56 protein-coding genes (1 of these 56 only partly in view) are annotated in these 55,453 nt (G+C 63.4%); 28 read left to right on the plus strand and 28 right to left on the minus strand.

Annotation, left to right across the window (positions count from 1 at the left end):
* Window positions 1-331, minus strand: the 5' end (the start) of a protein-coding gene (locus tag VK98_RS14900) for a P1 family peptidase (RefSeq protein WP_048414790.1). The gene continues 791 nt to the left of window position 1, outside the view; 331 of the gene's 1,122 nt are visible here — the first part of the coding sequence; its start codon is at window positions 329-331; its stop codon lies beyond the left edge, outside the window.
* Between the two features lie 2 nt (window positions 332-333).
* A complete protein-coding gene (locus tag VK98_RS14905) occupies window positions 334-1,704 on the minus strand; it encodes an APC family permease (RefSeq protein WP_048414791.1) in 1,371 nt (456 codons plus the stop codon).
* A 117-nt stretch (window positions 1,705-1,821) separates the two neighbouring features.
* Here VK98_RS14905 and VK98_RS14910 point away from each other — a divergent pair, with 117 nt between their 5' ends.
* Window positions 1,822-2,613, plus strand: a complete 792-nt coding sequence (locus tag VK98_RS14910) for a LuxR C-terminal-related transcriptional regulator (protein ID WP_048414792.1) — start codon at window positions 1,822-1,824, stop codon at window positions 2,611-2,613.
* Window positions 2,614-2,620: 7 nt separating this feature from the next.
* On the opposite strand, the gene VK98_RS14915 is transcribed toward VK98_RS14910, so the two are convergent.
* From VK98_RS14915 to VK98_RS14935, 5 genes are all read right to left on the minus strand, one after another.
* Window positions 2,621-3,397: a transporter substrate-binding domain-containing protein gene (locus VK98_RS14915; RefSeq protein ID WP_053077403.1), complete on the minus strand. Its 777-nt coding sequence runs from the start codon at window positions 3,395-3,397 to the stop codon at window positions 2,621-2,623.
* Between the two features lie 76 nt (window positions 3,398-3,473).
* Window positions 3,474-4,151, minus strand: coding sequence for a hypothetical protein (locus tag VK98_RS14920; RefSeq protein ID WP_053077404.1), 678 nt, complete (start codon window positions 4,149-4,151; stop codon window positions 3,474-3,476).
* A gap of 86 nt (window positions 4,152-4,237) precedes the next feature.
* Complete coding sequence (locus tag VK98_RS14925; RefSeq protein WP_048414859.1) at window positions 4,238-5,041, minus strand: ABC transporter substrate-binding protein; 804 nt, start codon at window positions 5,039-5,041, stop codon at window positions 4,238-4,240.
* 64 nt (window positions 5,042-5,105) lie between these two features.
* Entirely contained in the window at window positions 5,106-5,627 is a 522-nt protein-coding gene (locus VK98_RS14930; RefSeq protein ID WP_048414793.1) for a cupin domain-containing protein, read from the minus strand.
* A gap of 71 nt (window positions 5,628-5,698) precedes the next feature.
* On the minus strand, window positions 5,699-6,451 hold the full coding sequence (locus tag VK98_RS14935; protein WP_048414794.1) for a copper homeostasis protein CutC: 753 nt from the start codon (window positions 6,449-6,451) through the stop codon (window positions 5,699-5,701).
* 97 nt (window positions 6,452-6,548) lie between these two features.
* On the opposite strand from VK98_RS14935, the gene VK98_RS14940 reads away from it, so the two are divergent.
* A complete protein-coding gene (locus VK98_RS14940; protein WP_048414795.1) occupies window positions 6,549-7,037 on the plus strand; it encodes a MaoC family dehydratase in 489 nt (162 codons plus the stop codon).
* 15 nt (window positions 7,038-7,052) lie between these two features.
* Here the strand turns inward: VK98_RS14940 and VK98_RS14945 are convergent, their stop codons facing one another.
* Both VK98_RS14945 and VK98_RS14950 read right to left on the minus strand, forming a co-directional pair.
* Window positions 7,053-8,003, minus strand: a complete 951-nt coding sequence (locus VK98_RS14945) for a GMP reductase (protein WP_048414796.1) — start codon at window positions 8,001-8,003, stop codon at window positions 7,053-7,055.
* Between the two features lie 188 nt (window positions 8,004-8,191).
* On the minus strand, window positions 8,192-8,839 hold the full coding sequence (locus VK98_RS14950) for a ParA family protein (RefSeq protein ID WP_048414797.1): 648 nt from the start codon (window positions 8,837-8,839) through the stop codon (window positions 8,192-8,194).
* Window positions 8,840-8,942: 103 nt separating this feature from the next.
* Here VK98_RS14950 and VK98_RS14955 point away from each other — a divergent pair, with 103 nt between their 5' ends.
* Window positions 8,943-9,605: an HAD family phosphatase gene (locus VK98_RS14955; protein ID WP_048414798.1), complete on the plus strand. Its 663-nt coding sequence runs from the start codon at window positions 8,943-8,945 to the stop codon at window positions 9,603-9,605.
* A 90-nt stretch (window positions 9,606-9,695) separates the two neighbouring features.
* On the opposite strand, the gene VK98_RS14960 is transcribed toward VK98_RS14955, so the two are convergent.
* Entirely contained in the window at window positions 9,696-10,625 is a 930-nt protein-coding gene (locus tag VK98_RS14960) for an exopolyphosphatase (protein ID WP_048414799.1), read from the minus strand.
* A 58-nt stretch (window positions 10,626-10,683) separates the two neighbouring features.
* Window positions 10,684-11,271 carry a YigZ family protein gene (locus tag VK98_RS14965; protein ID WP_048414800.1) on the minus strand — a complete coding sequence of 196 codons (588 nt, stop codon included), beginning with the start codon at window positions 11,269-11,271 and terminating at the stop codon, window positions 10,684-10,686.
* 116 nt (window positions 11,272-11,387) lie between these two features.
* On the opposite strand from VK98_RS14965, the gene VK98_RS24370 reads away from it, so the two are divergent.
* The 9 genes from VK98_RS24370 to VK98_RS22875 all read left to right on the plus strand — a co-directional run bounded on the left by VK98_RS24370 (window position 11,388) and on the right by VK98_RS22875 (window position 17,783).
* Window positions 11,388-11,516, plus strand: coding sequence for a hypothetical protein (locus VK98_RS24370; protein ID WP_255360658.1), 129 nt, complete (start codon window positions 11,388-11,390; stop codon window positions 11,514-11,516).
* A 151-nt stretch (window positions 11,517-11,667) separates the two neighbouring features.
* Window positions 11,668-12,102, plus strand: coding sequence for an NfeD family protein (locus VK98_RS14970; protein ID WP_053077406.1), 435 nt, complete (start codon window positions 11,668-11,670; stop codon window positions 12,100-12,102).
* 5 nt (window positions 12,103-12,107) lie between these two features.
* Window positions 12,108-13,052: an SPFH domain-containing protein gene (locus VK98_RS14975; protein WP_048414801.1), complete on the plus strand. Its 945-nt coding sequence runs from the start codon at window positions 12,108-12,110 to the stop codon at window positions 13,050-13,052.
* A 122-nt stretch (window positions 13,053-13,174) separates the two neighbouring features.
* Window positions 13,175-13,708, plus strand: a complete 534-nt coding sequence (locus VK98_RS14980) for a septation protein A (RefSeq protein WP_048414802.1) — start codon at window positions 13,175-13,177, stop codon at window positions 13,706-13,708.
* Window positions 13,708-14,010, plus strand: coding sequence for a YciI family protein (locus VK98_RS14985; protein WP_048414803.1), 303 nt, complete (start codon window positions 13,708-13,710; stop codon window positions 14,008-14,010). Before VK98_RS14980 ends, VK98_RS14985 begins: the two co-directional genes overlap by 1 nt.
* Window positions 14,007-14,273 carry a BolA family transcriptional regulator gene (locus tag VK98_RS14990; protein ID WP_048414804.1) on the plus strand — a complete coding sequence of 89 codons (267 nt, stop codon included), beginning with the start codon at window positions 14,007-14,009 and terminating at the stop codon, window positions 14,271-14,273. The genes VK98_RS14985 and VK98_RS14990 overlap by 4 nt, the downstream gene beginning before the upstream one ends.
* 25 nt (window positions 14,274-14,298) lie before the next feature.
* Window positions 14,299-15,087 (plus strand): peptidylprolyl isomerase, encoded by a 789-nt coding sequence (locus tag VK98_RS14995; RefSeq protein WP_048414805.1) that lies wholly within the window; start codon window positions 14,299-14,301, stop codon window positions 15,085-15,087.
* 26 nt (window positions 15,088-15,113) lie between these two features.
* The gene (locus VK98_RS15000; protein WP_048414806.1) at window positions 15,114-15,896 is read left to right on the plus strand and encodes a peptidylprolyl isomerase; all 783 of its coding nucleotides are present in this window, start codon (window positions 15,114-15,116) and stop codon (window positions 15,894-15,896) included.
* A gap of 255 nt (window positions 15,897-16,151) precedes the next feature.
* Complete coding sequence (locus tag VK98_RS22875; RefSeq protein ID WP_053077407.1) at window positions 16,152-17,783, plus strand: methyl-accepting chemotaxis protein; 1,632 nt, start codon at window positions 16,152-16,154, stop codon at window positions 17,781-17,783.
* 227 nt (window positions 17,784-18,010) lie between these two features.
* On the opposite strand, the gene VK98_RS15010 is transcribed toward VK98_RS22875, so the two are convergent.
* Complete coding sequence (locus tag VK98_RS15010; protein WP_048414807.1) at window positions 18,011-19,561, minus strand: APC family permease; 1,551 nt, start codon at window positions 19,559-19,561, stop codon at window positions 18,011-18,013.
* 341 nt (window positions 19,562-19,902) lie between these two features.
* Here VK98_RS15010 and VK98_RS15015 point away from each other — a divergent pair, with 341 nt between their 5' ends.
* The gene (locus VK98_RS15015) at window positions 19,903-20,991 is read left to right on the plus strand and encodes a polyamine ABC transporter substrate-binding protein (protein ID WP_048414808.1); all 1,089 of its coding nucleotides are present in this window, start codon (window positions 19,903-19,905) and stop codon (window positions 20,989-20,991) included.
* A 76-nt stretch (window positions 20,992-21,067) separates the two neighbouring features.
* On the opposite strand, the gene acnA is transcribed toward VK98_RS15015, so the two are convergent.
* Entirely contained in the window at window positions 21,068-23,740 is a 2,673-nt protein-coding gene (gene acnA / locus VK98_RS15020) for an aconitate hydratase AcnA (RefSeq protein WP_048414809.1), read from the minus strand.
* Between the two features lie 180 nt (window positions 23,741-23,920).
* Here acnA and fumC point away from each other — a divergent pair, with 180 nt between their 5' ends.
* Window positions 23,921-25,300, plus strand: a complete 1,380-nt coding sequence (gene fumC, locus VK98_RS15025; protein ID WP_048414810.1) for a class II fumarate hydratase — start codon at window positions 23,921-23,923, stop codon at window positions 25,298-25,300.
* Between the two features lie 288 nt (window positions 25,301-25,588).
* Here the strand turns inward: fumC and VK98_RS15030 are convergent, their stop codons facing one another.
* Entirely contained in the window at window positions 25,589-26,272 is a 684-nt protein-coding gene (locus VK98_RS15030) for an SOS response-associated peptidase (protein WP_048414811.1), read from the minus strand.
* A 227-nt stretch (window positions 26,273-26,499) separates the two neighbouring features.
* Here VK98_RS15030 and VK98_RS15035 point away from each other — a divergent pair, with 227 nt between their 5' ends.
* The 5 genes from VK98_RS15035 (at window position 26,500) to VK98_RS15050 (ending at window position 29,088) form a co-directional block, all read left to right on the plus strand.
* A complete protein-coding gene (locus VK98_RS15035) occupies window positions 26,500-27,024 on the plus strand; it encodes an ATP-binding protein (protein ID WP_048414812.1) in 525 nt (174 codons plus the stop codon).
* Between the two features lie 172 nt (window positions 27,025-27,196).
* The gene (locus VK98_RS15040; protein WP_048414813.1) at window positions 27,197-27,652 is read left to right on the plus strand and encodes a hypothetical protein; all 456 of its coding nucleotides are present in this window, start codon (window positions 27,197-27,199) and stop codon (window positions 27,650-27,652) included.
* 238 nt (window positions 27,653-27,890) lie between these two features.
* The gene (locus VK98_RS15045) at window positions 27,891-28,145 is read left to right on the plus strand and encodes a hypothetical protein (RefSeq protein ID WP_048414814.1); all 255 of its coding nucleotides are present in this window, start codon (window positions 27,891-27,893) and stop codon (window positions 28,143-28,145) included.
* A 228-nt stretch (window positions 28,146-28,373) separates the two neighbouring features.
* Window positions 28,374-28,529: a DUF5993 family protein gene (locus VK98_RS23780; RefSeq protein ID WP_156187889.1), complete on the plus strand. Its 156-nt coding sequence runs from the start codon at window positions 28,374-28,376 to the stop codon at window positions 28,527-28,529.
* 10 nt (window positions 28,530-28,539) lie between these two features.
* A complete protein-coding gene (locus VK98_RS15050) occupies window positions 28,540-29,088 on the plus strand; it encodes a disulfide bond formation protein B (protein WP_048414815.1) in 549 nt (182 codons plus the stop codon).
* A gap of 18 nt (window positions 29,089-29,106) precedes the next feature.
* Here the strand turns inward: VK98_RS15050 and VK98_RS15055 are convergent, their stop codons facing one another.
* Entirely contained in the window at window positions 29,107-30,015 is a 909-nt protein-coding gene (locus VK98_RS15055; protein ID WP_197083058.1) for a DMT family transporter, read from the minus strand.
* Window positions 30,016-30,150: 135 nt separating this feature from the next.
* Here VK98_RS15055 and VK98_RS15060 point away from each other — a divergent pair, with 135 nt between their 5' ends.
* On the plus strand, window positions 30,151-31,044 hold the full coding sequence (locus VK98_RS15060) for a LysR substrate-binding domain-containing protein (protein WP_048414817.1): 894 nt from the start codon (window positions 30,151-30,153) through the stop codon (window positions 31,042-31,044).
* A gap of 18 nt (window positions 31,045-31,062) precedes the next feature.
* Here VK98_RS15060 and VK98_RS15065 read toward each other — a convergent pair whose 3' ends face one another.
* Both VK98_RS15065 and VK98_RS15070 read right to left on the minus strand, forming a co-directional pair.
* Window positions 31,063-31,338, minus strand: coding sequence for a hypothetical protein (locus VK98_RS15065; RefSeq protein WP_048414818.1), 276 nt, complete (start codon window positions 31,336-31,338; stop codon window positions 31,063-31,065).
* Window positions 31,339-32,038: 700 nt separating this feature from the next.
* A complete protein-coding gene (locus tag VK98_RS15070) occupies window positions 32,039-32,725 on the minus strand; it encodes a hypothetical protein (RefSeq protein ID WP_048414819.1) in 687 nt (228 codons plus the stop codon).
* A gap of 260 nt (window positions 32,726-32,985) precedes the next feature.
* Here VK98_RS15070 and VK98_RS15075 point away from each other — a divergent pair, with 260 nt between their 5' ends.
* On the plus strand, window positions 32,986-33,462 hold the full coding sequence (locus VK98_RS15075) for a MarR family winged helix-turn-helix transcriptional regulator (protein ID WP_048414820.1): 477 nt from the start codon (window positions 32,986-32,988) through the stop codon (window positions 33,460-33,462).
* The gene (locus tag VK98_RS15080) at window positions 33,459-33,953 is read left to right on the plus strand and encodes a hypothetical protein (RefSeq protein ID WP_048414821.1); all 495 of its coding nucleotides are present in this window, start codon (window positions 33,459-33,461) and stop codon (window positions 33,951-33,953) included. Before VK98_RS15075 ends, VK98_RS15080 begins: the two co-directional genes overlap by 4 nt.
* Before the next feature lie 141 nt (window positions 33,954-34,094).
* Here VK98_RS15080 and VK98_RS15085 read toward each other — a convergent pair whose 3' ends face one another.
* From VK98_RS15085 to VK98_RS15095, 4 genes are all read right to left on the minus strand, one after another.
* A complete protein-coding gene (locus VK98_RS15085; RefSeq protein ID WP_156187890.1) occupies window positions 34,095-34,607 on the minus strand; it encodes a hypothetical protein in 513 nt (170 codons plus the stop codon).
* Between the two features lie 475 nt (window positions 34,608-35,082).
* Window positions 35,083-35,991, minus strand: coding sequence for an SIR2 family protein (locus VK98_RS23410; RefSeq protein WP_082159048.1), 909 nt, complete (start codon window positions 35,989-35,991; stop codon window positions 35,083-35,085).
* A gap of 4 nt (window positions 35,992-35,995) precedes the next feature.
* Window positions 35,996-37,105, minus strand: coding sequence for a ParA family protein (locus VK98_RS23415; protein WP_231589292.1), 1,110 nt, complete (start codon window positions 37,103-37,105; stop codon window positions 35,996-35,998).
* Between the two features lie 172 nt (window positions 37,106-37,277).
* Window positions 37,278-40,109: a valine--tRNA ligase gene (locus VK98_RS15095; RefSeq protein WP_048414823.1), complete on the minus strand. Its 2,832-nt coding sequence runs from the start codon at window positions 40,107-40,109 to the stop codon at window positions 37,278-37,280.
* A gap of 117 nt (window positions 40,110-40,226) precedes the next feature.
* Between VK98_RS15095 and VK98_RS15100 the strand changes: the two genes are divergently transcribed.
* The 3 genes from VK98_RS15100 (at window position 40,227) to VK98_RS15110 (ending at window position 45,808) form a co-directional block, all read left to right on the plus strand.
* The gene (locus VK98_RS15100; RefSeq protein ID WP_048414824.1) at window positions 40,227-41,453 is read left to right on the plus strand and encodes a diguanylate cyclase; all 1,227 of its coding nucleotides are present in this window, start codon (window positions 40,227-40,229) and stop codon (window positions 41,451-41,453) included.
* Window positions 41,454-41,808: 355 nt separating this feature from the next.
* Window positions 41,809-43,695 carry an amidohydrolase gene (locus tag VK98_RS15105; RefSeq protein ID WP_082159050.1) on the plus strand — a complete coding sequence of 629 codons (1,887 nt, stop codon included), beginning with the start codon at window positions 41,809-41,811 and terminating at the stop codon, window positions 43,693-43,695.
* 277 nt (window positions 43,696-43,972) lie between these two features.
* Window positions 43,973-45,808 carry an amidohydrolase gene (locus VK98_RS15110; protein ID WP_048414825.1) on the plus strand — a complete coding sequence of 612 codons (1,836 nt, stop codon included), beginning with the start codon at window positions 43,973-43,975 and terminating at the stop codon, window positions 45,806-45,808.
* A gap of 360 nt (window positions 45,809-46,168) precedes the next feature.
* Here the strand turns inward: VK98_RS15110 and VK98_RS15115 are convergent, their stop codons facing one another.
* The 3 genes from VK98_RS15115 to VK98_RS15125 all read right to left on the minus strand — a co-directional run bounded on the left by VK98_RS15115 (window position 46,169) and on the right by VK98_RS15125 (window position 47,497).
* Window positions 46,169-46,501 (minus strand): multidrug efflux SMR transporter, encoded by a 333-nt coding sequence (locus VK98_RS15115; RefSeq protein ID WP_048414826.1) that lies wholly within the window; start codon window positions 46,499-46,501, stop codon window positions 46,169-46,171.
* Window positions 46,502-46,954 carry a multidrug/biocide efflux PACE transporter gene (locus VK98_RS15120; protein WP_048414827.1) on the minus strand — a complete coding sequence of 151 codons (453 nt, stop codon included), beginning with the start codon at window positions 46,952-46,954 and terminating at the stop codon, window positions 46,502-46,504.
* 93 nt (window positions 46,955-47,047) lie between these two features.
* Window positions 47,048-47,497 (minus strand): multidrug/biocide efflux PACE transporter, encoded by a 450-nt coding sequence (locus VK98_RS15125; protein WP_048414828.1) that lies wholly within the window; start codon window positions 47,495-47,497, stop codon window positions 47,048-47,050.
* Window positions 47,498-47,702: 205 nt separating this feature from the next.
* Between VK98_RS15125 and VK98_RS15130 the strand changes: the two genes are divergently transcribed.
* A complete protein-coding gene (locus VK98_RS15130) occupies window positions 47,703-48,563 on the plus strand; it encodes a LysR family transcriptional regulator (RefSeq protein WP_048414829.1) in 861 nt (286 codons plus the stop codon).
* Window positions 48,564-48,608: 45 nt separating this feature from the next.
* Here the strand turns inward: VK98_RS15130 and VK98_RS15135 are convergent, their stop codons facing one another.
* From VK98_RS15135 to speA, 3 genes are all read right to left on the minus strand, one after another.
* Window positions 48,609-49,043, minus strand: coding sequence for a hypothetical protein (locus VK98_RS15135; RefSeq protein ID WP_048414830.1), 435 nt, complete (start codon window positions 49,041-49,043; stop codon window positions 48,609-48,611).
* Window positions 49,044-49,117: 74 nt separating this feature from the next.
* Entirely contained in the window at window positions 49,118-49,576 is a 459-nt protein-coding gene (locus VK98_RS15140; protein ID WP_197083060.1) for an RICIN domain-containing protein, read from the minus strand.
* A 265-nt stretch (window positions 49,577-49,841) separates the two neighbouring features.
* Window positions 49,842-51,722: an arginine decarboxylase gene (speA, locus tag VK98_RS15145; RefSeq protein ID WP_048414831.1), complete on the minus strand. Its 1,881-nt coding sequence runs from the start codon at window positions 51,720-51,722 to the stop codon at window positions 49,842-49,844.
* A gap of 654 nt (window positions 51,723-52,376) precedes the next feature.
* On the opposite strand from speA, the gene astE reads away from it, so the two are divergent.
* Complete coding sequence (gene astE / locus VK98_RS15150; RefSeq protein WP_156187891.1) at window positions 52,377-53,375, plus strand: succinylglutamate desuccinylase; 999 nt, start codon at window positions 52,377-52,379, stop codon at window positions 53,373-53,375.
* Window positions 53,376-53,616: 241 nt separating this feature from the next.
* On the opposite strand, the gene bla is transcribed toward astE, so the two are convergent.
* The gene (gene bla, locus VK98_RS15155; protein WP_048414833.1) at window positions 53,617-54,504 is read right to left on the minus strand and encodes a class A beta-lactamase; all 888 of its coding nucleotides are present in this window, start codon (window positions 54,502-54,504) and stop codon (window positions 53,617-53,619) included.
* Between the two features lie 213 nt (window positions 54,505-54,717).
* Here bla and VK98_RS15160 point away from each other — a divergent pair, with 213 nt between their 5' ends.
* A complete protein-coding gene (locus VK98_RS15160; protein WP_048414834.1) occupies window positions 54,718-55,041 on the plus strand; it encodes a DUF3761 domain-containing protein in 324 nt (107 codons plus the stop codon).
* The last annotated feature ends 412 nt before the right edge of the window (window positions 55,042-55,453 follow it).

A 55,453-nucleotide genomic window follows, 5' to 3' on the forward strand; every position in this document is an offset into this window, starting at 1 on the left:
CGATCAAGGCGTCGCGCACCACGCCCACGCTGTGGGTGTTGGTCAGCGCTATCGGCGTGCTCAGCACGCCGGCCTCGCGCAGCCACTCCAGGCCGCTGGCGTCGCCGTTGCCGTTCAGCACATGCACGCCGGCAAAGCACGGCGTGCGCCGCGCCAGTCCCGGCCGCGGCTCGACTACCGTGACCCCGGTGCGCGCGCGGCGGCCGTCGTCGAAATCCGCCCAGGCGGCGGCGTGCCCCACCCGCACGCCGGGCACGTCCGTAATCGCGTTCAGGGGGCCGGGCTCGCCCTGGCCGATGCGAATGCCCAAGGTTCTGGCTCTGGACTGCATGATCATCTCTCCTTTTGTTCATCAACAATCAAGATCTTGCCCGGCGGCCGCTGCGCGGCCAGCAAGGCGCCGGCCAGCGCGATGCCTCCGATGATCCACCAATCGCGCGCCGGCGCGTCCCGCAGCACCGCCCATAATAGGGAGAGGCTGCCCGCAGCCGCCAGCAAGGGCGGCCACGGCCAGCCGGGCATGCGGTAAGGATGAGGATGCCGGCCCAGCCGGCTGCGCAAGGCCGCCAGCGCCAGCAACAGGTAGTTCAGCATCAGGATGATCACGGTGAAGGACGCCAGATCATCCAGGCTGGAATGAAAGGTCAGCAAAGCGGACGGGATGGCCAGCGCCAGCGTGGCCACCCAGGGCGTGCCGAAGCGCGGATGGATGCGCTGCAGCGCCCGGCTGGCCGGCGCCGGCCACAGGCCGTCTCGCCCGCTGGAGTACAAAAAGCGGCCGCTCTGCACCACGATGGCGATGATGGCGTTGAACACCGAGAGAAAGATGCCGCCGCTGATCACCCGCGCCAGCGCCGGGCTGCTCAAATGGCTGAGCACGTAGTTGATCGGATCCGCCTGCCGGCTCATCTCCGCCAGCGACGGCGCGCCCAGAATCAAGGCGGTCACCGGTATCAACTCCACCAGCACCACGATGGCCAGCGCCGCCAGCACCGCCTTCGCCACCGGCCGGCCGCTTTCGCGCATGTCCTCGGCGAAATACACCGCCCCGCCAAAGCCGTTGTAAGCGAACACCGCCGTCCCCACCATGGCGGCTATCGTCGCGGCGGGCACCGCGGCCAGACCGCCGTCGGCCGCCGCCTTCACCGGCTGCCACAGCACCGCGGCCGGCTGCCGCGCCTCGCTGAAGCCCAGCCAGGCGATCAAGGCCAGAGCGGCCAGCTCCAGCAACAGGAAGGAGCCGGTCAACCAGGCGTTCAGCTTGATGTCCAACACCGCGATGCCGAAGCACAGCACGATCATGGCCAGCGCCACCTCGGCGCCGTCCAGCCGGATGCCCAGCGCGGAGTTCAGATAGGGCGCAGCGCCGGTGGCCAGCACCGCGGGGATGAACAGCAGCAGACACAGAATCAGCAGATACATCTGCAGGCTGAGCGCGCGGCCGAACACCCTATCGATGATCACGTACTCGCCGCCTGCGTTGGGATGGGCCGCGCCCAGCTCGGCGTAACACAGCGCGAACGCGACGGCCAGCGCCGCCGCCAGCGCAAAGGCCAGAAAGGCGCCGCTGCCGGCGCCTTGCAGCGCGAACGGCGCGATCACGAAAATGGAACTGGCCGGCGTCACGCCGGACACGGTGATCAGCACCACGTCGGTCACGCTCAATGAACGGCGCAGCCCGGGGCCGGCCTTGGATGTGCTCATGCTCTCGTCTCCTCTTATTGTGCGGCGCCTTGTAGTCAGACGCGTGGGAGACAGTGTATTTTGACGCGGGAAGGTGCCCAATCACCGTGATGGGTTACCCCAAGCGGGGATTGCCGGATGGAAGCTTTGTTGAAGGAATTGCCGTTGCACCATCATCTGGCGCAGCTGATGGCGCAGATCGGTCTGCCCGGGTTCTGGCGCCAGCTGGTCTTGCTGCTGCGCGGCAGCGTGCCGCTGGACAATGCGCTGGCCGCTTGCTTCCACGCGAACGCGCCGCCGCAGATTCTGGAGGAATGCGACTTTCAGCACTTGGCCGCACCGTCGCCGATGGCGCTTTACTGCCAGGGCCTGTATCTGCTGGACCCCTTCTATCAATACGCGCAGCGGCCTTTCGCCGACGGCCTCCACCACTTGCCCGACATCGCGCCGGATCACTTCCGCCAGAGCGAATACTTCCAGCGCTATATGAGCGGCGAGGTTGGCGTGGACGAGGTCCAACTGCTGCTGCGCGTCGCCCCCGACCAGGTCTTGTCATTGTCGCTGGGCAAGGCGAACGAGTTCGAGCCGGCCGACATCGGCAAGCTGCGCGTGATGCAGCCCTGGCTGCTGTCCGCGATGCGGCGCCACTGGCAGCTGAGCTCCGCGCCCACGCCGCCATCGCAGCGCCTGGCCGATCAACTGACGCAGACGCTGAGTCATTTTGGCCACGGCAAGCTGTCCGAGCGCGAGGCCGAGGTTGCGCGGCTGACGCTGTGCGGTCTGTCCAGCAAGGCGATTGCCCAACAGCTGGCCATTTCGCCGGAAACGGTCAAGGTCCACCGCCGCAATCTGTATCTGAAGCTCGGCGTGGCCAGCCACGCCGAGCTGTTCAATTGCTATATCGAGCAACTGCGAAGCAGCGAAGCCTAGGTCAGACTCATTTCCCCAGCCACTTGGCCGACAGGCCGGCGAATTCGCCGTTTTGCAGGCTCTGGCTCAGCCATTGGTCCACCCAGGCTTTCCAGCGCCAGTCGTTGGGCAGCAGATAGGCTTTTTGCGAAAAGTCGAACGGCTTGTCCGGGTGCACCGCGCACAGTTCCGGATGCAGTTTCTGCTGATAACGGGTTTCCACCGTGTCGGTCACCATCAGATCCGCCTTGCCGTCTATGATCTGCCGGAAAATGGTGACGTTGTCCGGATGCACGGTCAGCGTGGCCGCCGGCAGCCGGGCACGGGCGAACTTTTCATTGGTGCCGCCCGGGTTGACGATCAGTTTGACCTGGGGCTGGTTGATCTGGGCGATGGTCTGGAAGCGCTGCGCGTTTTCGCAGCGGGTGATCGGCGTTTTGCCGTCGTTCAGATAAGGCAGCGAGTACAGCGCCCGCTTCTGCCGCTCCAGATTGATGGACACCCCGCTCATCGCGATGTCGAACTTGCCGGCCGCGTGGTCGCGCATCAGCGTCGGCCAGCTGGTGGCCACCAGTTCCAGCTTGACGCCCAGCGCCCGCGCCAGGCTTTCGGCCATGTCGATGTCCAGACCGCGGTATGCGCCGCTGGCCGGGTCCCGTTCGCTGAACGGCCGGTAGTCGCCGGTGGTGCCCACCCGCACGCTGCCGCGTTGCAGGATATCGTCCAAGCGGTCCGCCAGCGCCGGCTGGCCCGCAATCAGGCCGCCCAACAGCAGGCAGCCCAGCATGGTTTTTTTCTTCATCATGGTTGGTTTTTTCTTTTGATGTTTGCGTAATGGGCGCTGCCAGCGCCCGGCTCGCAAGACGCCGCTCAGCGCGGTCTCAATAAGCCAGCGGGAAGGCGAAGACCTCGCGCTGATAGGTTTCCACCACCACGCTGAACGGCGCGTTGTCGCTGCCACGGTAAAGCACCGCGCGGTGTTGCAGCACTTGCTGCGCGATGTCCAGGCCGGCGGCGGCGGTCTCTTTGTCCGCGGGCTTCATTTCCCAGCCCGCCGGCAACGGCGACCACAGCAGCTTGACCTCCTCGGTCTGCCGGCGGAAATTCAGCGCCGCCACCGCACGGCCGAACGGCACGTCGCTGCTATCCAGCTGACGGTTCATCTCCTCGCTCAGTTTGGACGGCAAATACCAGTTGTCGGCCTCGGACAGCACATGCTCGCCGCAGGCCAGTTGCACCCGCCGGTAGGCAATGCGCTCGCCCGGCCGCGCCTGCAGCTGGGCGCGCACTTCCGGGCTGGCGTCCTTGTGGTCCGCCGGATTGCGCAAGGCGCGGATTTGCGCCGGAGACGCCATCCGGTGATCGGCGCACCACTGCTGCAAGGTGCGAGTGGCGCTGCTATTGCTCAGCAAGGTGGCGTTCAAGGTCTGCAGCAAGGCCAGCGCCTTGACGCGGGTGTCGCGGCCGTCCTGCCAGCCGGGATAGGACCAGGCCTCCGCCAAGGCCGGTGCGGCGGCCAGCCATAAACAGCCGGCGGCCAAAAGCGTTTTTTTATGCATTGGGATTCCTAAGACAATCAAGGAGTCGAAAATAATAAAGCAAAAGCTTTAATTTTGATAGCAAGCAGTCGCTGAATATTCTGTTTTCATTTATGCCCCGCGCCGGCGGCCTCGCGGTGCAGCCCGGCCGCCCGCTGCAGGGCGAGAAAAGCCGGCGATTCCCGTTGCCGCTCCAGCTCCGTCCAGATCCTGCCCGGCAGGCCCGGCTCGCGGTGCGCCAGCTGACGCGACAACATCAGGAAATAAGGCTTTTCCTCCAAGGGCAGCCGGCAGCGCTCTATCGCCTCCGCCAGCTCCGGATGCTCGCGCAGAATCTGCTCCGCGCGCGGCGTCTGCAAGGCCGCGCCGCTCAGGCGCCGCAGGCGCAGCATCTGCAGGATGGCCAATGGGTCGCGGTTGCTGTCGTCTATCTCCACCTGCTGCTTGCGCAGAAAGGCGCCGATGGAGAAATCGGTCTGCACGCCTATCGGCGCCATGCCGCTGGACAGCCGCGCGCCGTCCCAGCCCACCGTGGTGCCCTTGAGCCGGTACAAGGAATAGCTGGAGCTGTGCAGGCGCTGGCTGACGTCCGGCGCGCCGCCCGGCAACATGGGGTACAAGCCCCATTGCGAACGCTCCGGCACGAAGCTGGCGGCGAAGGCGCCGTCCATCTTGCCTTGGCGCAGCATATTGATGCAGCGCCGCCACGGCATCGGATGCAGGAACAACTCCCGCTTCAACGCGCCCTGCAGTTGCTTGATCAACTGAATGTCCAGCCCGCCGCCGCGACCGTCCAGCCAGGGGTAGGAAACCTGATCCTCGTAGCAGAGCAACAAGGGCTCCGCCGCCGCGCCCAGCGGCCAGACCAACGCCAACACCGCCGCCGCGCGGCTCAATGCCCGCCTCTTCATTGCCTTGTCCATGGATGAACGATGGTTCCGTTATCGCTCATGCCGCCGTCGCATGCCAAGCCGCCTATTTCCGGGCCAGCGCCTGCTCCCGCTCCAGCATGTCGAAGATGCCGGGGCGCGCCGGCTCCCCGTCGTAATACGGCGCGCTCTCCAGCCGCCCCACCTGCTTCAGATGGCGGACCAGCACCTTGCCGCTGTCCGGATAGACGCAGACCTCGTGCGGGTCGTTGACGCCGATGCCGAGGTAAACCAGATCTTGATCGAAAGGATTGGCGATCTGATGCGCGACGCCGGTGCCGGCCGGACAGGAAATGCAGTCGCCAGGTCCGATTTCCTGCAGGCTGTCGCCCAGGCGCAGCACGCCGCGTCCGGACAGCACATAGAAGATTTCATCCTCGCGGGCATGGGCGTGGAAGGGACAACCGGCGCGCCCCGGCGGCAGCCGGGTCAGATTGGCGCCCAGCCGGCCGGGCAAGGCGTCCAGCGCCGGCGTCAGCGGCTGGTAGCTGCCGCCCCACCCCTCTCCCTCCCGGTAGTCCACGGCTTCCACCTGGTCGATATTGACCACATGCGACGGCTTGCTCATTCTGCGCTCCTCATGACCCGCTGCCGGAAAATGCCAGAATCATCCTGCAAATCCGGCCCGCCCGACAAGCGTCAATCGAGTCCGCGCAGCAAATCCGTCATCATCCGTACGGTTTCGACACAGCTTTCCCGCCTGTCGTACTCGTCCATGCCCGCCGCCCCCATGCTGACCCCGGCCTGGCGATGACGCATCGCGCTGGCCACCTTGACGCTGGCCGAGGCGTGAAATTCGCGGCACCCCGTCGCGCGCGCCAGCTCGGCCAGATTGTCCGGCCGCACGCCGCAACCCGGCATCAGAATCAGCCGCGCCCCCGCCTGGCGGCGCAAACGGTTGATCAGGGCCGCGCCTTCCAGCGCGTCCGGCGCCTGGCCGGAGGTCAACACGCGCCGGCAGCCGCTGGCGATGACTTGCTCCAGCGCCTGTTCGGGATCTCGCGCCATGTCGAAGGCTCGGTGAAAAGTGCAGCTCATCGACCCGGCCAATTGGACCAGCTCGCGGCTGCGCTCCACGTCCACGTCGCCGTCCGCGGTCAGCAGGCCCAGCACCACGCCGTCCGCCCCCAGTTCGCGGCAGGCCAGCACGTCGCGGCGCATCACTTCGAACTCGTCGTCGGAATACAGGAAATCGCCGCCGCGCGGACGCACGATCACATGCAGGCCGATGTCCAGCCGCTGCCGCGCCAGCGCAATCATGCCCGGCGACGGCGTGACGCCGCCGGTTTCCAGGCTGGCGCACAACTCCACCCTGGCCGCGCCGCCCTGCGCGGCGGCCAGGCAGGACGCCAGCGAGCCGGCGCACACTTCCAATTGTCTATCTTGCGACAAAATATTCCCCTTGCTCGGCTGAATGCCTTGCGGATTTTGACCCGTTTCGCCGGCCGCGTTAAGCTGCGCGCTCGAGATGACGCAAACGTAAGTCGATATGCTCTATTTTGAAGATTTGAAAGCGGGACAACTGTTCCACAGCCCCACCCACGTGCTGAGCGAGGAAGAACTGATCGGCTTCGCCCGCCAGTACGATCCGCAATACTTCCATACCGACCCGCAAAGCGCCGCGGACAGCCTGTTCGGCGGCCTGGCCGCCAGCGGCTGGCAGACCAGCAGCCTGAGCATGCGGCTGGTGACCCAGACCGAGCTGGGGAAAATGGCCAACGGCTTGATCGGCATGCAGATCGACAAGATGCGTTGGCCCCAGCCCACCCGCGCCGGCGACGCCTTGCGCGTCACCGTTGAGGTGCTGGACAAGCGCCGCTCCAACAGCCAGCCCGGCTTCGGCGTGGTGAAGGTGCGCTGGACCACCCTCAATCAGCGCGACGAGGTGGCGATGCAGCTGGAGTGCGCGATCTGGGCGCAATGCCGCGCCCAGCCGCAAGAGGAAGCGCCGCGTCCAGCGGCGGCGCAGCACGCCTGAGCCTCGTGGTCAGGCTCAGCGGCGAACCTGGATCAGTTCGGCGCTGCGCAAAGCTTCCAGGGTGTTGCCGCCGGCGTAGCTGATGGACGACTGCAGGTCTTCCTTCAGTTCGCGCAGCAGCTTGCCGATGCTGCCCTTGTACTCCACCAGGATTTTCTTGCCTTCCACGTTGACGTAGGCTCCCTTGTTGAACTGCGAAGCGCTGCCGAAGTATTCCTTGTAGTGCTTGCCGCTGATCTCGACGATCTCGCCGGCGGATTCGTCGTAGCCGGCGAACAGCGAGCCCGCCATGACCATGCTGGCGCCGCAGGCCAGCGCCTTGGCGATGTCGCCGTGCTCGACGATGCCGCCGTCGGCGATCACCGGCACTTTGACCGCGGCCACGCAGTCTTGCACCGTGGAAATCATCGGGCGGTGGAAGCCGGTCTTGTTCTTGGTGATGCAGACGCGGCCGCCGGCGATGCCGGCCTTGATCGCGTCGCAGCCCCAGCTTTCAAGGTCGCGCGCGGCCTCGGCGGTGGCGATGTTGCCGCCGATCAGGAAGGTGTTCGGGAACTGCTGCTTGATGTGCTTGATCATGCGCTCGGCCTTCACGCACCAGGCGTTGGCGATGTCCAGCGTCATGTATTCAGGGGTGAGTCCCGCTTGCTTGAGCGCGGCCAGCTGTTCCAGCGTGTCGTCGTTGACGCCGACGCTGATGGAGGCGAACAGGCCTTTTTCCTGCATTTCGCGGGTGAAGGCCACCGCGTCCACATTGAAGCGGTGCATGGTGTAGAACCAGTTCTGAGCGGCGAAGAGCTCGCTGCTCTCGGCGCAGACCACCGACTTCATGTTCGACGCGTAGACCGGCATGTCGAAACGGCGCGGACCGAATTGCACCGAGGTGTCGCATTCCTTGCGGCTGTCCACCACGGTTTTTTTCGGCACCAGATAAACGTCGCCGTAATTGAGTTCTGTCTTGATCATGCGTGTGCTCCCAAAGCGGAAATAGAGTCAAAAAACAAGGGGCCCCAAACATAAACGGGAGCCCCGACGGCTCCCGTTTACAGTGCCCCCTGCGACGCCTCGCTTGGCTCGCACGCACTTACCGGCACACCTTACGCCGCCGGTTTCTTCACGTCAAGCTATTTTATTTCGGATCAAGACAAAACATTTCACTTGTCGCACCAGCTTTCTTCTTCCTCGCCCAGCCAATTGAGCAGCGGCTGCCAGGCGTCACGGTCGCGCTGGGTGCGCGACGGCGGCAGATCGAACAAGGACAGTCCGCTGGACGCCGCCTGCACGTAAAGCTGGGTGTCGCGCAGCCAGGTCAGCACCGGCACTTCGTGATCCGCCAGGAATTTCTCCAGTTCGCGCGCGGAGCGGGTGCGCGGGTCCACCCGCATCCCCACCACCGCCATGAAGGCCTTGTTCTTGCGGATGGCCTTCTCTTCCAGCAGCTGCTCGAAAAAAGCCTCGCTCGCCCACATGTCGAACGGCGACGGCTGGATGGGCACCAGGATGCGTCCCACCCGGGACACCAGGGCCGCCAGCTTCTTGCCGTGCAGGCCGGCCGCGCTGTCCAGCACCACCACCTCGGTGCCCTTGGGCGGCCGCGCCGTCTCGCCGGCCTTGACCTCCCAGCCGGCGATGGACGGCAGCGCCGCGTCACGCTGCGCCAGCCAGCCCAGCGAGGATTGCTGCCGGTCCACGTCGCCCAGCATCACGCGCTTGCCGCGCGCGGCGTAATAGCCGGCCAGATTGGTCGCCAAGGTCGATTTGCCGCTGCCGCCCTTGGGGTTGGCCACCAATACCGATTGCACATCCGCCTCCTCTGCCGTTTGCGATGGCCCACTATACCAGAGGGGGAGCGCTTGCCGCAGCCGGGCTATAGGGGTAAGGTCGAAGCCCGGAAAAGGAGCCCGCATGCCGCAAAACTATGACGCCATCCTGTTCGACATGGACGGCCTGATGATAGACACCGAAAGAATTTCCATGGAGTCCTGGCGCCGCGCCGCCGACGAGCTGGACATGACGCTCAGCGATCAGCTACTGCTGGACATGGTGGGCCTGTCCATGCGCCGCTGCACCGAATTCCTCAGCGAGAGGCTGGGCAGCCAGGACGAGGCCGTCGCGCTGCAAAACGTGGGCCGCCGCCATTACTGGCAGATGCTGGAACATGAGGAGATTCCGCTGAAGACCGGCATCGAGGCCTTGCTGGACTGGGTCGACGCGCAAGCGCTGCCGCGCGCGGTGGCCACCTCCACCCAGCGCCAACTGGCCGACATCAAGCTGGGCCGCACCGGGCTCTCGCGGTATTTCGACACCGTGGTGGCCGGCGACGAAGTGGCCCACACCAAGCCGGCGCCGGACGTCTACCTGGCCGCCGCGCGCAAGCTGGACGTGGACCCGCTGCGCTGCGTAGTGCTGGAGGACTCGATCTACGGCCTGCACGCCGGCGTCGCCGCCGGCATGCGGGTGATCCTGGTGCCGGACCTGGTGACGCCGCCGGCGGACCAGACTCATCAAGCGCTGGCGGTGTGCCAGGACCTGCATCAGGCACTGGAAGTGCTGCGACAGTTGGCCTGATACGAGCTGCGGCGCGTAATGAGGCGCGGTACGGCGAGTTCAGCCGCACCGCCTTGTCACGCCTTAACGGCCACAATCGTTCACGGGCTCTCAGCCGTGGCCGCGGATGCGCGCGACCAGCTCGTCGCGCACGTCCTCGGCCTGGTCGTTGCCCACCTGGCAGGTGCCGGCCGCCTCGTGGCCGCCGCCGCCGTATTGCAGCATCAGCGCGCCCACATTGGTGCGCGAAGTGCGGTTGATGATGGACTTGCCCACCGCGAACACCGTGTTCTGCCGGTTGACGCCCCACAGCTGGTGGATGGAGATATTGCAGTCCGGGAACAGCGCGTAAATCATGAAGCGGTTGGTCGGGTGGATCACCTCCTCATGCAGCAGGTTCAGCACCACCAGATTGCCGTAAACGCGGGAACAGCGCCGGATCTGCTCCTTGGCCAGCGCCTCGTGCTTGGCGTACAGCTCCACGCGTTCCTGCACGTCCGGCAGCGCCAGGATCTGGTCGATGCTGTGGTCGCGGCAATAGCGGATCAGGTCCAGCATCAGCTGGTAATTGCTGATGCGGAACTCCTTGAAGCGCCCCAGGCCGGTGCGCGCGTCCATCAGATAATTGAGCAGCACCCAGCCGGACGGATGCAGCACTTCCTGCAGCGTGTACTGCGCGGAGTCGGCCTTGTCCACCGCTTCCATCATCTCGTCGCTGATCTTGGGAAACGCCTGCTTGCCGCCAAAATGGTTGTACACCACCCGCGCCGCCGACGGCGCCTTGGCGTCGATCACGTAATTGTCCGCGCTGGAATTGCGCAGGGTTTCGGAAAGATGGTGGTCGATGACCAGATGCGCCGCCGCCACGTAAGGCAGGTTGGTGGTGATGTCGTTCTCGGTGATCTCCACCTTGCCGTCCTGCATGTCTTTGGGGTGGGCGAACTTGATCTCGTTGATCAGATTCAATTCGTTGAGCAGCACCGCGCACACCAGTCCGTCGAAATCGCTGCGCGTCACCAGGCGATATTGCTGTTGCGACATGAGTTCCCTCTCTCCCGCTTGAAGGGCCGGCGCGGCCCCGCCCGCGCCGTACGGCGCCTCAGTCGACCGGCGACACCTCCAGCGCGCCGGCCATCCCGTCCGTCAACGCCGCCAGCAGGGCCTCCGCCTCGGCGAGCGGCAGGCTCAGCCTCAAGCTCACCCGTTCGCCGTAACGGGGCGCCGACACCGGCACGCCCAACTCCTGGCACAAATGGCGCAGCCGCGCCTCGCCGGCGAAATCCACCGTCGCCTCGTAATCGCCGCGCGGCACCACCGCCACCAGGCTGGCCGCGTCCATCGCGGCGTTGACAGCTTGAGTGTAGGCTCTGACCAGGCCGCCCGCACCCAATTTTATTCCGCCGAAATAACGCACCACCACCGCCAGCACATCGCAGACGTCCTTGTGCCGCAGCACGTTGTACATCGGCCGCGCCGCGGTGCCGGAAGGCTCGCCGTCGTCGTCCAGCATGGAGTCCGCGCCGCACAGCAGCACCGCGCAGTAATGACGCGCGTCCGGCCACTGGGCGCGGATCTCCGCCAGCCGCGCCTGCGCCTCTTCCCGGCTGCTGACCGGCTGCACGATGCCGATGAAACGGCTCTTCTTGATTTCAACCTCGGCCTGCGCCGACGCTTGCAAATGGAACATTCCGTCCCTCTGACTGTCCGAAGGGGTGGATTGTACCCCATCGCCGGCAAAGCGCCGGGGCAGGCACTACAATGAAAACGGAAATGCGCCTTGTTCACCTTAGAGGAGCCAAAGCCATGATCATCCTGCTCGTTGTGCTTGCTTCGCTGCTTGCCGTGGTCTGGTACATGCTGGACAAATTCTGGCTGGATGACGAGGAAGAGGCTCGCCTGTCCCATTATCTGCCGGACAAGGATCATGTCTAAAGAGAGGGCTTGACGTCCGCCGCGCTTAGGCGAGGCGGCGTTGAACCGGATCTTGAGAGCGCGTCCGTTTTTGAGGCTCGCGCTCCCGCTCGCTTGTCATTCCGCGGCGATGGCATGAAAATGAGCGCTTCAATTTGACAAGGGCATCGTCTTGCCGCTAACCGCCATCTGGATTGCCAGCGCGCTGCTCGCGCTGATCGCCGAGTTTTTCTCCGGCACCTTTTACCTGCTGGTCGTCGCCGTCGCCATGTTGTGCGGCGGCGCCGCCGCCTGGCTGGGCGCCCCCGAAGCCAGCCAGTACGTGATCGCCAGCATCGCCGGCGTGGCCGGCGTGGCGCTGGTCTACGGCTACAAGCGCCGCCATCCGCGCACGCCTTCCCAGCCGCGCGCCGACGACCCGGACCTGGGCCAGCCGGTGCAAGTCCTCCACGCCCCCGCTTCCGGCCACCTCCGCGTGCAATACCGCGGCGCTGCCTGGGACGCCGCGTCGGTGGACGGCGCGCCGCTGGAGACCGGCGCCACCGCCTACATCGTCGGCCGCGACGGCAACCTGCTCAAAATCAGTTCAACCCAACCGGAACAATAAGACCCATGGAACTCCTGCCCCTGATCCTGCTCGTCGCCGTCATCGTTTTCGTGTTCAAGTCGCTGGCCGTGGTGCCGCAGCAGAACGCCTACATCGTAGAACGCCTCGGCCGCTATCACGGCACTCTGGCGCCCGGCCTCAACATCATCGTTCCCTTCATCGACCGCATCGCCTACAAGCACAGCCTGAAGGAAGTGCCGCTGGACGTGCCCAGCCAGGTCTGCATCACCCGCGACAACACTCAGTTGAAAGTGGACGGCATCCTCTACTTCCAGGTGACCGACGCCCAGCGCGCCTCCTACGGCACCAGCAACTTCATCATCGCCATCACCCAGCTGTCGCAAACCACGCTGCGCTCGGTGATCGGCAAGATGGAGCTGGACAAGACCTTCGAAGAGCGCGACGAGATCAACCAGACCGTGGTGGCCGCGCTGGACGAGGCCGCGGTCAACTGGGGCGTGAAAGTGCTGCGCTATGAGATCAAGGACCTGGTGCCGCCGCAAGACATCCTGCACGCGATGCAGGCCCAGATCACCGCTGAACGGGAAAAGCGCGCGCGCATCGCCCAATCCGAAGGCTTGAAGATGGAGCAGATCAACCTGGCCAACGGCGCACGCGAGGCCGCGATCCAGAAATCCCAGGGCGAGATGCAAGCCACCATCAACAACTCCGAGGGCGACAAGCAGGCCGCCATCAACAAGGCGCTGGGCGAAGCCGAGGCGCTGCGCTTGGTGGCCGACGCCACCGCCGACGCGATCAAGCGCGTGGCCAGCTCCATCCACACCGAGGGCGGGCTGGAAGCGGTCAACCTGAAAGTGGCCGAGCAATACGTGGCCGCCTTCGGCAAACTGGCCAAGGAAAACAACACCATCATCCTGCCGGCCAACGTCGCCGACGTGGGCTCGCTGGTGGCCAGCGCGATGAGCGTGGTCAAACAGACCCAGCGCTGAGGCGCAGCCTTGGCAACAGGCCCGGCCGACGCGTCAACGCCGGCCGGGCCCCGCTCCCGCATTGAACTCTTCAACCCTTGCCCGGCTTGAATATCCGCCGGGCCGCCCCCATAATCGTGCGCATGAAATTCTTCACCGACCTGTTTCCCGTCGTCCTGTTCTTCGCCACTTACTGGCTGAGCCGCGACATGTTCATCGCCACCGGCGTCGCCATCGTCGCCACCACCTTGCTGGTGGGCTGGACCTGGCTGCGCCACCGCAAGGTGGACACCATGCAGTGGGTCAGCCTGGGCCTGATCGTGGTGCTGGGCGGCGCCACCCTGCTGCTGCACGACAAGCACTTCATCATGTGGAAGCCCACCGTGCTGTACTGGGTGATGGGCGCCGGCCTGCTGATCAGCGACTTCCTGGGCAAGAACGGCCTGAAGCTGATGATGGGCCAGCAGTTGCAACTGCCCGCGCCGGTCTGGCGCAAGCTGACCTGGGCCTGGGTGGGCTTCTTCGCCTTCATGGGCGCGCTCAACCTGTTCGTCGCCTATCGCTTCAGCGAAGACGTGTGGGTCAATTTCAAACTGTTTGGCGGCCTGGGCCTGATGCTGGCCTTCGTCATCGCCCAAAGCCTGTTCCTCGCCAAATACATTGAGGAAAAGAAATAATGCTTTACGCCATCATCGGCCAAGATCATGAAGACTCGCTGCCGCGCCGGCTGGAGGCCCGCCCGGCCCATCTGGCGCGCTTGCAGGCGCTGCAGGACGCCGGCCGCCTGGTGCTGGCCGGCCCCTGTCCCGCCATCGACAGCGCCAGCCCCGGCCCCGCCGGCTTCAGCGGCAGCCTGATCGTCGCGGAATTCGAATCGCTGGACGCCGCCCAAGCCTGGGCGGACGCCGATCCCTACGTGGCGGCCGGCGTCTACGCCGGCGTCAGCGTCAAACCCTTCCTCAAGGTGTTGCCGCAATGAGCGCCACGGTTGAACTGCTCAGCGCCGCCCTGCAGGCGCTGACGCCGGAACACCTGGACATCCAGGACGACAGCGCCTTGCACGCCGGCCACGCCGGCGCGCGCGACGGCGGCGGACATTACACGCTAACCATCGTCAGCGCCCGTTTTCAGGGACTGAGCCGCGTGCATCGCCACCGGCTGATCTACGAAACACTGGGCGACTTGATGCAAACCAAGGTGCACGCTCTGGCCATCAAAGCGTTCACGCCTGAAGAAATCTGACTTGATTCCATCCAAGGGGTATCCCATGAAGCTTTCCCGCATCGCCGCCGTCGCGCTGGCCGCCACCATCGCCCTGCCCGCCGCGGCGGAATCCATCGCCGTGGTCAACGGCGCCGCCATCGACAAGAAAGAGCTGGACGCCGCCGTCGCCAACATCGTGCAAAGCAGCGGCGGCAAGGCCCAGGACAATCCGGAACTGCGCGAGCAGCTGAAAACCTCCTTGATCACCCGCGAAGTGATCCTGCAGGAAGCCCGCAAGCGCCAACTGGACAAACAGCCGCAATTCGCCCAGCGCCTGGACGACATCCGCAATGAAATGCTGCGCGAGGCGCTGTTCGCCGACATCGCCAAACAGGCGCCGGTGAGCGACGCCCAGATCAAGAGCGTCTACGACAAGCTCGCCGCCCAGCAGTCCGGCAGCAAGGAAGTCCACGCGCGCCAGATCACGCTGAAGAGCGAGGCCGACGCGCAGAAAGTGATCGCCGATCTGAAAAAGGGCGCCAAGTTCGACGAACTGGTGAAAACCCGCTCCATCGACCCCAACGCCAAGCAAAGCAACGGCGAAATGGGCTGGGGCAATCTCAACCGCATGGACCCGCCGCTGGCCGCCGCGCTGAAGGACATCCGCAAGGGCCAGACCAGCAGCAAGCCGTACCAGTCCCCGTTGGGCTGGCACGTGTTCAAGGTGGAAGACATTCGTGACGCCAAGCTTCCGTCGCTGGATGAGGCCAAGCCGCAAATCGGCCGCCAACTGCAAGAAGAAGCCATCGCCAAGGCAGTGGAAGACCTGCGCGCCAAGGCCAAGATCCAATAAACCAAACCTTCAGGACACCTAAGAATATGCGTAAACTCCTGCTGACCAGCGCCCTTGTAGCCGCCTTCGCCGGCAGCGCCATCGTGGTTGCCGGCCCGACCGTCAACGGCCAGGCCATCTCCGACGCCCGCATCGACGCCGTGGTCAAGATGATGGAAGCCCAAGGCCAGCCGGCCAATCCGCAAGCGCGCGACATGGTCAAGGATCAACTGGTCACCGCCGAAGTGCTGCGTCAGGAAGCCGTGAAGAAGGGTCTGGACAAGTCGCCGGAATTCGCCGCCGAACTGGCCAATATGCAAGCGATGGCGCTGGCCAACCGCCTGATCAAGGACTTTGAGAAGTCCAACGCGGTCAGCGACGCCGACCTGAAGGCCGAGTACGACAAGCTGGTGGCCAGCGTGCCGGAAACCAAGCAATACCACGCTCGCCACATCCTGGTGAAAACCGAGGCCGAAGCCAAGGCGGTGATCGACTCGCTGAAGAAGGGCAAGTCCTTCGACAAGCTGGCCAAGGAAAAATCGCAAGACCCGGGCAGCAAGGACAAGGGCGGCGATCTGGACTGGCAGGAAGCCGGCACCTTCGTGGCGCCGTTCTCCGAAGCCATGACCAAGCTGTCCAAGGGCGAAGTGACCGCCAAACCGGTGAAGACCGAGTTCGGCTGGCACGTGATCAAGCTGGACGACGCCCGCGTGCAACGCAATGTGCCGGCGCTGGACGACATCCGCCCGCAACTGACCCAGCGCATCATGGGCGGCCGCGTGGAAAAGCTGATCGCCGAGCTGAAAGCCAAGGCGCAAATCCAGAAGTAAGCCGCGAACTGCGGCAAGCCCGACGAAGCGGACCTCGGTCCGCTTTTTTCATACCCCTCGCATAAACGACGGCGCCGTGCCGCGCCCCGTCCCGCCTCGCCGCCGCCCCGCCTCATGCCCATGGTTTTTCCGCGACGGCGCAAAAACGTCTCCAAAAATTTATCCGCTGTCCTATAAGTAATTATTCACTTTTTGATCACTTCATAAATATATTAAATTGGAAGCACCACAATAAAGTCACCACGGGACAAACTGATGAAAAACCTGCGCATTGGACAAAGACTCGCCCTCGCCTTCGGCGCGCTGATCGCCCTGGTGCTGATCATGAGTGTGGTCATGCTCAACGGACTCTCCTCCATCAGCGACAGCATGGAGGACATCACCGACAACCGGCTGGAATCCTTGCTGATCGTCGCGCAGCTGGATCACCACCTGCAACAACAGCGCATCGGCGCGCGCGACCTGATCATTGAGACCGACCCGGCCAAGATGGCCGAGATCAAGGCGCAGACCGACCAGACCATCAAGGCCTTCAACAACGCTGAAAAAGCGCTGGAAGACCACTTCGCCAAATTCCCGCCGATACCGGCCACCGCCGCCCTGCTCAAAGACGTGGGCCAGGCTCAGGCCGCGCTGGACGCGCCCACGCAAAAGCTGATGGCCTTCGCGCTGGCCAACCAGAACAAAGAAGCCGAAGCCTTCATGGTCAACCAGCACCGCCCGCTGATCCACCAACTGGAACAAAAGGTGGAAGCGCTGGGCAAGGCGCTGGCGGACCGCGCCCAGGACAGCCGCAAGGACGCCGAAACCAGCGCCACCGCGGTGCGCGCCACCTCGCTGACCATCACCGCCGTCTGCCTGGCCGCGGCCGCGCTGATAGGCTGGCTGCTGACCCGCTCCATCACCCGCCCGCTGAACAGCGCGGTGGAAGCCGCGCGCGAAGTGGCCGCCGGCAATCTGCGCATCGAGCTGACGCCGGACGGCAAGGACGAGCCGGCCCAGGTCATCGCCGCGCTGGCCGATATGCGCGAACAACTGGTGAAAGCCATCGGCAACGTCCAGCAAGGCGCGGAAGAAGCCAATAGCGTGGCCAGCCAGCTGTCCGAATCCGCCGATCAGGTGCTGACCGCCTCCCACCAGCAAAGCCAGGCCGCCGCCAGCTCCGCCGCCGCGGTGGAGCAACTGACCGTCAGCATCAGCCACGTGGCCGAAGCCGCCCAGGAAGTGCGCGAACACGCTCAGACCAGCCTGGTCACCGCCAAGAACGGCACCGCCCAGCTCAGCCTGCTGATCAAGGAAGTCGACAACGTCGAAAAGGCCGTCAACGGCATCGCCGAAGCGGTGAAGAACTTCGTGGCCAACACCCGCAAGATCACCAGCATGACCAGCCAGGTGCGCGACATCGCCGACCAGACCAACCTGCTGGCGCTGAACGCCGCCATCGAAGCCGCCCGCGCCGGCGAACTGGGCCGCGGCTTCGCCGTGGTGGCCGACGAAGTGCGCGTGCTGGCCGAGCGCTCGGCCGAATCCGCCAAGGAAATCGATCAGGTCACCCACGTGCTGGGCACCCAGTCCGTGGAGCTGGAAGACGCCATCACCAGCAGCCTGGCGTCACTGAGCAGCAGCCAGTCCTTTGTCTCCACGGTGGAGAACGCCCTGCAGGAAGGCGAACAGGCGGTGGCCAAGTCCACCGACAGCACCGGCACCATCGTCAGCGCGGTGCAGGAACAGAAGCTGGCCAGCACCGAGATCGCCCAGAACATGGAGAAAGTGGCGCAGATGGCCGAGGAGAACACCGCCATCGTCAGCAATGTGGCGGACAGCTCGCGCTCGATGTCCGACATCGCCCAGAACCTGCATCAGGCGGTGCGTTTCTTCCGCATCTGAGCCGCCGGCGCTAGTCAAACATCAAAGCCGCCCTCCCGGGCGGCTTTTTCAATTGAACGCGCTCAGCCGGCCCTCAGAGCCTCAGTACGTGTTTACGATCTCGCGAGCCAAGGCGAGACAAGGCGAAAACCAGCGAAAAAGCGGAATGTACAAGTGGCACATGAGCATTTTGAGCTTGTATTCACCGTGCAACGCTCCACGACGCGCAGCAGATCGTAAGCAGGTTCTCAGATTTTTTCGTCGAAGCTGAACACCGGCGTGCCCTTCCTCAGCACCTCGCCGCGGAAAAAGGCCGGGCTCTTGCGGTACATGTACAGCATGAGCAGCAGGCCGACCAAGGCCACCGTCACGCCCAGGATGAACACCAGACCCAGGCCGCCGATATGCGAGCCGCTGCCGAAAGCCGGATCCATGCTGTCCAGCGTGGTGCGGATCAGGGCGACGAACAGCAGGACGCCGCCCAGCCCCGGGCACAGGCCACGCAACAGGAAATGGCGCGCCGAAGTCAGCGCCTGCTTGCGGAAATACCAGACGCAGGCAAAGGCCGTCAGGCCGTAATAGAAACACACCATCATGCCCAGCGCGGTAATGGTGTCGGACAGCACGTTCTCGCTCACCACCCGCATCACCGCGTAAAACGTTGACGCCACCAGCGCGGACACCACGGTGGCGTAAGCCGGCGCCTTGAAGCGGGACTCCACCACCGCGTACCTGGCCGGCAGGGCCTGATAGTGGCCCATCGCCAGCATGGTGCGCGCCGGCGACATGAAAGTGGACTGCAGGGACGCCGCGGAACTGGACATCACCGCCAGCGACAGCAGAATGGCCGCCGGCCCCATCACCGGCCCGGCCAGCGCGGTGAACACATTGGCGGCGATGGCCGGATTGGCGAGGCCGGTGGCGTCGGTGCCCACGCCGGCGAAGGACACCACCGCCGCGCTGATCAGCACATAAGAGCCCACCAGCAGCACCATCACCAGCGTGGCGGCCTTGCCGGACAGATTGGCGCGCTTGTCGCCGGTGGTTTCCTCGCTGATGGTCACCACCGTGTCCCAGCCCCAATAGGCGAAGATGGACACCGCCACCCCGGCGGCGAACTGGGAAAAACTCTCCACGGCGAAGGGATTGAACCAGCTCCACTCCACCGGGATGGAATACGGATGGCCGCCGTCGGCGGCGGCGCTGAACGCGGCCCAGGCGAACCAGCCCAGCACCAGCACCTGGAACGACACCAACACATACTGCACCCGCTTGGTCGATTGCAGGCCGCGACAGGAAATCCAGGTGGCCACCGCCATGAAGCTGAGGCAGGAGGCGATGTTCACCACCGTGTCGTCAGGCAGCGCCGCGATGTCCGGCCGCCCCAAGGCCTGGCCCAGCGCCAGATACATGAAGTCCACCGCCACCGCGGCGGTGTTGGACAGCACCAGCACCGTGGACACCACCAGCCCCCAGCCGGCGATCCAGCCTATCCACGGCCCAAAGGCGCGCGTGGCCCAAGTGAACGAGGTGCCGGCGTCCGGCATTTCGCGGTTCAACTCGCGGTAGCCTATCGCCACCAACAACATGGGAATGAAACTGACGAAAAACACCGCCGGCATCTGCTTGCCCACCTGAGTGGCCGCCGGCCCCAGCGAGGCGGTCAGCGTGTACGCCGGCGCGCATACCGAAATCCCTATCACCACCAGCCCGAGAATGCCGATGGAGCCGGCGGGCAAACCCTTGGCGCTCAAGCCTCCCCCGTCCGGGGCCGGCAAAGCGTTGTCAACATTACGCATGGTGCATCTCCTTTGCTCCGGGACCGCGTCGCTACGTCGGCCCTCGCCTTGTTGTCTTTATGTCCGCGTCGGCGCGCAAGCCCCGGCGCGAATGCGCGCATCCCGCCGTGTCCGCCGGCCGGTCCCGCTTATGGCAGGACCGCGCGCGTCAGGCGTGGTTGCATGGAGTATGCGAATAATTAACACAAAAACATCAAATGGCAAAAATAATAGACGCGCTAGACGCGGAGCGATATGCTGGCTCGGCAGGATCCGGCCCGCGCCGGCGCCTTGCGTCAGAGCCGGGCCTACCCGGCCGCACGGATCGAAAGAACCACGCAAAGAGAGAGAAGGAAGAGAACATGAATACCTGGAAGCACTGTCTGCTCGCGCTCGGCCTCGCCGGCGCCGCCCACGCCCAAGCCAATACCGTCAACGTCTACAACTGGTCCGACTACATCGCCCCCACCACCGTGCCGGCCTTCAGCAAGCAAACCGGCGTCAAGGTCAACTACAGCGTCTACGACAGCATGGAAACCCTGAACGCCAAGCTGATGACCGGCCGCTCCGGCTTCGATCTGGTGGTGCCGTCCAACAATGTGCTGGGCCTGGGCATCAAGGCCGGCCTGTTCCAGCCCTTGGACAAGAACAAGATCCCCAACTACAAGAACATAGACCCGGCATTGCTGAAGATGATGGAAGTGTCCGACCCCGGCAACAAATACGCGGTGCCGTATTTCTGGGGCGTGATCACTCTGGGCATCAATGAGGAAAAGGTGAAAAAGGCGCTGGGCGGCAAGCTGCCGGCCAATGAGTGGGACCTGTTGTTCAAGCCGGAATACGTGTCCAAGCTCAAGTCCTGCGGCGTCAGCATCCTGGATTCCCCGTCCGAATTCTTCCCGATGGCGCTGCACTACTTCGGCAAGGACCCGGGCAGCACCAAGGAAGCCGACTACCGCGCCATCATGCCGCAGCTCAACGCCATCCGCGCCAGCGTCACCCGCATCTCCTCCTCCGGCTACATCAACGACATGGCCAGCGGCGAAGTCTGCCTGGCCATGGGCTACGGCGGCGACCTCAACATCGCCAAGCGCCGCGCCGCGGACGCCAAGAACGGCGTCAAGGTAGTGCCGCTGATGCCCAAACAGGGCGTGGCCATCTGGGTGGACAGCATGGCCATCCCCAAAGACGCCAAGAACGTGGCCAACGCGCTGTCCTTCATCAACTACAGCCTGGACGCCAAGATCGCCGCGGACAACGCCAATACCGTGACCTTCGCCCCCGGCAGCCTGCCGGCGCGGCAGTTCGTCAACAAGCAGTACCTGAACGACCGCTCCATCTTCCCCAGCGCCGAAGACCTGAAAAACAGCTTCATTCAAAAGAGCGTGGGCCAGGAAACCCTGCGCATCTACGGCCGTTTTTGGCAGAACTTCAAGCTGGGCCGCAGCTGAAGCCGCCGCCCGCCGGGAATGAACAACAGCCGCTTGCAGCGGCTGTTGTTCATTGGGCCCTAGCCTCGCCTGGCGTTCAGCTCAGCAACTGGCGCAGCACATAGGGCAGGATGCCGCCGTGTTGGTAGTAGTCCACCTCCACCGGCGTGTCGATGCGCAACAGCAAGGGCAGCTCTCGCTCGCCGCCGGCGGCGTCGCGGACCAGCAGGCGCACCCGCTGCTGCGGCGCGATGCCGTCCTCCAGCCCGCGCAACTCGAAGGTTTCGTCGCCCTTGAGGCCGGCGGCGCTGTCGCCGTCCAGGAACTGCAGCGGCAACACCCCCATGCCCACCAGATTGGAGCGGTGGATGCGCTCGAAGCTCTTGGCCACCACCGCGCGCACGCCCAGCAGACGCGTGCCCTTGGCCGCCCAGTCGCGGCTGGAGCCGGTGCCGTACTCCTCGCCGGCGAAGATCAGCGTCGGCGTGCCGGCGCGCACATAGGCCATCGCCGCGTCGTAGATCGCCATCTGCTCGCCGTCCGGCTGCAGCAGGGTCAGGCCGCCCTCCACCGGCTTGCCGTCGGCGTCCGGCGCCAGCATCAGATTGCGGATGCGCACATTGGCGAAGGTGCCGCGCATCATCACCTCGTGATGGCCGCGCCGCGAGCCGTAGCTGTTGAAATCGCCGGGCTGAATGCCCTGCCCCTGCAGATACAGGCCGGCCGGCGAGCTGGGCTTGATCGAGCCGGCCGGGCTGATGTGGTCGGTGGTCACCGAGTCGCCGAAAATCGCCAAGGCGCGCGCGCCGCGGATGGGCGGCTGCGGCGTGGGCTGCATCGCGAAATCCTGGAAGAACGGCGGTTCGGCGATATAGCTGGACGGCTCCCAGCCGTAGACCTCGCCCGTGCTGGCGGCGATGTCGTTCCACAAGGGGTTGCCGCTGGCGAAGTCCTGGTACAGCCGGCGGTAAGTGGCCGCGTCGGTGGCTTGTAGCAAAGCCGCGCCCACCTCCTGCTGGCTGGGCCAGACATCGCGCAGATACACCGGCTTGCCGTCCACGCCGACGCCCAGCGGCTCGTGCTCCAGATCGATGTCCACCCGGCCGGCGATGGCGAAGGCCACCACCAAGGGCGGGCTCATCAGGAAGTTGGCCTTGATCGCAGGATGGATGCGCGCCTCGAAGTTGCGGTTGCCGGACAAGACCGACGCGCAGATCAGATCCTGGCCGCTGACCTCGTTCTCCAGCTGCGGCTCCAGCGGGCCGGCGTTGCCGATGCAGGTGGTGCAGCCGTAGGCCGCCACGCGGAAGCCCAGTTGCTCCAGCGGCGCCAGCAAATGCGCCTTGCCCAGGTAATCGGTCACCACCCGCGAGCCGGGCGCCAGCGAAGTCTTGATGTGGCCGGCCACGCTCAGGCCGCGCGCCACCGCCTTCTGCGCCAACAGGCCGGCGGCCAGCATCACCCCCGGGTTGGAGGTGTTGGTGCAGGAGGTGATCGCCGCGATCAGCACCGAGCCATGGCGCAGCTTGCCGCTGAAGCCGCCGGCGCCGTCCTTGCCGTAGCCGCCGGTCTTGGCCGGCTGCTGCAAGAGCTCGTTGAAGCGCTGCTTCAGTTCCGGCACCGCGATGCGGTCCTGCGGCCGGCGCGGACCGGCCACGCTGGGCGTCACCTCGGCCAGGTCCAGCTCCAGCACGCTGCTGTAGTCGATGTCGCCCTGCTGCGGCATGCCGAACATCTGCTGGGCCTGGAAATAGCGGCGGAACGCGTCCACCTCCGCCTCGCTGCGGCCGGTGGCGGTCAGATAGGCGGCGGTCTGCTCGTCCGGCGGGAAGAAGCCCATGGTGGCGCCGTATTCCGGCGCCATGTTCGCCAGCGTGGCCCGGTCCTGCAAGGTCAGCGAGGCCGCGCCGGCGCCGTAGAACTCCACGAACTTGCCCACCACCTGCGCCTTGCGCAGCAGCTCGGTCACGGTCAGCACCAGGTCGGTGGCGGTCACTCCCTCGCGCAGCCGGCCCTTCAAATGCACGCCCACCACGTCCGGCGTCAGGAAATATACCGGCTGGCCCAGCATGCCGGCCTCGGCCTCGATGCCGCCCACGCCCCAGCCCACCACGCCCAGGCCGTTGATCATGGTGGTGTGCGAATCCGTGCCCACCAGGCTGTCCGGGTAATACACCCCGCCCTTGCTCAACACCCCGCGCGCCAGATACTCCAGGTTCACCTGGTGCACGATGCCTATGCCCGGCGGCACCACCTTGAAGGTGTCGAAGGCCTGCATCCCCCATTTGATGAAACGGTAGCGCTCCGCGTTGCGGCGGAATTCCAGTTTCATGTTAAGGTCCAAAGCGTTGTTCTCGCGGAAGTGGTCGATCTGCACCGAGTGGTCCACCACCAGATCCACCGGCACCAGCGGTTCGATGCGCTTGGGCGGCTTGCCGAAGCGCTCGGCCACCGAGCGCATCGCCGCCAGATCGCACAGCAGCGGCACCCCGGTGAAATCCTGCAGCACGATGCGCGCCACCACGAAGGGGATCTCCTCGCTGCGCGGCGCCCGCGGCTGCCAGCCGGCCAGCTGGCGCACATGCGCCTCGGCCACGCGCTGACCGTCCAGATGACGCAGCAAAGACTCCAGCACGATGCGCAGCGACACCGGCAGCCGGCCGACATCGCCGACGCCCAGCTCCGCCAGGGCCGGCAGCGAATGAAATTGACAGGACTGGCCCGAGGCCAGGGTAAAGGAACGCAAAGTGGATTCGGAACGAAGCGACATGGTGGACTCCTGTTGAAAGCCAAGATGCAAATCAAGGGCAGAAGCGATGGGAGCGCCTTGCAAAACAGCCTGTCCGAGGCGCTCCGCCTCGTGTTCAGACTGGAAAACAGGTCAATGGTTCAGCCCTGAATTTGCATTTAGCATACAATCGAAACCTCATTCCCGTGCGAAAGGCATGCCATGACACACAGAATAGAACACGATTCCTTCGGCGACATCGAAGTCCCCGCCCACGCGCTGTGGGGCGCGCAGACCCAACGCTCGCTCGGCCACTTCGCCATTTCCAGCGAAACCATGCCGCCGGAACTGATCCTGGCGCTGGCCCAGGTCAAGCGCGCCGCCGCGCTGACCAACCGCGAGCTGGGCAAGCTGCCGGCGGACAAGGCCGACGCCGTCGTCGCCGCCGCCGACGAAGTGCTGGCCGGCAAACACCCGGACGCCTTCCCGCTGTCGGTGTGGCAGACCGGCTCCGGCACCCAGAGCAATATGAATATGAACGAGGTGCTGGCCAACCGCGCCTCGGAACTCCTGGGCGGCGAACGCGGCCCCGGCCGGCTCGTCCACCCCAACGACGACGTCAACCGCGGCCAATCGTCCAACGACATCTACCCCACCGCCATGCACGTGGCCGCCGCGCGCGCGGTGCACGACCGGCTGCTGCCGGCGCTGGGCCGGCTGCGCGCCGCGCTGGTGGACAAAGTGGCCGCCTTCGCCGACATCGTCAAGATAGGCCGCACCCATTTGCAGGACGCCACCCCGCTGACCCTGGGTCAGGAACTGTCCGGCTGGGTGGACCAGCTGGAGCAAGCCGAACACGCCGTCCGCGCGGCGCTGCCCGGCCTCTACCAGCTGGCCGTGGGCGGCACCGCCGTGGGCACCGGCCTCAACACCCACCCGGAATTCGGCCCGCGCGTGGCCGCCGAGCTGGGTCGCGCCTGCGGCCTGCCCTTCTTCAGCGCCGACAACAAGTTCGCCGCGCTGGCCGGCCACGACGCACTGGTGCACTCCCACGGCGCGCTCAAGCAACTGGCCACCGCCTTGATCAAGATCGCCAACGACATCCGCTGGCTGGCGTCCGGCCCGCGCAGCGGCCTGGGCGAACTGCTGATCCCGGAGAACGAGCCGGGCAGCTCCATCATGCCGGGCAAGGTCAACCCCACCCAGTGCGAGGCGATGACCATGCTCTGCTGCCAGGTGCTGGGCAACGACGTGGCGCTGTCCATCGGCGCCGCCTCCGGCAATTTCGAACTGAACGTGTTCAAGCCGCTGATCGTCCACAACTTCCTGCAAAGCGCGCGCCTGCTGTCAGACGGCATGGACAGCCTCAACCATCATTGCGTGCGCGGCATGCAGGCCAACCGCCCGCGCATCGAGCAATTGCTGGAGCAATCGCTGATGCTGGTCACCGCGCTCAACCCGCACATCGGCTACGACAAGGCCGCCGCCATCGCCAAGCTGGCCCACGCCAACGGCGGCACCCTCAAACAGGCGGCGCTGGAGCTGGGTTATGTGACGGCGGAGCAGTTTGATCAGTGGGTGGATCCGAAGGCGATGATCTAACAGCCTGTTCGCCATCTTTTTCAGTGCTCTGAACCAGGCTTGGCGCGCAGAGAGCCGCGCGTCCAAGGCGCCCCAAGCCTCTGCGGCCGACCTCCGCGCGGGTATCGCTACGCTCCACCCGCCCTACCCCTGGCCAACCGCCTCGCGTAGGGTGGGTGGAGCCGCAGGCGATACCCGCCAGCATTCGCCGTCTTCCTCGGCGACCGCTCTTAACTCCCGTTGAGGGTCTCGCCAACCCAGGCGAAACAAGGCCTTGCGGCGGAGAAAACGGCTTTGCTCATACGGCGTTCAGTCAAACAAACCCAAGGTGCGCGGCTGCGGCGCCGGCTTGGCCGCGCCCTGGCGCGGCGCCAGCGGCGCGTCCTCTGCCCGCATCTCCTCCGCCGGATACAGCCGCAGCAAGCGATACGCATCCTCCGGGCGGCGCGCCGTCAGCCAGGCCAGGTAATCCTCCGGCCGCACGATCACCAGCGAACGCTTCTCGTCCTCCGGCTTGTGGGTGCGCCGCATCAGCGCGTGCGCCTCGGCGTTCACCGTCAGCTGGGTGAAGGCGTGGCTGATCGAGCCGTCCGGCTCCGACCAGGCCCGCCACAGCCCTGCCACCGCGAACGGCGCGTCGTCGGCCAGGCCGATGCGCCAGCGCACCGCGCGGCCGGTTTCGTACGAAGGCTCGAAAAAGGCGCGCATCGGCACCAGGCAACGCTGGCCGGCCCGCCACGGGTAACGGAAGTTTTTCAGCTCGGCCACGGTTTCCGAGCGCGCGTTGGTGGTGGACAGCCGCATGCCTTCCGGCTGATGGCGCTTGGGCACCAGGCCGTAATTGCCCAGCCGCAGCTCCAGGCCCTGGCGGCCGGCCGCGATGAAGGGAGCGGCGTAGTCCTGCCAAGCCTCCTCCGGCCAAACCAACTCGCCGGGCTCCACGCCGAACAGCGGCAGTTGATCCGGGTGGGGACATAGATAATTGACGCACATCGGCGCAGTCTACCGGATATTGCGCCGGCCGGCCCGCCGCCGCGGTTTGACAAGCTCGCCCCAAGCGGCGACCATAAGCTCACTATGCGCCGCTTTGTCCCGTTCTCCAGCCAAGATTGGATTGACGCCTTTTTCTGAGGCGGGTTGGCGCGCGACCGGACGAAGCTCGACAACCCGCCCCAGCAGGCGGGTTTTTTCATATGTGCCCCTATCCCAAGGAGACTGTCATGCCAAGCAATGAACAATTCAAAGATGCGGCCAATGAGGCGACACTGCACTTGGTTTGCGGCAAGATCGCAGCGGGCAAGTCCACCTTGACCCGCCGCCTGGCCGACCAGCCTCGCACCATGCTGATCAGCGAGGACGAATGGCTGGCCAAGCTCTATCCCGGCGAAATCCGCACCATGACCGACTACGTGCGCTGCTCGCAGTCGCTGAAGGACGCGCTGGCGCCGCACGTCGCCGCCCTGTTGCGCCAGGGCCTGTCCGTGGTGCTGGACATGCCGGCCAACACCCTGGACAGCCGCCGCTGGATGCGCGAGGTGATCAACGCCAGCGGCGCCGCCCATCAGCTGCACCACCTGGAGGTCAGCGACGAGGCCTGCAAAGCGCGGCTGCGTCAGCGCAACGCCAAGGGCTCCCACCCGTTCAGCGTCAGCGAAGCGGAGTTCGACCACATCACCCGCTACTTCGTGCCGCCCAGCCCGCAGGAAGGCTTCAACGTCGTCGCCCATCGCAGCGCGGAAGACTGAGCCGCCCCGCCTCAGCGAAAAACGCCGGCCCGCCGGCGTTTTTTCTTGCCCTCGCATGAAAGCGCCGGCTTCCGGCGCGGCCCTTCCCTCCCTGTCATGGCCTATTGGATATAAAAATCGATAACCATGTGACAGCTTACCAGCCGGATATATTTAGGCTTGAATAGCGGGCATGAACACCACCGAAATCCGCCGCCATAAACTGGGCTTGTTGATCGAACGCGATTTTGACGGAACCGTTTCCCGACTCGCGGAGCTGATCGATCGTCGCCCTCCGCAAATCTACCGCCTGTTCTCCGACGCCCCCAGCGGCCGCGGCATGGGAGAAAACCTGGCCCGCCACATCGAAACCCGCCTGAATCTGCCCCGTTACTGGCTGGATCAGGAGGGCGACATCGACGCCCTGCCGCCGCTGCGCGACCGGGTGGCGGAGTTTGAAGCCTCGCTGTCGGAACGCGCCTTGCTGCAGTTGCTGATAGACGATCTGCACCGCGGCGTGCGCGGACAGACGCTGAGCCGCAAAGCGCTGATCAGCCTGCGCGGCATGGTGGAAGCGCTGGCCCAGGAGCGGCGGCCCGTCCTGGACGCCCCGCCGCCGGACCTCTGGGCGGACGACGCCGCGGAGTGAGCCGCCAAGCGGCGTTGGCCGATACGCAACACCCCGCCTCCAATAACCTTATGGTTATTGTTGCTTAATATCTTTATTGATAGGCTATGCCAGTCGCTTTTTGACGCATGGAGACTGGCATGACCTTAGCGCCGCCTTGCCCCCGACTTACCCAGCACGGCGGCCACGCCGCCGCGAAAAACCCACGCCCACGCATCCCCGCCCTGTGTCCCAACGATTGAACCTCACCGGAGCCCGCATGCCGCTCAACGTCAAGCCGGACGACACCGTCGCGGCCTGCGCCATCGCCATGGACGCGCTGCAATCGCTGAGCTCGCTGATGCACGCGATCGAACGCCTCAACGAAACGCCGGACCCGCAGGCGCGCAGCCATATCGCCGAACTCTGCCGGCTGGCGGTGGAAATGGCGCAAGACGCTCACAATGAGCTGGACCTGATCCGCGAACAAGCCGAAACGCGCACCCGCCGCCCCCGTCAGAAAACGCCGGGCTAGGCGCCGACGCCTCGCGCCGGCTGGCCCCTTCGTCCGTCCCTCCGCCCCGCTCCGGGGAGCGTATGCTTAGTCAGTTTGAATAGCCGCACAATGCGCCGAGGCGCCTGGCCGCCGCTTTGCTGCTCCTTGCCCTGTTTCGCCGGCATTAAGCGAATGCTAATATTCAATCACCACAAGCCGTCGGCATCCGCCGCCGGCCCATCGCCACCACCAAGAAGGACACCACCGATGGATACCCTGTTGTTTCTGCTGCTAGCCGCTTCCCTGCTGGCCCTGATCCTGCGCAAGCGCCAATGGGCCTACGCCTGCTGGGGCCTGGCCTTCGTGCTCACGCTGTACTGGTTCAAATTCCACGCCACCAGCAGCCTGCCCATTTCCCTGTGAGGAGCCAGACATGACGCAAAACCTCACCGACAAGCTGAACCTGCTAGGCCTGCTGCTGATCAACCTGATGTTGCTGGTCGCCTTCTACTTCCAGTTCGCCCAGCATGAACTGCCCTGCCCGCTCTGCCTGCTGCAACGCGTGGCCTTGTGCGCCATCGCCGTGGCGCTGGCCGCCAACGTGCTGCTGGGCGACAAGCCCGGCCATTACGGCATGATGCTGCTGGCCGCCGGCGCCGGTTTCGCCGTGGCCGGCCGCCAAGTGCTGCTGCACATCGCCCCCGGCGACGCCGGCTTCGGCCCGCCCATCCTGGGCCTGCACTTCTACACCTGGGCCGCGATCGCCTTCTTCGCCGTCTTCATCGGCTGCGGACTGCTGCTGATGCTGTGCCAACGCGAACACAGCTTCGATCGTCAACCCCCGGCGCAGCTGGGCCGGCTGGCCAAGGCCGGCGTTGCCCTGACCATGTTGCTGCTGCTGGGCAACGCCCTGTCCGTGTTCCTGGAATGCGGGCTGGCGGCCTGCGGAGAAAGCCCGATCAGCTATCTGCTGCTCAATTAAGCCCGCGCCGCGCCGCCGCTAGATCGACCAATCCTCGTCCGGCGCGGCGGCGCGCGCCGCCGGCGCTTCCGGCCGCAGCACCAGCCACAGCGCCAGCGCGATCAAGGCGCCGCCCAGCGCCTGGGACAAGGTCGCCGTCTCGCCCAGCGCCAGCCAGCTCCAGAAAATGCCGAAGGGCGGGATCAGAAAGGTCACCGTCAGCGCCTTCAGCGGGCCGACGTCCGCGATCAAGCGGAAGTACAGCACATAGGCCAGCGACGTGCACAACAGGCCCAGCGCCAGCATCGCCAGCCACACCTCCGCTCCCACCGCCGGCCAACTCAGCGGCTGCGCGCTCGCCTGCCACGCCATGAACGGCAACAACAGCAACACCGCGCCCAGCTGGCTGCCCAAGGCCACCACGCGGCTGTCCAGGCCGCCGCGGTCCGCGATCCAGCGCTTGGTCAGAAAACCGGCCAGACCGTAACAGGCGGTGGCCGCCAGGCAGGCCGCCACACCCCACAAGGCCTCCGGCCCCGCCGCCGGCCCCGTCCGCGTCAGCACCGCCACGCCGGCCAGGCCGATCAACACCCCGGCCAGCTTGTTGGCGGTGACGCGCTCGCCAAACGCCGCCGCCCCGATCAACACCCCCATCAAGGGCGTGCTGGCGTTCAGAATCGCGCTATAGCCGGCCGGCAACACCCGGGCCGCCAGTGCGAACAGCAGAAAGGGCAAGCCGGAATTGACCACCCCCAGCAACAAGGTGGCGGCCAACTTTCCCTTGAAGGACAGCCCCACCCGCAACAAGGCGATCAGCCCCAGCAGACCCGCCGCTCCCAGCGCCACCCGGCCAAACGCCGTCGGCAGCGCGCCCAACGCCGGCGCGGCGATGCGCATGAACAAAAAGCTGCCGCCCCACAAGGCCGCCAGCAACAGTAAGCGACCCAAGCTCGCCATCCCCATGATGTCTCTCCCTTCGCCTTGAATTTAACTTTGCTAAACCAGATACTGAAATCATCAGCCGCCAATGCAGTACAAACAAACGATTTTTCCTGCCCAATGCTTTAGAAAAACTAAATCGATATGCCCAAACCGCCGTTGGACACCCTCCGCTTCTTCGAAGCCGTCGCGCGACGGCTCAGCGTCAAGCTCGCCGCCGAAGAACTGCACGTCACCCCCGGCGCCGTCTCCCAGCAACTGCGCAAGCTCGAAAGCTTCCTCGGCCAGCCCCTGTTCGAGCGCCGCGCGCGCGGCCTGGAACTCAACGCCGCCGGCCGCGACTATCTGGACGCCTGCCGGCAAGCGCTGGAGCTGATAGACCACGCCACCGCGCGGCTGACCAACGCCCGCCGCGTGATCCTGCTCAGCTGCACCCCGTCGTTTGGGGCGCAATGGCTGCTGCCGCGGCTGCAGGGCTTCATGCGCGAGCATCCGCGCATCGACGTCCACGTCAGCACCGGCAACCGCGTGGTCGACCTCGCCGCCGAGAACATCCACTTCGCCGTGCGCCACGGCCTGGGCGACTACCCCGGCCTCAGCGCCTGCAAGCTGCTGGACGACGAACTGACGCCGGTGTGCGCGCCCGCGCTGCCGGCGCGGCTGGACGCGCTCAGCGGCGAACAACTGCTGCACGACGAACACCGCGAGGACTGGCGGCTGTGGAGCCGAGCCGCCGGCCTGGACCGGCTGGACTGCGAACAAGGCGTGGTCTGCGTGGACTCCAACGCCGCCATCGAAGCCGCGCTGGCCGGCCGCGGCTACGCGCTGGCGCGGCGCTCGCTGCTGCAGGCGGAGCTGGCCGCCGGCCGGCTGCGCGAACTGCCGGCGCCACGGCTGCGCAGCGCCCTCGCTTATTACCTGATACACCGTCCGGACCTCCTGCGCGACCCGGAAATGGGCGTCTTCAAACAATGGCTGCTGGAACAAGCCGCGGCGGCCCAAAACAAAAGCCCGCCGGGCGGCGGGCTAGATGCGTAACAGCGTCTTGCTAAGGGCTTACAGACGCAGGTTCTCGATGCGGGTCACATGCGGCGGCTTGCCTCCCAGCGGCTGGAAGATGTACACCGCCACCAAGTGCGGCTGCGCGCCGGGATAGACCACTTCCGCGCTGGCCAGGAAGATGAAGTTCTCGCCGGCCACCACCTGCGTGGACACCGCCAGCGGCACGTATTTCACGCCCAGCAAACCTTCCGTGGCCTGATGAAACACCTTGCGGTCCTGCTCGTTCAGCGGCCGGAATCCGGACCAACCACCCAGCAATTGTTCAGACATGGCTCATGCTCCTATAACGGTTATCCAACACTGGAAACAACACGGAGCCGGCTTCGCCCGCCCCGCCCAATGCCGGTATAGCAAGGGCTTTCGCACCGAGGCAAGGCGCTAGTTATTACTAAGTACTTGACATTTCAAACATAATTGCCATTTGTCATTTTCATATCGCCAAACGGCCTTAGAGCCTCTGTTCAACGGCCGCTCGTAGGGTGGGAGGAGCCGTAGGCGATACCCACCGGCGCCCGCTACCCAACCGCCCCACGCCTCTGCAACAGAGCTCCGCGTGGGTATCGCTGCGTTCCACCCACCCTACCCCTGCTCAACGGCCGCGCGTAGGGTGGGAGGAGCCGTAGGCGTACCCACCGGCGCCCGCGATCCAACCGCCCCAAGCCCCTGCAACAGACCTCCGCGTGGGTATCGCTGCGCTCCACCCACCCTACCCCTGCTCAACAGCCGCGCGTAGGGTGGGAGGAGCCGTAGGCGATACCCACCGGCACCCGCTACCCAACCGCCCCACGCCTCTGCAACAGAGCTCCGCGTGGGTGTCGCTGCGTTCCACCCACCCTACCCCTGCTCAACGGCCGCGCGTAGGGTGGGAGGAGCCGTAGGCGATACCCACCAGCACGGCTGGTTTTCCTCGGCGACAGGTCTTGACACCCAAGGCCGCATCATCAACGCGCGGCAGGCTGTAAGGCGGTTCTTAGAAATTCAACGCCCAATCCGGTTGCAAGGCCTTGATCAGGCCCGGCGGCAGGCGTTCGCCCTCCACCAGCAAGGAACAGTCCAGGGAAAAATGCTTGGGATCGGACTTGGAGGCGATCAGCAGCAAGCGCGGCAGATCCGCGTACTGCTGCGAAGGCTTGATGGTTTTCCACGCGCCCTTGTCCCATTGCCGGTACAGCGCGCAAACGCCGCCCTTTTCCTTGGAACAGGTGAATTTCAGATCCGGCCGCTGGGCCACGAACTGCTTAAGCGTCATATCCTTCTGCCCCAGCAGCCGGAAGCCCCAGCTATAGGTTTCCGACACGCCGTTGACGTCCGTCGGGCTATTGGTGAGGTGGAAGTGCTCCTCCACGTAATTGCGCAAGGCCCATTGCGGCGTCAGCGCCACCGGCTGCTCGATGGCGGAGTGACGCAGCAGCGAAGTCAAGCCTTCGGACGCGCCGCTGACGTCCTCCTCCATCTCGCGCGCCTGATCCCGGATAGGCTGCATCCGCAGCGCGGCGCGGCCGTTCTCCACCGTTACCGGCAGGCCGGGAACGGCCTTGCCGGGCTGGGCGATGTATCGAAAGAAACTGCCGTCGCAATTGAACATCTGGCGCAGCGCCTCATCGTCGGCATGGGCGTGCAGGCTGAGCAACATCAAGAAGGGCAAAAGTTTTTTCATTGGATTTGAACTGCGCTTTTTAGGAAGCTGACGATGCTAACATAGAAATTACATTTTCATTTTTGACTGTATTTACAAGTACATACGCAAGTATCATGCGCTGCTGCGCCATACCCGGATCAAGCCCCCAAACCTCATCCCCGTTCCGCCGCCGCTTCCTGTTCTCTCCCTGCAACAAAACACATGGCTAGTCCGCAAAGGCTTGCAATTTGACAACCAGTTGTCAATAATGGCAACCAGTTGTCAAATAGGAGAAACCCATGCCCCCAAGCCAAAGCGATCACCGTCAACGCATTACCGACCTGATGCTGCTGATCTTCCGCCTGAACGGCACCCTGCTGGAAAGAGGCGACCAGCTGGTGGCCCACCTGGGCATCAACAGCGCGCGCTGGCAGGTGCTCGGCGCGGCGGGCCTGGCCGGCGAGGCGCAAACCGCGCCGCAGATCGCCGCCCGCATGGGCATCAGCCGCCAGGGCGCGCAAAAGCAGCTGCACAAGCTGGTGGAGGAAGGCTATTTCGAAGTGCTGCCCAATCCCCAGCACGCCCGCTCCCCGCTGTACCGGCTAAGCGCCAAGGGCGAACGCACCGTGGCCGGCACCCAGCGCAGCCAGGCGCTGTGGACGGCGCAACTGGCGCAACAACTGCCGGACGCGGATTTCGAATCCGCCTGCCAAACCCTGCAACAATTGCTGCGCACGCTGGACACGCTCAGCCCCCCCATTGGAGAAGAGCCATGAACCGCACGCTCAAACTGATTCACTTCATCGCGCTGGCCTTGTTCCTGGGCAGCATTCCGGCCTGGATCGTACTGTCCGAAACCGGCCCGGCCGCGCCGCCGGCCCTGCTGGCGCAAACGCGGTGGTACATCCATATCGGCACCTGGGCGCTGACCGTGCCCGGCCTGTGGCTGATGCTGATCAGCGGCCTGCTGTTGGGCTACCGGCGTTACGGCCTGCGCAATCGCTTCTTCCAGCTCAAGCTGGGCCTGACGCTGGTGATTCTGCTCAACGCCTCCTTCGTGGTGGCGCCGGCGGTGGATCAGGCCTACCTGCTGGCGCAAGCCGCGCTGCCCGCCAGCGCCGTGGGCGCGGACTTCCACGCCGCGACTTTGCGCGAGGCGATAGGCGGCGGGCTCAACATCCTGCTGATCGTGGCCACCGCCGCCGTCGGGGTTTGGCGGCCCGGCGTTCGCGCTCGCGCGGCGGGAAGCATCCCGTCAGTTGGCTGAGGCTTGAGCATGAAGCCGTATGAGCGGCTCCGCTCACACCTGTTCTTTTTCAATAAAATGCCCCGCCAGCGTCAGCAGGCGGGGCATTTTACAATCAGCTCAAGCACGGTTTGACCCAGGCCAAGCCGCGCTTAAACCCGCTCAACGCCTACGCTTGCGCTCCAACCACGCCATCAGATCCCGGCTGCGCTGCAATTGGTGCATCGCCTCCACGTGGCGATACAGGTTCAACTGCCGCCCGGCCACGCACAGCAAGGTCTCCAGGTAGTTGAAAAAGCCGCGGCGCAAACCGTTGCGGTGGCTGCGGTCGCTGTGGTCCATATCTCTGGCAATGCGCAGCAGCAGGCCGCGGCCGGCGTCCAGCTCATTGCTTTTCAGCCACTGCGCCAGGTGCGCGGCGTACTGGCGGCCCAGCATGCAGGCCTCGGCGTAATCCTCGGGTTCGGCCGGCTGCCAGTAATGCGGATGATTTCGCCCCGGAATGAAGCGGACAAAAGGCAGGCGGGTTGCCTTGATTTCCACGGAAGCACAGCGGTACTGCGAGCGCCGCAGCGCCGGCTGTTGCGGAGAAACGCTGTCCTGCTGGACGGCGGGATCCTTGGAATGGGATGGAGTGGATTCGATGTTGGGCATCGGACGGACTGACTTCGCCATTGCAACCTCCTTGAAAGAGAGGGCCTGGCCGACAAGCGCGGCAAGGCGGGCACATGACAAGGCTGGTCTCACCGGTATCTTGGTCCGGCGCGCCCATGGGGCGCCCTTGCCACGGCCCGCCCAGATTTAGGCAAAGCAATAGCAACCGGACACGAAAATGCCGCTTTCGCGGCGTGTCCGCCAAGATACAAGCTCAGGAGACCAGTCCCGGCGCTGTTTGTGTGGCAGCGCAGGGACCATTGTTGGCTAGATGGCGGGGGGAGTCAAGAAGGGAAATAAGCAACTCCACGAATCTAAAAGCAGAATACAACACCATAAACACTTAGTAATAAGTGCTACTTCCCACCAAAAAACTCTCAACCACACTCCATCACATACTCATAGAAAACTTACAACTTTACTCAGCACAGCAATACATCAACAACCACTTCAATAAATAACTCACAACCTCAAATCAGCAACAACCTCTCAAAAATCACGCATCTCCTTCCGAGAAAACCTCTACCCCTTTCGGCACTTCGACAAACAATTCTTTCCGCTTCTGAACTGCCAAATCAGACAGTTGCCTAATGTAATCAACAAGCTGCCCATGGTTATTAGAACTATCATAGGACATAACATACAACTTTCTTAGACTCTTCCAAATATCTGCGACATCATTATCCAACTCCTCCCCCAAAAATATATAGTGCGGCCTCATTTTTGGATATTTTCTCGCAAACGTCTCAACAACAAATGATATTGCGGGATCCTCCATTGAAAACCCAATAAACAAAAAGGTATGAGTCAATAACAAAACATTCAACAAATCCGCATACGCAGGATTTCCGTAAGCAGAAGCCCCATAACTTGATTTATCAAAAATAATTGAATCTTCATCATCAGCAGTTCCATGTAGCTTTATAATATAACTCTCATCGTCCCGCAGCATAGAGAATACGCCGCCATCAACCTTGCACTTTACATTGGGATAATAGGCGTCACCAGTCAAAGGTTGATAGAAAGTCTCCAACAGCTTATCAAAATTTGTTGTTATTATAATTCTTTGCTTCAAAGAGAAAATAGCGCGATGCAAATCAGATGGCTGAGCCGTTTTAGAGAACTCCCTTCTAAGCAACTCACCCCAAGCGGTTGGATTTGCTTTTTTTATAAGCTCACTTGCCAACAGGAAATCCCCTTTTTTCACATACGACTGAACAAGCGCCCTCTTTCCCTCATCCCCTATTGACTGGCTGGCCTTTTCCAAAACCCCCTTCCAATCTTTAAAATTATCACCTGAATCTGTCTTAGCCGAAGCAGAAACACCCGCACCCAAGAACAAAACAACTCGACGATTAGCTACATCTGCCACTAAATCTGAATTAAAAATATCAGACATTTTCATGACCCTAGGCAATAGCCACAATATTTTCCAACAGCCTCTCAGCTATATCTGAATAAATCTCTCTAGCCTGCTTCCTCGTAATTGTATAACTACCACGAAGAGAAACATTGATCATTGGAGTATGTAACGTTTGAGACTTTGGAGCAAGACTGGCCAAATGCTTAACGTCTCCCAGATGTGGGTTTAATTTGGTAGTAGAGTAAAGCCACCCTAAGTTTTTGCTTACCTCATTAGGCAATCTATTTTTAATAGAGGCATAGGCCTCAACCACTCTACGACTTCCTGATTCACTTTTCTCTTTATGCTGCTGCGTCACATAGCCAATAAATTTTATTGCTTTCCTACCAACCGAAAACCCTAATTCCGACGGATCCTCTGCCAACTTTATTCCATTAGCCAACTCTTTATGCCAAACTCTAACTGCCTCGCCAATATTCCTCACGGCCCAAACAGAAAAAATATCAATAGACATTGGAACGAGAAAATTATCAACCGCCATCAAAATAGCTCTATTTATTGCACCAAGCGAAGGCCCCATGTCAAAAAAAACAAAATCGTATTTATCTTTAGCCTTTTTAATTAAATCCAAAAAAACAAATGTTGTTCTAAGTCCTCGAGTACCTCCAGACTTCGCATCCCTCCAATCTTGCGCCAACAAGTCCTCTTTAAGAGCCAACCTTGGATCACCAACAATAATATCACAACCAAATCTTTCAACCCGTTTGACGGGCAAGGTATCTGAGTACCCTTTCCCAATGGAAAGAGGGTGAATGATACTGTATATGGAGTCTACCAATCCATCAGACCCATACATCTCAGAAAATTCATCATCACTCAAAAGATACTGACTTAAATTACACTGAGGGTCCGCATCAACAAGTAATATTTTCGCCCCGGTAGAAAAAGACAACTGCGCCGCCAAATTAGCCATTAATGTTGTTTTACCAACACCTCCCTTATTATTAAAAAAACATATTGACTGTAGACCATTATCTTTTAACCTATTAAAATTACTAAGCGCAACATCTGATATTGGGAAGTTAGCAATCTTCTTTCTAGCCACCATTATCTCCACAATGATTTTAATAACACCACCCAGACACACTTCTACCACAATGACATTGAAATATCAACAAAAACTTATTGAATGCGTAAATTATCGAATTTGTAGCCATTATAAAAAAGTCACGAAGAACACACTCGACTAAATATGACTTACTGATTACTTTACCTATAAAAAAACCCGCCTCGCGGCGGGTTTCTTCACTTCCAGATCAGGCTTAGGTTCAAGCCAGCTTAGCCAACTGCACCTTGATCTTGTCCAGCTTGTCGTTCAACTCGGCCAACTGCGCCTTGTCGCGCTCCACCAGGTGGGCCGGGGCTTTATCGACATAACCCGGCTTCTCCAGCTTGGCGGTGAGCTTGGCCAGTTCGGCTTCCGCCTTGCCCTGCTCTTTGCTCAGGCGCGCGGTTTCCGCCGCCTTGTCCACTTCCACCTTCAGCATCAGGCGGGCGTCGCCGGAGATGGCCACCGGGGCGTCGTCTTCCGGCAGCGCGGCAACGATGGAGCCTTCGGTCAGGCGCGCCAGCAGCTTCAGGTAGGGCACGAAGTCCGCCACCGTGGCGTCGCCAGTTTCGATGAACAGCGGCGCTTTGACCGCCGGGCCGATGCCCATTTCGCCGCGCAGATTGCGCACGGCGTTGACCATGTCCTTGAACGCGTCCATGCGGGCGTTGGCGGCGGCGTTGATCTTGCCGGCGTCCGCCACCGGCCACGGGGCCAGCATGATGGACGGGGCGGTCTTGGCGTTGGCCAGCGGGGCCACGGTCTGCCACAGCTCTTCGGTGATGAAGGGCATCAGCGGGTGGGTCAGGCGCAGCGCCACTTCCAGCACGCGGACGATGGTGCGGCGGGTGGCGCGCTGCTGGGCTTCGTTGCCGGTTTGCAGCTGCACCTTGGCCAGTTCCACATACCAGTCGCAGTACTCGTTCCAGATGAATTCGTAGATGGTCTGGGCGGCAATGTCGAAACGGTAGGTTTCCAGCGCGTTGGTGACGTCGATCTCGGCCTGTTGCAGGCGGCCGATGATCCACTGGTCAACAAAGGAGAACTCCAGCGGCAGGCTTTCGTCCTGGCCGCAGTCCTTGCCTTCCACGTTCATCATCACGAAGCGGGTGGCGTTCCACAGCTTGTTGCAGAAGTTGCGGTAGCCTTCGGCGCGCTTGAAGTCGAAGTTGACGCTGCGGCCCAGGGTGGCGTAGCTGGCCATGGTGAAGCGCAATGCGTCGGTGCCGTAAGCCGGGATGCCTTCCGGGAACAGCTTTTCCGTGGCCTTGGCGATGGCCGGGGCTTTTTCCGGGCGGCGCAGACCGGTGGTGCGCTTGGCCACCAGCGGTTCCAGCGCGATGCCGTCGATCAGGTCCACCGGGTCGATGACGTTGCCCTCGGACTTGGACATCTTCTTGCCTTCGTGGTCCCGCACCATGCCGTGGATGTACACGTCGCGGAACGGCACCTTGCCGGTGAAGTGCTTGGTCATCATGATCATCCGGGCTACCCAGAAGAAGATGATTTCGTAGCCGGTCACCAGCACGTTGGAGGTGAGGAAGGCGCGCAGTTCGGGGGTGTCTTGCGGCCAGCCCAGGGTGGAGAACGGCACCAGGGCGGAGCTAAACCAGGTGTCCAGCACGTCTTGTTCGCGGCGCAGGGTCTTGCCCGGCGCTTGCGCCTGGGCGTCGGCCTCGCTGCGGGCCACGTAGATATTGCCGTCTTCGTCGTACCAGGCCGGGATTTGGTGACCCCACCACAGCTGGCGGCTGATGCACCAGTCCTGGATGTTGTTCATCCACTGGTTGTAGGTGTTGACCCAGTTTTCCGGGATGAAGCGCACTTCGCCGCTTTCCACGGCTTCAATGGCTTTGGCGGCGATGGACTGGCCGGTGGGATCGGGCTTGCCGTCTTGGTCCACGGCCACTTTGTCCATGGCCACGAACCATTGGTCGGTCAGCAGCGGTTCGATCACGGTGCCGGTGCGGTCGCCGCGCGGCACCATCAGTTTGTGCGGCTTGGTCTCCAGCAGATAGCCCTGGGCTTGCAGGTCCGCCAGCATGGCTTTGCGCGCGTCCTGGGTGCTGAGGCCGGCGTAGGCGGCCGGCAGTTCTATCGTGCCCTGGGCGCTGCCGTCGAAGCCGAAGATCTGGGCTTTGGCCAGGATTTTGGCTTCCAGGCTCATCACGTTGATCAGCTGGGTGCTGTGGCGCTTGCCCACCTGGTAGTCGTTGAAGTCGTGCGCCGGGGTGATCTTGACGAAGCCGGTGCCGAACTCCTTGTCCACGTATTCGTCGGCGATCACCGGGATCTGGCGGCCGGTGAGCGGCAGTTCCAGCTGCTTGCCCAGCAGGTGCTGATAGCGCTCGTCGTCCGGGGCGATGGCCACGGCCACGTCTCCCAGCAGGGTTTCCGGACGGGTGGTGGCGACGGTGACGAATTCGTCGCTGCCCACCACCGGGTATTTGATGTGCCACATGTGGCCGTCTTCTTCCTCGGAAACCACTTCGAGGTCGGAGATGGCGGTGCCCAGCTTGGAGTCCCAGTTGGACAGGCGCTTGCCGCGGTAGATCAGACCTTGTTCAAACAGGCGGACGAAGACTTCGGTGACGACTTCGGCGCGGGTGTCGTCCATGGTGAAGTATTCGCGGTCCCAGTCCACGGAGCAGCCGACGCGGCGCATCTGGCTGGTGATGGTGCCGCCGGATTGCTCTTTCCACTCCCACACTTTGGAGGTGAAGGCGTCGCGGCCCAGGTCGTGGCGGTTGACGCCCTGCTCGGCCAGTTGGCGCTCCACCACGATCTGGGTGGCGATGCCGGCGTGGTCGGTGCCGGGCACCCACAGGGTGTTGTCGCCCTTCATCCGGTAATACCGGGTCAGACCGTCCATAATAGTCTGATTGAAGGCGTGACCCATGTGCAGGGTGCCGGTGACGTTGGGCGGCGGCAGCTGGATGGCGAAGGACGGTTTGGCGGTGTCCATGCTGGGTTTGAAGTAGCCGGCCTGTTCCCACTGATCGTACCAGCGACGTTCGATGTCGCCGGGTTCAAAGCTTTTGGCAAGTTCCATGGTGATGAATCGTAGTTCTTCTAGAATGGAAAAAATGGGTCGATTATACCCGGTTTTGGAGCGTTCTCCGAGAGCCGGCGCGGGCGGATCAGGCAGTAGGCATGGGATAAGCGGACGATGAGCGAAGAAACGCGCGTTTTGGTGATTGAAGACAGCATGGTGTTGATCCGTCCCTTGTGCCGCATGGTGGAGGAAATCGGTCTTTCGCCGCTGCCGGTGTGCTCGCTGATCGAGGTGCGCGAGGCGCTGGCGACCGGCCAGCGCTTTTTGGCGGCGGTGGCGGATTACAATCTGCCGGATTCGCCCGACGGCGAGCACTTGCCGCTGCTGTTTCAGCTGGCGATTCCCACCATTGTGCTGACCTCTCGCTCGGACGGCGAGGTGCGCGACCGCATTTTGCAGCTGCCGGTGGTGGACTACGTCAGCAAGGAGAGCCCGGCGGCTTTCGATTACGTGATGCGGATGTTGACCCGCATCCGCAAGAACCCGGGCATCAAGGTGCTGGTGGTGGACGATTCCGCGTCCTACCGCCAGTTTCTGCGCGAAAATCTGGAGCGCCACCGCTACCAGGTGCTGGAGGCGGAGGACGCCAAGCAGGCGCTGGAGATTTTGCACTCCGACAAGCACATCAAGCTGGTGCTGAGCGACAACGACATGCCGGGCATGGACGGGGTGCGCATGACCAGTACGATACGCCGCTTCCTGGATCACGACCGCCTGGCCATCATCGGCATTTCCGGCAACCAGGACCCCACCATGACCACGCGCTTCATCAAGGCCGGGGCGGACGATTTCCTGCAAAAGCCGTTCAACTTCGAGGAGTTTTTCTGCCGCGTCACCCGCAATGTTGAGTTTGTGGAAAACCTGGAATCGCTGAAGGAAACCGCGGACCGCGACCCGCTGACCGGCCTGTCCAACCGCCGGCATTTTTTTGAGAAGGTGATGCAGCTGAAGAACGGCTACGGGGTGGCGGTGCTGGACATCGATCATTTCAAGCGGGTGAACGACCAATACGGCCACGATGTGGGCGATCAGGTGATCTGCAACACCGCGCGGCTGATGGAGCAGTTTTTCCCGGACGGCATCGTCGCGCGCTTCGGCGGCGAGGAGTTCGTGATGCTCAGCCCCAGCCCCATCGAGCTGGACATGGTGTGCCGGCTGGAAAGCCTGCGTCTGGCGATTGAGGGCTGTATCCTGACCACCGCCAAGGGCGGGCTGCGCTACACGGTGAGCATAGGCGTGGCGGCGTCGGACATGCCGGAGATCAGCCGGCTGCTGAAGCTGGCGGACGAGCGGCTGTATCACGCCAAGCAGCATGGCCGCAATCAGGTGTGCGGCGGCTGAGAACCTGTTTACGATCTGCTGCGCTGCGTGGAGCGTTACACGATGAGTACGCCTTCGAAATGCTCATGTACCACGAGTACATTCCGCTTTTCGCTGGTTTTCGCCTCGTCTCGCCCTTGCTCGCGAGACTTTGAACAGGCTTTAAGACCCCGTTCCCGGCCTGCCGCGCTTCGCGAGGCCTGGTTTCGCTTTTGCTCGCTGAACTTTGAACAGCCTCTGAAGCAGCTCCCCGACCGAATGGCCAGTTCGCCGTTTTTTTGCGCCGGGACGCCGCCTATAATGACATCGCTTTTTCCGTTCCTCGCGCGCGGCCCCGCGCTTCCCTCGGAGCCGGCGTTTCAACCGGACATCCGCCATGAGCCATCATCACCCGCACGGACCAGGCTGCGCCTGCTGCACTCTCCCCCTGTTGGCTCAGTTGCACGATGAGCTGTTTGAGCGCCCGGACTGGCAGGACGAGGCCAAACGGCTGATCCGCCAGCAGGAAAAGCGCCTGCTGCCGCCCTCGCCGCCGCAGACGCTGATCATTTACGGCGGCCCCATCCACACGCTGGCCAGCAGCGGGCGACAGACGGTGGACGCCGTCGGCATCGCCAAGGGCCGCATCGTGGCCGCCGGCTCCCGCGAGGAGGTGCGCCAGGCGATGGCCGCCGCCGGTCATAAAAAGCCGGAGGAGATGTCGCTGGAGGGCGCCACGCTGCTGCCCGGCTTCGTCGATCCCCACATGCATATCCTGCCCAGCGCCTTGTTCTCGTCCTGGCAGTACGTGGGCGCCTTCTCCGGCCAGACGCTGAAGCCGGATTACGGCATCGCCGGGGTGGAGGACACGGTGCGCGCGGCGCTGACGGACCCCAAGAAACAGCAAAAGGCCAAGGACGGCACGGCCTGGGTGCTGGGCTTCGGCCTAGACCCTTCGCTGATGCGGGTGTGGACCGAGCCGGACCTGGACTGGTTCGCCCAGTTTGGCGACAAGCATCCGATTTTCCTGATGAACGCTTCCGGCCACATCGGCTACGCCAACGCGCCGGCGCTGGCCAAGGCCGGCATCAGCCCGGAGTGCAAGGGCGTGCTGGTGGAGGAGCAGGTGCTGCAGATGATGCCGGCGCTGCCCTCCCCGTCCCCGGCCGCGCTGCTCGCCAGCATCAGCCAGGTGCTGCACAACGCAGCCAAGATGGGCAACACCACCTTGTTCGACGCCGGCCTGGGCTCCGGCAAGGGAGTGTTCGAGGTTTTGCTGCTGGACCTGGTGGCCCAGACCGCGCTGAACCCGGTGCGCATCGCCGCCGCGCTGTTCTCCAATGAAACCCGGCAGATGGACGAGTGGACGCGGCTGTTCCGTCCGGACCTGGACGGCATGGAGGACAAGCGCTTCAGCATCAAGGCGCTGAAACTGGTGTCGGACGGCTCCAACCAGGGGCTGACCGGCTATCAGACCGAGGCCTACAAATGCTATCCGCAGCACCAGGTGCCGAACGTGCCGGCCACCGGCCTATTCAATTTCCGCCCGCCCAGCGCCTTTACCCCGCATTTGCGGCAGGCGGTGGAGCACGGCTGGCCAGCCATGGTGCACGCCAACGGCGACCGCGCCATCGACGAGGTGCTGCAGGCTTACGAGCACGCGCTCAACCACCCCGCCGCGCCGCTGCGCCCGGATTGCGCCGGCATGCGGTTGCGCCACCGCATCGAGCACGCCTCGCTGTTGACCGACGAACACATTTCCCAGATGGCGCAGCTGCAGCTGTCGCCCAGTTTTCTGATCGGCCACGTCGGTTATTGGGGCAGCGCCTTCCAGCAAACCATTCTGGGCGAGGCGCGCGCCAAGCTGCTGGACCGCTGCCTGTCCGCCAAGCGCGCCGGCCTGCGCATCAGCCTGCATTCCGATCACTTCGTCACTCCGCTGGGCGGCCTGCGCATGATGGAGCAGGCGATTTTCCGCGTGATGGAGGCGGCGCCGGAACAGGCCGGCGGCAAGCCGGCGCTGAACCCGGCGGAACGGCTGGACCGGCTCAGCGCCTTGCGCGCGGTGACGCTGGACGCGGCCTGGCAATGCCATATGGACCACATCGTCGGCTCGCTGGAGCCGGGCAAGCTGGCGGACCTGGTGGTGCTGGAGCAGGACCCGCTGGACCCGGCGGTGAGCAATCTGCGCGACATCGCGGTGCTGCAGACCTGGCGTTCCGGCGCGCCGGTGTATCTGCACGCCAAGCTGGGTTGCGCGACGGAGTCGGCGCCGCCGGCCTGAGAACCTGTTCAAAGTCCGCTGCGCTTCGTGAAGCCTTGCACGGCGAGTACCAGCTCAAAATGCTCATGTACCCCTCGTACATTCCGCTTTTTCGCTAGTTTTCGCCTTGTCTCGCTCTTGCTCGCGAGACTTTAAACAGGCTCTGCGCCGCCGTTGACCCCGGCGCGCGCCGGCCTTTTGTTCAGCTTTTGTCAGCTCCGCCATATTGCCAACGGCATATAATTCGCTCTGTGCGCGGCGTCGCCGCGCCGTCCGACGCCATGCACAGGAGCGCCCCATGTCCCTCCCCCATCAGCCCGGCTGCGCGTGCTGCACGCTGCCCAGCCTGTCCTCGCAACTGAATGAACTGCAACACCATAACTGGACCGAAAGCCTGGCCAGCCTGATCCGCACCGCCGCCGAGCGCGCCAAGCTGGCGCTGCATCAGGACGCGGCCATCTTCCACGGCGGGCCGATCTACACGCTGCAAGGCGGCCAGCCCGGCCGGGTGGAGGCCTTGGGCATCGTGCACGGCAAAGTGATGTCGGTGGGCAGCCTGCGGCAGGTGGAGACCGATATGCAGGCCCACCCTCGCGCCGAGCGCATCGACCTGCACGGCAAGACCTTGCTGCCGGGCATGATAGATCCGCACATGCACATCCTGCCCAGCGCGCTGTACCGCAACTGGATCAATCTGTGCCCGTTCGAGGGCCAGACCCTGCGCCCGGGCTACAATCTGGGCTGGATTGCCGGACAGTTGCGCGAGCAGCTGCCCAGCCATAGCGGCCACACGCTGAACGGCGCTCAACGCTGGCTGACCGGCTTCGGCGTGGACCCGTCGCTGATGACGGAATGGCAGGAACCGGACCTGGACTTCCTCGACAGCATCAGTTCAGAGGTGCCGATTTTCCTGATCAACGCCTCCGGCCACCTGGGCTACGCCAACTCCGCGGCGGTGAAACTGGCCGGGCTGGACCCCAAGGGCAAGGGCGTGACCACCGAGTCCGACGTCGCCAAGGTGCTGACGGTGATCCCCGGCCTGGCCGCGCCGCACATACTGGCCAAGATTCAGGAGATCCTGCACGACGCCGCCGCCAACGGCATCACCACGCTGTTCGACGCCGGCCTGGGCGCCGGCCTGGGGCCGCTGGAAATCACCCTGCTGCGCGCCTTCGCGCAAAGCCCGCTGGCGCCGGTGCGCATCGGCGCCGCGCTGTACTGCAACCAGGACTGGATGCAGGAGCAGTGGCTGCAAACCTATCAGCTCAACCACAACAAGCACGACGACGACCGCTTCAGCGTCCGCGCGCTCAAGCTGATCGCCGACGGCTCCAATCAGGGCCTGACCGGCTACCAGTCGCAGGATTATTGCTGCGCGGGTGAGCACCATGTGCCCGGCGTCTCGCCGCGCGGCCTGTTCAACTTCGAGCCGCCGATCACCTTCGCCGCCCAGCTGCAACGCGCGCTGAACGCCGGCTGGCCGGTGCTGGTGCACGCCAACGGCGACCAGGCGGTGGATTACGTGCTGGCCGGCTTCGAGCTGGCGCTGTACGACGAACACGCCAAGGACGGCGCGCCCAACCCCAAACTGGCGCTGCGCTCGCGCATCGAGCATTGCTCGCTGTTGAGCGACGCCAGCATCGCCGCCATGGCGCGGCTGAAGCTGTCGCCCAGCTTCCTGATCGGCCATGTCGGCTATTGGGGCCAGGTGTTCAAGACCACCATTCTGGGCCGCGAACGCGCCCAAATGCTGGACCGCTGTCAGTCCGCGCTCAAGGCCGGCCTGCGCATCAGCCTGCATTCGGACCACTTCGTGTCGCCGCTGGGCACCTTGCGGATGATGGAACAGGCGGTGACGCGGGTGATGGAGGCGGACCCGGAGCGCCAGCCGCTGAACCCGGCGGAATGCCTGGAGCGCATCGCCGCGCTGCGCGCGGTGACGCTGGACGCCGCCTGGCAATGCCATATGGACCACATCGTCGGCTCGCTGGAGCCGGGCAAGCTGGCGGACCTGGCCATCCTGGAGCAGGACCCGCTGGACCCGGCGGTGCCGGTGGGCACGCTGCGCGACATCCGCGTGCATCAAACCTGGCTGGCCGGCAAACCGGTCTATCAAAACCCCAAGACCCACTAAGAACCTGTTTACGATCTGCTGCGCGTCAGTAGAGACATTGTGCGATGAGTGCCCGCTTCGAAATGCTCATGTACCACTTGTACATTCCGCTTTCTCAGCGGTTTTCGCCTTGTCTCGCCTTAGCTCGCGAGATCGTAAACACGTTCTAAGACCCGCTAACAAAACCCCTGATCCTGCGTTGCGCCTCCTTGTCGTACTACGGGTACTGCCTGCATCGGCGCGCCTTGGCTCAGGTTCTCTGCGTGGTTTTGTTCGCGGCTCTAAGCGGCGGCGCCGCGCAAAACAAAACCGGCCGGGGAATCCCGGCCGGTTTTTGCGTCTGCCCCTCTTCCGCGCGGCGGATAGAGCCGAAGCGCCGATTCAGTGCGCCACCGATTTGGACATCAGATTCATCACCAACACCCCGGCCACGATCAGGCCCATGCCTATCATCGCCGGCGCGTCCAGCTTCTGGCCGTACATGACCCAGCCGACGATGGAAACCAGCACGATGCCGACGCCGGACCACAGCGCGTAAGCCACGCCCACCGGAATCTGGCGCAGGGTCAGCGACAGCATGTAGAAGGCCAGCATGTAGCCGGCGGCGGTCAGCAAGGACGGCCCCAGGCGGGTGAAGCCCTCGGACGCTTTCAGCGAGGAGGTGGCGATCACCTCGCTGACGATGGCCACGGCCAGAAACAACCAGGTTTTCATTCAAGACTCCAGTTCGGCGCACGGCTTGCCGCCGCGCTCGCGCAGCCTGGCGCGCAAGGCGTCGTACAGCCAGTTGAAGATATAAGTGTAAGGCAGGAAGAAGGCGAAGAAGCCCAAATCCAGCAGGAAGGCCTGCCAGTAGCTGACGTCCAGCCACCACGCCGCCAGCGGCACCAGCAGAATCACCAGGCCGCCCTCGAACATCAGCGCGTGCAGGCAGCGCACCGCGGTGGTGCGGGTCCAGCCCATCAAGGCCTCCAGGCGGTCGAACAGCATATTGAACACCACGTTCCAAGACATGGCCGCCGTCGACATCATGAAGGCCAGCGCGCCCATATGCAGCAGGCTTTGTTCCATCAGCAATGAGGCGATAGGCACCAGCAAGGCCATCGCGCACAGTTCGTACAGCACGGCGTGGAAGCCGCGCTCCAGCCAGGATTTTTGTTTGTTCATGTTATTTCCCAATCATGACCGTTTAAAGAATGCCTTATTCTGATTGGTTTTTCGGATGGGTAAAAAATAATTACCATCGGAAAATCCGATAAATTAAATCAAGCCCGCCCGCGCGCGGTTCAAGCGGTTCAACAAGCTGGCGCGCAAGCCGTCGTACAGCCAGTTGAAGACGAAGGTGTAAGGCAGGAAGAACAGGAAGAAGCCGATGTCCAGCAGGAAGGCCTGCCAGTAGCTGACTTCCAGCCACCACGCCACCAGCGGCACCAACAGCACCACCAGCCCGCCTTCGAACAACAAGGCGTGCGCCACGCGCAGCGCCGGGGTACGCACCCAGCCGCGCAGCCGCTCCAGCCGCTCGAACAAGGCGTTGAACACGATGTTCCAGCTCATCGCCACCGTGGTCATCATCAGGGCCAGCACGCCGATCTGCGCGGTGTCCTGGCTCAGCAGCCAGCTGGCCATCAGCATCAGCAGCATGACGGCGCACAGTTCGTAGACAATGGCGTAGAAGGCGCGCTCCGGCCAGGATTTCTTCACTTGCATCGATTCTCCTTAAAAATCTGCTGCGCTTCGGCGGAATGGATATGAAAACCAGCTCGAAACGCTCATGTCCCGCATGTGCATTCCGCTTTCCCAGCTGTTTTCGCCCTGGCTCGCCAGACTTTGAACACCAGGTTTGCAGGGCAATGACGCGATTTTTATTGGTTTTTCGGATAGGATAAAGATAGGTTTAATCGGAGAAACCGATATGAGTATGTCGCTGGACGCGCTGGCGGCCTTCGCCAACGCCGCCGAACTGGGTTCGTTTTCCGCCGCGGCGCGGCGGCTGGGCAAGAGCCAGTCCACCATCAGCGAGGCCATCGCCAATCTGGAGATCGACCTGGCGGTGCAGCTGTTCGACCGCGGCAGCCGCCAGCCGGCGCTGACCCAGGCCGGCCGCCACCTGCTGGGCTATGCGCGGCAGATGCTGGCCATCGGCGATGAGTTGAACCAGCAGGCGCGATTGATGACCGCCGGGCTGGAGCCGCGGCTGACCCTGGTGCTGTCGGACACTTACCAGTCTTCGCGTTTTCAGGAAGTGACGCAGCAATTGGAGCAGAACTTCGAGGCGCTGGAGCTGGAATGCCTGGTGGGCGAGCAGGACGATGTGCTGGACTTGATCCAGACCGGACGCGCGCATCTGGGCTGCATGGCGGCGCAGAAGCAGTACCCGGCCGATATCGGCCACGCCACGCTGGGCGAGGTCAGCGAGGTGGCGCTGTACGTGGCGCGCAACCACCCGCTGGCGACTTTGGAACAGGTGGACCGGCAGGCGCTGAGCCGCTACCGCGAGCTGCGGCTGAACACCTATACCGAGAGCAAGCCGGAGACGCTGAGCCGGCGCTGCTGGTTTGCGCCCAGCTATCTGATGCTGCTGGAAATGGCGATTCTGGGCGCCGGCTGGGCCGAGCTGCCGCGCTGGCTGGCGGATTCCTTCGGCGCGGAGCGGCTGCGGGAGCTGCGCGCGCCGGGCTGGCCCAAGGCGCGCCACATCGACCTGGTGTGGTCGCGGCGGCGGCCGCTGGGCCTGGCCGCGGTCTGGGTGCGCGAGCAGTTGCTGCGCTCTTGAAAACGCCGCCGCGCCATGGCGCCAGGCGCGGCGGATGACGAGGACTCAGCCGCCGGGCACGGTCATCGGCCGCAGAATCCACATCGGCGGCCGGCCGGGGTGCAGCTTGCGCAGCCGCAAGGTCGGCGGAAAGATTTTTTCCATGCCGAAACCAAAGGCCAGGGCGCGGTCCGCCAGGCAGACGATGTCGCCCGGCTGGGAGAACACATCCCAGCGCTGATTGGGCAGCGCGGGTTCCGGCAGCAGGTCCAGTTGCAGCGGCGAGCCGTCGGCCACTTCATTGGCGGCGATCACCAATTGATTGCCGCTGGTGGCCAGCGCGAACAAGCCCCGGTCGAAATCGATATTGAACAAGGCGGCGAAATTGTTCTGGAACGGCTGCAGGCTGAGCCGCGCGCCCCTGATCGAGTCGTCGGCCACAATGGCGTAATCCGGAAAATAGGCCGAGGTGATGAAGTACGAAGTGCTGCTGAAGCCCATCTCTTGCTCCTTCCGTAAACCCAAAAAAACGGCGGCGGGCCATGCCGCCCGCCGCCGCGATTTTTGCCTTGCGCTTATTCAGCGGTTTCCAGCACCAGTTCCGAACGTTGCGCCGAGGTCAGCGGCTTGAGCGCCCATTGCTGCGCCGGCGAAGCGTTGAACTCGTACAGCCAGATCAGGCTGCCCACGCCGCCGCGGCTCTGGTTGTCGATCACCAGATTGGGGTTTTGACGGCTGGAGATAAAGCCCGGACGGGAGAACAGATCCCATTGCTGGCTGAGCGAGGACGGGTTGTACGGACGCAGCACCAGCGGCTTGCCGCTGGACAGGTCGGAAATGTCGATCACCAGTTGGTTGCCGCTGGTGGACAGCGCCAGCACGCCGCTGGCGAAGTCGATGTTGAACAGCGAGAGGAAGTTGCCCTGAATGGGCTGCAGGTACAGCTGGGAACCGCTCATCGAATCTTTGGCGGTAATGCCCAACGCGGTGTTTTGGCTATAGGTGAGGAAGTAAGGAACGCTAGAGAAAGACATATGGCAACCCCCATGTTTATGCCAATCAATTATTGGCTTTCTCAAACTAGCAAGCTTTTCCCGCATTGCAAGCGCCCGCTCGAAACCGGCAGCGCCCGGCGTAAAATTCACGCAAAAATCCTAGAAAAAACACAAACTTAGGCAGCCATAGGTGAAATTGCTTAATTTCGTCCAGCACAGGATGGTCTGTCCGCGCACAGACGACGACGCCAATGAAAACAGCCGGGCGTCGCCCGGCTGTCTTGTTAGCGCTTGCTGAGTCGAATCAGACCGACAGGTAAGACGACTGCTTCAGGCCGCGGCAGAACTCGGCGAAGAACAGGCTGCGTTCTTCGCTGCTGAGGTCCGCGGCGCGGGACTTGGCTTCGTAGCGGTTGAGGATGTCCTCCGGCGACAGGTGCACATAGCGCAGCATGTCTTCGATGGTGTCGTGCTCTTCCACGCCGGAGAACTCCAGTTCGCCGCCGTCGCGCACATAGACGTTGACCGAGTCGGTGTCGCCGAACAGATTGTGCATATCGCCCAGGATTTCCTGGTAAGCGCCCACCAGGAACACGGCGATCAGATACTCATCGCCCTGCTTCACCTCGTGCACGGACAGGCTGGACTCGATGCTCTGCTGGTCCACGTACTGCTTGAGCTTGCCGTCGGAATCGCAGGTCAGGTCTTGCAGCACCGCGCGGCGCGTCGGCTGCTCGTTCAGACGGTGCAGCGGGGTGATCGGCAGGATCTGATCGATGGCCCAAGTGTCCGGCAGGCTCTGGAACACCGAGAAGTTGCAGAAGTACTTGTCGGCCAGGCGGTCGGTCAGCTCGTCGTACACCTGGCGCTGCGAACGCTGGCTGGCTTGCAGCTGGCTGTGCAGGCGGCGGCACAGCGCGGCGTGCACGTCTTCGGCCAGCGCCTTTTCCTTCAGCGACAGGCGGCCGGCGGCGTACAGATCGGTGACTTCCGACACGTAGTGGCTTGCGCGGTAGTAGATTTCAGTGACCAGGTCGTCGTCGTTGAGCTGCACCAGCTCAAACAGCTTGCGCACCGGCTGCGACAACGCGGCGATGTCGTCCACCTGCGGCACTTCGTCCGGCAGGCGCTCGACATCGGTCACGTTCATGATCAGCACCGCGTGGTGGGCGGTCATCGCGCGGCCGGATTCGGACAGGATGCGCGGATGCGGAATGCCGTTCTCGCCGCAGAACTCGGACAGCATGGAGACGATCACGTGCGCGTACTCGTCCATGTCGTAGTTGATCGAGCTGTCGTTGCGCGAATGGGTGCCGTCGTAATCCACGCCCAGGCCGCCGCCCACGTCCACGTGATCAATGGGCAGGCCCAGCGCGCGCAGTTCGGCGAAATAGCGAATGGCTTCGCCGAAACCGCTGCGGTAATCGCCGATGTGGGCGATCTGCGACCCCATGTGGAAGTGCATCAGGCGCACGCAGTCGGCCAGGCCGGCTTCGGTCAGCTTGTCCGCGGCGGAAATCAGTTGGCCGGCGGACAGGCCGAATTTGCCCTTCTCGCCGCCGGTGTCCGCCCATTTGCTGGACGCCAGCGAGGACAAACGCACGCGCATGCCGATATTGGGACGAATGCCCAGCTTGCGGGATTCGTCGATCACCAATTCGACTTCCGACTCTTTCTCGATGACGATGAACACCTGGTGGCCCAGACGCTCGCCCATCAGGGCCAGACGGATGTAGTCGCGGTCCTTGTAGCCGTTGCAGACGATGGTGCAGCCCTTGGGCGCCAGCGCCAGCACCGCCATCAGTTCCGGCTTGGAGCCGGCTTCCAGGCCGATGGACACGTCAGGCGTGGCGATGATGCTCTTCACCACCGCTTCTTGCTGGTTGACCTTGATCGGATAGATGGCGGTATAACGGTTGCCGTAGCCTTGTTCGGCGATGGCCTTGTCGAAGGCCGCGCACAGACGGGTAACGCGGTCTTGCAGAATATCCGGAAAACGAACCAGCAGCGGCAGGTCCAGGCCCTTGCCGGACAGCTCGCCCACCAGGCGGTGCAGGTCGATTTCCTTATTTTGGCGCACATTCGGACGCACGACGATATTGCCGTTGGCGCCCATGTCGAAGTACCCCGCTCCCCAATGCCGGATGCCGTACAACGCCCGGCTATCAGCCACAGACCAAGCCATGAGTTTTCCCCTCAAGAACTGACGGAAAGCCCTGAACCCCGCGCAATGGGTGGACACAGGGATTTCCAAAGGACGCGCCCAGGCCGCCGCAGAAAAAGCGATAAGCCAGCCGCAAGAGCATCCTTATGATGGATAACCCCGCTCCTTAGTGCGCGGCTTTCGGGCTGAACAGCTTTTATGTGGGCCTGGGATGTCGGAGCGAAACAATTGAATTGTAGGTTTGCAAAGCTGCAAACGAGCGCGGATTGTAACAACATCACGCGGCTTGACAAGTAAAAAAATGTATAAAAATCCGCATGTCCAATTTAATCGACAAGCCCGCGCCAAGCGGCCCGGCGAGCCTTGCCCGGCAAGGCTTGAGCAAAAACAGCCCCCTATATTTTCCTCATGCCGGCAAGCGGCCGATTCTCCGGCCGGAGTCGCCGCGTTTCAGGCAATGGACTTGTCCAAAATATTCAACAAGGTCGCGCTTGGTCCCCCTGCGCCGCAGCCCGAAAAAACCACAATGCGGCCTGGCGCGCCAAGCCCCGCCGGACAAGGCTTTTAGCCCAAATACGGCATGTTTTTTCAAATCTGCGCCACGCGCCGCCACTAGCCGCGCCGGCTCTGGTTACAATGCCCCGGTCATCACTAGCCGCAAGCACGAGCCAGCCCATGCGCGAGCATCACCACGATTTTCTGTCCTGGACCATGAACCCCGCCTCCTCCGCCGCCACGGAATGGCAGCTGCCCTCCGGCGTGCGGGCGCGCTGGCTGGATTACGGCGTCGTCGAGCTGGAGCCGGTCGCCGCGGCCGGCGATTCCCTGCTGCTGTCCAGCGGCGTGCACGGCAATGAAACCGCGCCGATCGAAGTGCTCAACGCCATCCTGGCCGACATCGCCGGCGGCAAGCTGGCGCTGCGTTGCCGGCTGCTGGTGATCTTCGGCAACCTGGACGCGATGCGGCTGGGCAAGCGTTATCTGGATTACGATATGAACCGGCTGTTCAACGGCGCGCACGCGCGCCAGCCGGAAGCTCGCGAAGCGGCGCGCGCCGCGCGGCTGGAACAGGCGGCGGCGGACTTCTTCGCCTCCGCCCGCGGCCGCCGCTGGCATTACGATCTGCACACCGCGATCCGCGGCTCGGTGTTTGAGAAGTTCGCCATCTACCCTTATCTCCACGAGCGTCCGCACAACCGCGCGCAACTGGCCTGGCTGAAAAGCTGCCAGGTGGAAACCGTGCTGCTGCACAGCCAGCCGGCCAATACCTTCAGCTACTTCACCAGCCGCCACTGCCAGGCGGACGCCTTCACGCTGGAATTGGGCAAGGCGCGGCCCTTCGGTCAAAACGATCTGTCCCGCTTCGCCGGCATCGACCAGGCGCTGCGCCGGCTGATCGCCGAACCGGAGCAAGAGCTGCCCGGCTACCGCGACGGCGACCTGCCGCTGTTCCAGGCCAAGTACGACATCGTCAAACACAGCGAGGCCTTCCGCCTGCACCTGGCCGACGACGTGGAAAACTTCACCGCGCTGCCGGACGGTTTCCTGATCGCCGAGGACGGCGAGCACCGCTATGTGGCCGTCGGCGGCGAGGAGCGCATCCTGTTCCCCAATCCTACGGTCAAGCCCGGCCTGCGCGCCGGCATCGTGGTGACGCCGGCGCGCCTGCCCTGAGAACCGGCTCAAAGTCTGCTGCGCTTCGCGAAGCCTTGCGCGGTGAGTACCCGCTCAAAATGCTCACGCAGCCCTCGCGCATTCCGCTTTTTCGCTGATATTCGCCTTGTCTCGCTCTTGCTCGCGAGACTTTGAAACAGGCTCCAGGCCTGGCGCGACAACGCCGCAGCTTTGGCTGCGGCGTTGTTGATTCCGGCAGAACCCGCCCGCCGCGCAAGATTTTCAGCGCGCGGCCTCCTACTTAAATAAACTCGGCGGCCGCCACCCGCGCCACCGCGGCGATCACCGCGTTGCGCTCGTCCATCATCGCCGACGATCCCCAGTAATACACCGACAGCAGCAACGGCGACTTGCCCGGCCGCCAGGCCACGGCCACGTCGTTGGCGGCGCCGTGGCCGCCGCTGCCGGTCTTGTCCCCCACTCGCCATTCCGCCGGCAAGCCGGCGCGGATGCGCAGATTGCCGGTGGTGTTGCCCAGCAGCCAGTCGTTCAACAACCCGCGCTGCCGCTCCGGCAACAAGGGGGAAAACAGCAGCGCATGCAGATTGGCCGTCATCGCCGCCGGCGTGGTGGTGTCGCGCGGATCGTCCGGTTCGGCCAGGTTCAATTCCGGTTCGATCCGGTCCAGGCGGCTCTGGCCGTCTCCCAGCGAACGGGCGAAGCGAGTCACTTCCTGCGGCCCGCCCAACTGCTCCAGCAGCAGATTGGCGGCGGTGTTGTCGCTGAAGCGCATCGCCGCATCGCACAAATCCTTCACCGACATGCCCTGCTCCACATGCTGCTCGGAGATAGGCGAATAGTCGATCAATTGATCGCGCCGGTAGTCGACATGGCGGTACAGCAGGTCCGGCTGCGCCACGCTGCGTTGCAGCAAGGCGCCCACCAGCAGCAGCTTGAAGGTGCTGCACATCGGGAAACGCTCATCGGCGCGATAGGCCAGGCTCCGCCCGCTGTCCACCTCCTGCGCGAACACGCCGATGCGGCCGCCGGCGTTGCGCTCCAGCTCCGCCAGCTGTCGCGCCGCCGGCGCCTCGCCCGGCGCCCGCAACGGCGGGCGGGCACAACCCAAGATCAACGGCGAGGCGGCCAAGGCCGCCAGCAAAACGCGCCGCTGCGCGAAATAATCCATAGTTCCATCCCCAGATCGGTGTGACGACGCGGCCCATGGCGGGGCCGGCCATCGCGGTTTAGTTCCCCCGATGCGCATTGCCGCTACCCGTGACAATGACAATGAACTAAAATGCGATACATATTCTTTTGCGCTTGAACTCATCTAAATGGCCCGTAAGGAATCATAGACAGATTCAAGCTTTTTAAATGAATCATTAAACAATCGAATGACATGGAAAAGCTCACGCAGTTCCGTACGCCGGCTTGGCGGCGCGTCGTCGCCCTCCTCGGCCTGGGCCTGGCCCTGCTGGCCGCGCCGGTTCAGGCCAAAGCGCCGCCCACCCATCGCCACGCCAGCGCGCCAGCGCAAGAACAGTTGCTGGAACACGGCAGCTACACCAACTCCGACGGCGTAGAGGTCCACAGCCCGGCCCACACCCGCTCCGGCAAGCCGCCGGCCGGCGCCAGCGCGCGCTGCCGCGACGGCAGCTACAGCTTCAGCCAGCATCGGCGCGGCACTTGCTCGCATCACGGCGGCGTGGCGGCCTGGCTCTGAGCCCGTCTCAGAGCCTGTTTACGATCTCGCGAGCCGAAAACCGCTGAGAAAGCGGAATGTACATACGGTACATAAGCATTTCGAAGCGGGTTTCAACGCCCTTATCTAAACTACCCCGCCGACGCGCAGCAGATCGTAAACAAGTATTCAGAACATGCTTACGATCTCGCGAGCTAAGGCGAAACAAGGCGAAACCGGCTGAGAAAGCGGAATGTACATGCGGTACATGAGCATTTCGAAGCGGGTTTCAACGCCCTTATCTAAACTATCCCGCCGACGCGCAGCAGATCGTAAACAAGTATTCAGAACATGCTTACGATCTCGCGAGCTAAGGCGAGACAAGGCGAAACCGGCTGAGAAAGCGGAATGTACATGCGGTACATGAGCATTTCGAAGCGGGTTTCAACGCTGT

The sequence above is a fragment of the Chromobacterium sp. LK11 genome, assembly GCF_001043705.1.
In the GTDB taxonomy this organism is placed as follows: Bacteria; Pseudomonadota; Gammaproteobacteria; order Burkholderiales; family Chromobacteriaceae; genus Chromobacterium; species Chromobacterium alkanivorans.

Coding starts and splice junctions, on each gene's coding strand:
- bla (WP_048414833.1), bottom strand. CDS start 54,504: ATGGATTATTTCGCGCAGCGGCGCGTTTTGCTGGCGGCCTTGGCCGCC.
- VK98_RS15045 (WP_048414814.1), top strand. CDS start 27,891: ATGCCGCTCAACGTCAAGCCGGACGACACCGTCGCGGCCTGCGCCATC.
- speA (WP_048414831.1), bottom strand. CDS start 51,722: ATGGCTTGGTCTGTGGCTGATAGCCGGGCGTTGTACGGCATCCGGCAT.
- VK98_RS15130 (WP_048414829.1), top strand. CDS start 47,703: ATGAGTATGTCGCTGGACGCGCTGGCGGCCTTCGCCAACGCCGCCGAA.
- VK98_RS14925 (WP_048414859.1), bottom strand. CDS start 5,041: ATGAAGAGGCGGGCATTGAGCCGCGCGGCGGCGGTGTTGGCGTTGGTC.
- VK98_RS15000 (WP_048414806.1), top strand. CDS start 15,114: ATGCGTAAACTCCTGCTGACCAGCGCCCTTGTAGCCGCCTTCGCCGGC.
- VK98_RS15160 (WP_048414834.1), top strand. CDS start 54,718: ATGGAAAAGCTCACGCAGTTCCGTACGCCGGCTTGGCGGCGCGTCGTC.
- VK98_RS14930 (WP_048414793.1), bottom strand. CDS start 5,627: ATGAGCAAGCCGTCGCATGTGGTCAATATCGACCAGGTGGAAGCCGTG.
- VK98_RS14910 (WP_048414792.1), top strand. CDS start 1,822: ATGGAAGCTTTGTTGAAGGAATTGCCGTTGCACCATCATCTGGCGCAG.
- VK98_RS14985 (WP_048414803.1), top strand. CDS start 13,708: ATGCTTTACGCCATCATCGGCCAAGATCATGAAGACTCGCTGCCGCGC.
- VK98_RS15050 (WP_048414815.1), top strand. CDS start 28,540: ATGACGCAAAACCTCACCGACAAGCTGAACCTGCTAGGCCTGCTGCTG.
- VK98_RS15125 (WP_048414828.1), bottom strand. CDS start 47,497: ATGCAAGTGAAGAAATCCTGGCCGGAGCGCGCCTTCTACGCCATTGTC.
- VK98_RS15080 (WP_048414821.1), top strand. CDS start 33,459: ATGAACCGCACGCTCAAACTGATTCACTTCATCGCGCTGGCCTTGTTC.
- VK98_RS14945 (WP_048414796.1), bottom strand. CDS start 8,003: ATGATCAAGACAGAACTCAATTACGGCGACGTTTATCTGGTGCCGAAA.
- VK98_RS15065 (WP_048414818.1), bottom strand. CDS start 31,338: ATGTCTGAACAATTGCTGGGTGGTTGGTCCGGATTCCGGCCGCTGAAC.
- VK98_RS14980 (WP_048414802.1), top strand. CDS start 13,175: ATGAAATTCTTCACCGACCTGTTTCCCGTCGTCCTGTTCTTCGCCACT.
- VK98_RS23410 (WP_082159048.1), bottom strand. CDS start 35,991: ATGAAAATGTCTGATATTTTTAATTCAGATTTAGTGGCAGATGTAGCT.
- VK98_RS14915 (WP_053077403.1), bottom strand. CDS start 3,397: ATGATGAAGAAAAAAACCATGCTGGGCTGCCTGCTGTTGGGCGGCCTG.
- VK98_RS23780 (WP_156187889.1), top strand. CDS start 28,374: ATGGATACCCTGTTGTTTCTGCTGCTAGCCGCTTCCCTGCTGGCCCTG.
- VK98_RS15110 (WP_048414825.1), top strand. CDS start 43,973: ATGTCCCTCCCCCATCAGCCCGGCTGCGCGTGCTGCACGCTGCCCAGC.
- VK98_RS14990 (WP_048414804.1), top strand. CDS start 14,007: ATGAGCGCCACGGTTGAACTGCTCAGCGCCGCCCTGCAGGCGCTGACG.
- VK98_RS15115 (WP_048414826.1), bottom strand. CDS start 46,501: ATGAAAACCTGGTTGTTTCTGGCCGTGGCCATCGTCAGCGAGGTGATC.
- VK98_RS15120 (WP_048414827.1), bottom strand. CDS start 46,954: ATGAACAAACAAAAATCCTGGCTGGAGCGCGGCTTCCACGCCGTGCTG.
- VK98_RS15030 (WP_048414811.1), bottom strand. CDS start 26,272: ATGTGCGTCAATTATCTATGTCCCCACCCGGATCAACTGCCGCTGTTC.
- VK98_RS14960 (WP_048414799.1), bottom strand. CDS start 10,625: ATGTCGCAACAGCAATATCGCCTGGTGACGCGCAGCGATTTCGACGGA.
- VK98_RS15060 (WP_048414817.1), top strand. CDS start 30,151: ATGCCCAAACCGCCGTTGGACACCCTCCGCTTCTTCGAAGCCGTCGCG.
- fumC (WP_048414810.1), top strand. CDS start 23,921: ATGACACACAGAATAGAACACGATTCCTTCGGCGACATCGAAGTCCCC.
- VK98_RS15095 (WP_048414823.1), bottom strand. CDS start 40,109: ATGGAACTTGCCAAAAGCTTTGAACCCGGCGACATCGAACGTCGCTGG.
- VK98_RS15085 (WP_156187890.1), bottom strand. CDS start 34,607: ATGGCGAAGTCAGTCCGTCCGATGCCCAACATCGAATCCACTCCATCC.
- VK98_RS14955 (WP_048414798.1), top strand. CDS start 8,943: ATGCCGCAAAACTATGACGCCATCCTGTTCGACATGGACGGCCTGATG.
- VK98_RS14975 (WP_048414801.1), top strand. CDS start 12,108: ATGGAACTCCTGCCCCTGATCCTGCTCGTCGCCGTCATCGTTTTCGTG.
- acnA (WP_048414809.1), bottom strand. CDS start 23,740: ATGTCGCTTCGTTCCGAATCCACTTTGCGTTCCTTTACCCTGGCCTCG.
- VK98_RS22875 (WP_053077407.1), top strand. CDS start 16,152: ATGAAAAACCTGCGCATTGGACAAAGACTCGCCCTCGCCTTCGGCGCG.
- VK98_RS15105 (WP_082159050.1), top strand. CDS start 41,809: ATGAGCCATCATCACCCGCACGGACCAGGCTGCGCCTGCTGCACTCTC.
- VK98_RS15140 (WP_197083060.1), bottom strand. CDS start 49,576: ATGTCTTTCTCTAGCGTTCCTTACTTCCTCACCTATAGCCAAAACACC.
- VK98_RS14920 (WP_053077404.1), bottom strand. CDS start 4,151: ATGCATAAAAAAACGCTTTTGGCCGCCGGCTGTTTATGGCTGGCCGCC.
- VK98_RS14940 (WP_048414795.1), top strand. CDS start 6,549: ATGCTCTATTTTGAAGATTTGAAAGCGGGACAACTGTTCCACAGCCCC.
- VK98_RS24370 (WP_255360658.1), top strand. CDS start 11,388: ATGATCATCCTGCTCGTTGTGCTTGCTTCGCTGCTTGCCGTGGTCTGG.
- VK98_RS14965 (WP_048414800.1), bottom strand. CDS start 11,271: ATGTTCCATTTGCAAGCGTCGGCGCAGGCCGAGGTTGAAATCAAGAAG.
- VK98_RS15015 (WP_048414808.1), top strand. CDS start 19,903: ATGAATACCTGGAAGCACTGTCTGCTCGCGCTCGGCCTCGCCGGCGCC.
- VK98_RS15075 (WP_048414820.1), top strand. CDS start 32,986: ATGCCCCCAAGCCAAAGCGATCACCGTCAACGCATTACCGACCTGATG.
- VK98_RS14905 (WP_048414791.1), bottom strand. CDS start 1,704: ATGAGCACATCCAAGGCCGGCCCCGGGCTGCGCCGTTCATTGAGCGTG.
- VK98_RS15040 (WP_048414813.1), top strand. CDS start 27,197: ATGAACACCACCGAAATCCGCCGCCATAAACTGGGCTTGTTGATCGAA.
- VK98_RS15035 (WP_048414812.1), top strand. CDS start 26,500: ATGCCAAGCAATGAACAATTCAAAGATGCGGCCAATGAGGCGACACTG.
- astE (WP_156187891.1), top strand. CDS start 52,377: ATGCGCGAGCATCACCACGATTTTCTGTCCTGGACCATGAACCCCGCC.
- VK98_RS15100 (WP_048414824.1), top strand. CDS start 40,227: ATGAGCGAAGAAACGCGCGTTTTGGTGATTGAAGACAGCATGGTGTTG.
- VK98_RS15010 (WP_048414807.1), bottom strand. CDS start 19,561: ATGCGTAATGTTGACAACGCTTTGCCGGCCCCGGACGGGGGAGGCTTG.
- VK98_RS15070 (WP_048414819.1), bottom strand. CDS start 32,725: ATGAAAAAACTTTTGCCCTTCTTGATGTTGCTCAGCCTGCACGCCCAT.
- VK98_RS15135 (WP_048414830.1), bottom strand. CDS start 49,043: ATGGGCTTCAGCAGCACTTCGTACTTCATCACCTCGGCCTATTTTCCG.
- VK98_RS14995 (WP_048414805.1), top strand. CDS start 14,299: ATGAAGCTTTCCCGCATCGCCGCCGTCGCGCTGGCCGCCACCATCGCC.